Raw genomic sequence first — 57,671 nt, 5'->3', positions numbered from 1 at the left:
ACGGATTTATGGACGCAGAACGGCATCAAGTTCATCAAACAAAATCAGGATAAACCGTTCTTTCTGTTCCTGGCATACAATGGTCCTTACGGCTTAGGTTCAGCCATGAAGGAGCCGATCAAAAACCGGTTCAAAGCAGACTATGAAAAAAAGACATTCCCCTCGTTTCCTCGAGAAAAGCCACAGCCCTGGAACTTCAATTATGGGGACTGGATTGGTGATCTCGGCATCATTCGCAAATATGCGGCAGAAGTTTCCGCCGTCGATGATGGCGTTGGAGAGATCATGCAGACCTTGAAAGAACTGGGACTTCGCGAGAACACGCTGGTGATTTTTACTGCTGATCAGGGGCTGGCCGGCGGGCATAGTGGCTATTGGGGCATGGGCGATCATACGCGACCTCTAACGGCGTTCGACTGGACGATGACAATCCCGCTGATCTTCTCTCAACCTGGAAAAATCGTTTCGGGTGCCCGTCAGGATATGATGGTCGCGAACTATGATGTCTACCCGACCCTGCTCCACTATCTGGGCTTGCAGGATCAAATTCCAGAAAAGCCAGCAACTCCCGGCCGTAATTTTGCATCGGTACTCAAGGGCGAACAGATTCCCTGGTCGGAAGCCGTGTTCTATGAGTTTGAAAATGTGCGCGCCATCCGAACCCGAGACTGGAAATACATTGAACGGTTTCGCGAAACGCCGAACGAACTCTACCAACTGACGCAAGATCCCGGAGAACGAAAGAATCTGATCGAAGATTCTGAATTCAACAGCAAACGAAAAGAACTCAAGAGGCGCATGGATCAGTTCTTTGCCAAATACGCCGATCCGAAATGGGATCTCTGGCATGGTGGCAAATCAAAGACAGTGCTGATGACCAAGAAGTTGTTTCCCGAATCCTCGCTCTATCTGCCTGCCTCAAAGTAACTCCAATTGTTGTGGTTACTCCTTCGTACCTGAACGACCTCGCTTGATATTACTGGCGGTGCAATCGCCATAATCGGCACAGGCAGAGATCTGCGTATTCGCTCCGTAAATTCTCTACGCTGCCTGATAATTCAATTCTACATTAGTCTTTTATCGACTTATTCTAAAAGTACCGGGAAGTATGAGTAAGGCAAACGATTCTGCCAGAACTCAATCAGAACTGGTCAAAATGTTGCATTTCCCCTGATGAAGCATAGGCCTGCATTTCCGATACGTATTTTAACGAACCGTTTTAAAAGTTTGAGCACAACCAGGAGGTACGTGCCATGTCGGTTACCCATTATACCGCCAAAGAGATCTGCGATCTCGAGACAAAGTCGACAACACCCCGTTTTTTACACTCGCTATTTGGATCAGCTGCTATTTTAGCGCTGGCTTTTCAATGGCCTTCCAGTATCTGGTATTACCAGGTCGGTTTGACGTTGATCGCTGCTTACAGCATGTTCTGCTGGTCAAGCTGTTTTCATGAAACATCCCACCAGGGAATTTGTGGAAAGCCCTGGGTCAGTATCTGGCTGGGACGAGCCATCGGTACCATGCTGTTTGTATCCTATACCGCATATCGGGAAGCCCATATCCGTCACCATGCTTACTTGAACAAGCCCGGCGACTGGGAATTGTGGCCTTATTCCGACCCGAAAACATCACTGACATTCCGCCGCATTTTCTGCTGGCTGGAATTGCCATTTGGATTTTTTACATCTCCGTTTGTGTACGCTCGCTTGTGTTTCAGTAGAAACACGCCGGTGAAAAAACCGGAAATCATGAAAGCCATGCGAATGGAATATGCCGTGATGGCGATTGTCTGGGCATTGATTCTGGGCACCATTGCCTGGTTCTCGCTCTGGAAACCATTCATTGTAGCCTGGATTATTCCTCACTGGGTTGCCAGTGTGATTCAGACCTTCCGCAAATTCACAGAACACTTGGGTATGCAAAGCTACGATCCTTTGCTGGGCACACGAACTGTCATCGGTTCCAACCTGATTACCCGGATTTGTACTTACATTAACTTCGATATCTTCGTGCATGGTCCCCATCATCGACATCCCAAAATTGCTCACAACAAACTGGTCGAAAAGATGGACAATTACCAAAACGACAATCCTGATACCAAGTATCCGGTCTTTACAACTTACATGTCAGCCATGAAGCATACCTTGCCCGCGCTCTGGAAGCCGGGAGTTGGCATGAATGTAGGGGCCCCTGCTCCGAAAAAAGAGAAATGGCTTGGCGCTGATAACTTTGTGACCGATGTCGCCAGAGAAATTCTCTCTGATCGGGACGTCTCGAATGCACATCGTGCCTCATAGTCGATCTGTAAAAACAGAAAACGCCTCATCGCGACTGTTGCGATGAGGCGTTTTTTTATTGCTCTGAAATAGAGACCGTTTATCTTCTGAAAAGACGACGGCGGCGGAAGATGCGTCTGCGACCTGGTTCACAGCATTCGACAGCCTGAGGAGCGACTGCTTCCTCTGGTGTCAGTTCTTCCCGTACTTTGAGCAGCAGTTTCTTGCTGGCTTTGATGCCCGCATATTCGTCGAGTTTTTTGCCTTCGTATTCAATGCCCACGTAGCCGTGGTAGCCCGCATCGAGCACGATTTTCATCATCTTCACATAGTCTGTCTTAATCTCGTTGCCATCTTTATCGAACTCATGTGTTTTGGCACTGACGGCCTTGGCATAAGGCATCAGTTCCTTGACTCCTTTATAGCGGTCATATTCTTCGCCGGTTTTACGGTCGAGAACAAAATTTCCGAAGTCGGGCAATGTGCCACAGCCGGGCAGATTGACCATCTTCATCACACCAGCCAGCCAGGCACCGTTGGAAGACAGACCACCATGATTTTCCACGAGCACGTTAATGCCATACTTTGCGGCAAAGTTAGTCAGACGACGTAAACCGTCGGCTGCCAGTTTTTGCTGTTCTTTATAACTGCCATTGCTGCGGGCGTTCACGCGAATGGAATGACAACCCAGTGTTTTGGCCGCTTCCACCCACTGGTGATGGTTCTTAATGGCTTGTGTCCGCTTTTTGGGATCGGGATCACCGAGTGCCCCTTCCCCGTCGATCATGATCAGCAGGTTTTTCACGCCCACATCAGCGGCCCGCTGATTCATTTCGGCCAGGTATTTTTTGTCCCGGGCTTTGTCTTTGAAGAACTGATTCACATACTCAACGGCATTGATACCAAACTCTTCTTTGGTGACTTTGGCAAAGTCCAGGTTGTCCAGCTTTCCTCCTTTGAGTGCACGGTGCAGAGACCATTCTGCCAGGGAAATTTCGAACAAAGGATTATTGAGTGAAGTCGTCGCAAACGCGGAACCGGCCCAACCGCTCAAGGCAAGTCCGGCGGAAAAGGCCGTTGTTTGTTTCAGAAAGTCACGGCGGGAAGAAGACTGTGTCATGAAAGAAGCTTTCTCTGTTTGTGATGAAAGGGGTTGCAGGATCAGTTTTCACATGAAAAACTGCTTTCGGATTATAAAAACTCATTCCTCAGCTGACAATCACAGTTTGGATTACTACCAAAAAGAAACCTCCGAACCACAACCTGGGTGATTCAGAGGCTTCAAAGTCTAATGTCGGAGGCTCATCGCTCTTAATAGCGATAGTATTCCGGCTTGTAAGGTCCTTCGACAGGAATGCCCAGGTATTCTGCCTGGTCATTTGACAGTTTCGACAGTTTGACGCCCAGTTTGTCCAAGTGCAGACGGGCAACTTCTTCGTCCAACTGTTTCGGCAGCATGTACACTCCGATTTCGTATTTGTCGGTTTCGTTCCAGAGTTCGATCTGGCCGATTACCTGGTTGGTGAAACTGTTTGACATCACAAACGAAGGATGGCCGGTTGCACAACCCAGATTGACCAGACGGCCTTCCGCGAGCACGATCAACGCTTTGCCATCAGGATAAACAAATTTGTCGACCTGAGGTTTGATTTCAATTTGCTCGATGTCTTTGCGATTCTTCAGGTAAGCGATCTGAATTTCGGAATCGAAGTGACCGATGTTGCAGATGATCGCTTCATTTTTCATGTTATCAAGATGCTCGCCACAGATGACATCGCAGCAGCCGGTAGCCGTGACGAAGATATCGCCGCGGCTGGCAGCGTCTTCCATCGTGGTGACTTCGAAGCCTTCCATCGCTGCCTGCAGTGCACAGATTGGATCGATTTCTGTGACCAGCACGCGTGCTCCCAGACCTTTCATCGCATCGGCACAACCTTTACCAACATCACCATATCCACAGACAACGACCACTTTACCCGCGATCATAATATCGGTGGCACGTTTGATGCCGTCTGCCAGTGATTCGCGGCAGCCATACAGGTTGTCGAACTTACTCTTGGTGACAGAGTCATTGACATTGATCGCAGGCACACCCAGTTTTCCCTGTTCGTGCATCTGATGCAGACGGTGCACGCCGGTGGTCGTTTCTTCGGTCAGACCTTTAATGCTTTTGAGCATTTCGGGGTACTTTTCGTGTACCATGACAGTCAGGTCGCCACCGTCGTCCAGAATCATATTCAAGGATTCGCCGTTCGGCCAGTAGAGCGTCTGCTCAATACACCAGTCAAATTCCTCATCATTCATGCCCTTCCAGGCAAAAACCGGTACGCCGGTCGCTGCAATCGCAGCCGCGGCATGGTCCTGTGTGGAAAAAATGTTACAGCTCGACCAGCGAACTTCCGCTCCCAGTGCGGTTAATGTTTCGATCAGCACAGCGGTCTGAATGGTCATATGCAGGCAACCGGCGATCCGAGCCCCTTTAAGAGGCTGCTCTTTGCCATACTTTTCCCGCAAAGACATCAAACCGGGCATTTCCGTTTCTGCCAGTTCAATTTCCTTGCGACCCCAGGCAGCGAGCTTCTGGAATTCTTCTTCGCTGTAATCCTTGACTTTATACGGCAGTGAGTTGGTTTCGGTCGACATTCTCAATCCTTGTGATTCAAATAGAAAAGGGGAGTTTTTGATTCATGTTCAAGCGGAAACGGGCTTGAATGATGGCATTATAGTTGCTTTACTTGAGCAAGCAAAATGAACACTGTTCAAAACCAGTGTAAGAGATCAGGAAAAATCAGAACGCGTTTCTATTTATAAAGCCTGTTCTGACTGATTTGATTCTTCAAAACGAAGGTGTTTATCTCTGACGATCTGAGACACCATCCATTACTATATCCCAAGTCCTGTAGTCCGACGATTCGATCAGCCGCCTGAATCACCAGAGAAACGGTGTCTGTGCTGACTGCAAGATAGGCAAATCGAACCGGGGTGGCAATAGAAAACACAGATTTGTTGACCTGCAAAAGCGATAATTTATACACTGTGCAAGCCTCTCTCTGGATGATTTTAGAGCAAAGCAGCCAATTTTAAACCCTCTTCAGACAAGAAAATAGAATGCGAATTAGTGAATTATATCGTTCCGGAACATTTGACCTTTCTGTGGAGATTTTCCCTCCCAAAAACGAAAGTGGCGATGCAGAGCTGTTTCGGACACTGGAAGAGCTGATTCGCTATCAGCCCGCCTTTGTTTCTTGTACTTATGGTGCAGGAGGCTCAACCAGCAAACGGACCATCGAGTTATGCGAAACAATCCAGAACCAGCTTCATACCACGGCGACCGCACACTTTACCTGTGTCGCCTCCACGCGGGACCAGTTGGTTGACTGGCTGCAGAGTGCTTCCGATGCCGGCATCAACAATATTATGGCATTGCGTGGTGATCCTCCCAAAGGGCAGGAAACGTTTGTGCCAGCTGATGGGGGTTTGAAGTATGCGAATGAACTGGTGGCGTTGATCCGTGAGCATTTTCCGCAGATGGGGATCGGCGTCGCCGGCTATCCAGAAGTGCATCCCGAATCACCTGATGCGGAAACCGATCTGGCGAATCTCAAACGCAAAGTCGATGCCGGGGCGAATGCCGTCTATACGCAGCTCTTCTTTAACAACACCCATTTTCACAATTTTCGCGAACGCTGTGTTCAAGCGGGGATTACCTGCCCAATCATTCCAGGAATCATGCCGATCACCGAATTCCGGCGGATCCAGCGGATCAGCTCGATGTGCAATTCCGAATTTCCCGTGGAATTAACGGAGAAGCTGGAAGCAGTTCAGGAGGATCTCGAAGCACAGTTTGAAATCGGTGTGGATTTCGCGATCCGACAGTGCCAGGAACTGATCGATGATGGCGTGCCCGGGATTCATTTTTATGCATTGAATCGTTCGCCCGCCTGCAAACGCATCTTTGAGGCACTCGGATTCCACGAAGCATAATTCTAATTTGCCATCGCAGTCACTAAAGCAGCAAAAAGAAGGAACATCATGAATCAGCCGCTCAATTTCAAACAGGAACTGACTTGTGTATTCGGACAACCGGTCGCAGAGAATCCGACCCAATGCATGATGGAGGCGGCTTACAATGACTGTGGTCTGGAATGGCGGTACCTGACAATTGAGGTCGCACCCGATAATCTGGAACAGGCGGTCGGCGGTTTACGGGCAATGGGTTTTCGAGGCGCGAATTTAACGATCCCCCATAAAGTCGCCGTGATCCAACACCTGGATGGCATCAGTGACGCCGCCGCGATGATGGGGGCCGTCAACTGTATTGTCCGCAAAGGCGATCAGCTGGTCGGCGAGAACACGGACGGCAAAGGCTTCGTGCAGTCGTTAAAAGAACTAACCGATCCCACGGGCAAAAAAATCGTGATGTTTGGTGCCGGCGGCGCTGCCCGTGCGATTGGCGTGGAAACGGCGCTCGCAGGAGCCGCAGAGATCACCATCGTCAACCGGAGTGCCGAGCGCGGCGAAGCACTCGTTCAACTGTTGAGTGAAAAAACCAGTGTGCCCGTTTCTTTCATACAATGGGACGGAGATTACACTCTCGCAGAAGACGTCGACGTCGTGATCAACGCAACCTCCATCGGCCTGTACCCCGACGTGGATGCCGTCTTCCCACTCGATTTCAGTTCGCTCAAGTCGAACATGATCGTCTCCGACGTGATTCCCAACCCACCACAAACCCACCTGCTCCGCGAAGCAGCAAAAGCAGGCTGTCCAACTCTGGACGGCCTGGGTATGCTCGTGAATCAGGGAGTCATCGGTTTCCAACTCTGGACCGGCGTGGACCCCGATCCCAAACTCATGCGGGCAGCCTTGGAAGATGTTTTTGGGGTGTGAATTACTTTTTATCAGCACGCATTTTTAGCAACGTATCGAACCTTTTAGGGGGTGGCATGTCTTTAATCTTAGTGTAGATCTATCGGCTGATAATAGGGTTTTCTCGGAATATTAATATGCATAGCCTGAGACTCGCGATTCTTTGCGATTTCTATGATGATCAGGCTATCTCGTGCGTAATCCTGGCAGAACACTGGCTGGAAGATCATCCCGATGACAAACTGGTCACACTGAAATATGCAGAAATGCTTTATCTGCTCACCCGCTATGATGATGCAATTCAGGTCTATCTGGACGCGCTCGAAAAATTCCCTGAGAATCGCTGTGGCATCTACGCTGGTCTGGGGGGACTCTATCGTTACCGCGGCCAGTTCTCGGAAGCAGAAATCTGGTTTCGAAAAGCCACGGAAGCAAATTCGGATAATGCGACATTTTTCACTTTTCTCGGCGCCGTTCAGGCACGTCAGGGGAATTTGGTAGAAGCAGAAGCCAGCCACCGGCGAGCAACAAAATGTGCCACCGGTTGTATTGATGAAGCCTGGCATAATCTGGGACTGGTATTGCGCGGTCAAGGTTATCTGTTAGATGCAGCAGAGTGTTTTCGCAAAGCGATCAAACTGGATCCGGAATATGCGGATGCGAAGGAAGCACTGCGGGATGTGGAGTGGGCAATGAAAAAAATAGCTACGATGCCCGGAGCAGCAACAGATCAAGGAGAATAGATAAAACTAAAAAGAGTTACCTCGGCTCCCTTTTATTCGTGTAACATAGAGTTTCAACGTTTTATGGCTATGCAAACTCAAGAATGGTCATGCTGGGTTTCAAAATAGGGAGACATCCAATGTGGGGCGCTATCGTGGGCGATGTCGTCGGTTCGTACTTCGAACATTTTCCTACCAAGTCGACCGACTTTTATCTGTTTCGCGAAGAGTCAACCTTTACCGACGATACGGTGCTCACAACCGCTGTGGCGGACTGGTTGTTAAAAGAGAACGATCTTGTCAATACACTGCATCGTTATGTCAAATTCTATCCGGAAGCGGGTTATGGGCATACGTTTCTGTCTTGGGCTCAGTTGCGGCGGCGCGTGCCTTATCAGAGTTGGGGGAATGGATCTGCCATGCGCGTCAGTCCAGTGGCTTATACAACTGAAACCCTGGCCGACTGCCTGTATCTGGCGAAAAAATCGGCAGAGGTAACCCACAATCATCAGCAGGGGATCTATGGTGCCCAGGCAACAGCAGCCTGTATCTTTATGGCACGCAGCGGAAGTTCCCGGACTGAAATTTGTGAGTATATCGAAACCACATTCGGTTACGATTTACAGCGCTCGTTGGAAGAGATACGGCCGCATTATGTGTTTGATGTTTCCTGTCAGGGGTCCGTGCCGGAATCCATCATCGCCTTTCTGGAGTCGACCGATTTCGAATCCGCCATCCGGAATGCGATCTCACTGGGCGGCGATACAGATACAATGGCCTGTATCGCCGGCGCGATAGCCGAGCCTTTTTATGGTGGTGTGCCTCAAGAAATATACGAGCCGACGTTACCGTTGCTGGATCATCGAATTCGAAATACAGTGCAGTCGTTTTACAATCGTTTTGTCGACCGACAATCTGAGGGGAAGTAGAAGAAATCAAAACTCATGGATATCAAAATCACTGATGATGAAGCACTGGTTCTGTACGAGTTGCTGACTCGCTTTACAGAAGAGGGTCTGTTCGGCTTTGAAGATCAGGCAGAGATGCGTGCGGTGTGGAATCTTCAAGCGATTTTGGAAGCCGCTCTTTCAGAACCGCTTCTGTCCAGCTATAAAACGCTGCTCGCAGAAGCCCGCGACAGGCTTCGAGATGAGGGCAATTTAACGAACGCCGATGCAGAACAGGAAAAAGGAAGGCTTGCACTCTGGTTAGAACCTGAGCAGATTCAGTTCCTCATACAGGAATGGCACAAGAACTCTAAAGAGGAGCCGGAGATCGTTCAAAAACAGTGGGGCGAAGTGGCTTTCCGTGCAATGTCTGCGTTGCATAAAGCCGGTATCAAACATTCACCTGAGGTTCCCCAAAGCGAAGCCGATCTATTAGAGTGATCCTCTAACATCACATCGTTTCAAGTAATTCTTCTCTTAGAGAGGCTGTGATGGACCAAACGTTTCAATTTTTTACTGACACGGCAACGCTTGCTATCTTTGATCCACAGTGTCTGCAACATCGTGCCGCTGATATTGTTGACTGGTGGTGTGACGATGTTGGCCAGCTCGAAGAAGTCAAAACGGGTGTGATTGCCCTTGTTTCACTGGGCGGCGATGGAGTTTATCAAGCACGCATTACAGACGATGAATTAACTTCCGATGAACGGGATTATGCTGCAGAACTGGTAGAGAATCTGGGGGTGGATGTTGTGTCCGGCGCGCTCTTCATTGGACCCGGTGAATGTTTGCCGGGAGGCGATGCACAATTCAGTTCAGTTAATGAAGAACGCGGTATCTTACTTAAGATTCCCAATGGAAAATATTGTATTGAGGTCTATTCAATTGATTGGTTTGAATCTCCTCGCTGGTGGACCGAAAATCAACAACCTCCTGAGAATGCGCCGGCGGATTATGTTGCGGTACTTCGCTCACGGATGGCTCCTCTGGATGAAATCAATTCTGAGCCTCGATTTACTGGAGACACAGATCAATTTCTGTTCGAATCAGCAACACGGCTGATTGGCCCTCAGCCGGGCATGGTCCTCTCAACGAAGGTCCGCAAAGGCCCCCACGGCCTTACACTCAGGGAATGCGGTCCCTGCGATTATACGCCGTCGTTGATCGACTATTCGGATGTGGCCTGGAAAGATACGATTCGCTTTCAAGTGATTTCAGTAGACCACGAAGCGCGAGAGATGACAGGTGAATTCCTGGAAAAGGTCGAAGCAATGTAATAAGATCTTTTTCGGAATAATCATCGGACAAGCCGATCAGTGACACACATCGATCTGAAAGAAAATAAACCTGTTATGAAAATTCGTGCCAAAGTCATTATCTCACTGATCAATCAAGGACAGGTATTGCTTTCTGAAGGCGTTGACCCGATTCGTGATTTTCATTTCTATGTTCCTGTGGGTGGCGGTGTGGAGTTTGGTGAAACGCTGTTGGCGGCGGCGAAACGTGAACTGTCCGAGGAACTGGGGGTGACCGGACATGAACTGGAATTCCTGAATTTTCATGAGTGCATTTTTGAATTTCAGGGAATTCCCGAACACGAAATCATGTTTCATTATTTCTGTGACATTGATGATGCTGTCCGGGAAGCGTTGCCTGAAACAGGAACCGAGTCGGATGGCGAACCCTTTCAAATCTCATGGTTGACTCGAACTGAATTGGAAACAGTCAGAGAACAGCTTGTTCCCCCGCCGATTATTGACGATCTCAGCAGCAGATTGTTGTAATTGATTTTGTGGAATACCTTTAAGATGCTCATCACTGTGTTAATTACCTTGTTAAGCGGATTTCAGTGGAACACATGGAAAAATTAGACCTCTATCCCACATTGATCAATTGGCCGTTTCTGATCGGGAGCTGTCTGATCGGCTTTGCGATCGAATACGAAATTGGCGCAGTTCCTTTCTGGTTACTGTTTGCTTTAATGGCTGTTTCCTACGAAATGATTCGAGTATACCGCATTCTCGATCAGCTCGAAGACGAAGTAACCTTGGGTCAAATTCAGAGCTACTATTCAAAAGACATGGCCCGCAAATGGATTCCCTGGCGAGACCAGGCACGTGGAATTAATTCAGAAAGACACACAAAAAGTTCGAGTGAACGTGTCTAAGATGATGTGAGGAGTGATTGGACATCCTCTGTGTATCATTCTTGAAACCTGATCGCGGTCATGAAAATAGACATTGTCACGGGAAACATTTTAGATCAAAAAACGGATGTGATCGTCAACAGCTGGAATCGAAATGTGATTCCCTGGTGGCTGCTGTTGCCGCAGGGTGTGTCAGGTGCTATCAAGAAACAGGGAGGTACTGCGCCATTTAAAGAAGTCGCCAAATGCAGCGCGATTCCCCTGGGAGAAGCCCGGCTGACCTCGGCCGGGCGGTTACCTTATCAGGCTATCATCCATGTAGCCGGGATCAATCTGCTCTGGTTTGCAACCGAGTATTCCGTGACCAAATCAGTTTTTAATGCGATGAAGATCGTCAATGAAAATCAGTTTCAGAGTGTCGCGTTTCCCCTCATAGCGACTGTCTTAAAAATTCAGGAATTTCTCACGTTTGCCTCCCATTGTTTTCCTTCTTTGACCATGGTGTTGAGAATGATGAGCAGTTTGTGCATGGCGGCCACGAGTGCGACCATTTTTGGCTTTCCGTTTTTGACGAGCGTTTATAGAACGCACTGATGATCGGGTTGTGCCTCAGAGCTGTGACTGTGGGCATGTATAATCCGTTCCTGATCCGGACTCGTCCGCCGCCAATCGTCCGTCTTCCCCTCATGGTTCCGCTGTCACGGTTCGTGGGAGCGACACCGACTAACCGTGAGATCTGTTTCCGATTCAGAGTTCCCAGTTCCGGCAGATCAGAGATGAGCAGGGCCGCCGTGATACTGGCGATGCCTGGTACCGATTGCAGGATTTTCGAACGTTTGCGGGACTCTTCATCGGCGTTTATCAGTGCCTTGAGTTCCTTCTCGATCTGCCTGAGCTGTTCTTTGTGGAAGTCAATGGATTGCTGAATCAGTTCGATGACGTCCTGGTCCATGATAGTCTCCAGACGGTTCTTTTCCTGGATGATGATCTTGCTGGTCTGTTCCCGACGAGAAGTAAATTCACGCATTTTTCGCTGGGCATCTGTTAAAGGTGGCGTGAGCCGCGGGTCCATCACCTGGGCATATTCCCTGATAATACGCGCGTCAATCTCATCGGTCTTGGCCAGTTGATTCTTCGCCCGGGCAAAGTCCCGGATCAGACGTGGATTGACAACCGAAACAGGAATCTGGTGCTTGTGCAGACAGGCAACCAGCCTGTTTTCCCAGTTGCCGGTTGCTTCCAGACAAACTCGTTTTGGCTGAAGCTTCATGAGTGTGGCGATGAACTTTTTCATCCCCGCTGGTGTGTAGTGATAAACGACGGACTTGGAACGATCTGGGAAACTGACATCAAATTTGGACTTTGAAATATCAATTCCAACGTCTTCTGTGTTATGCTGATGCATGCTAAGGCCCTTCCTTGCAAATACGAGCTGGTGTTGTGGCACCGCTCTGGCGACTGTACGGGTTAAGGCATGAGAAGCGAGTGGCGATCTAGCTACGAATCGGTCTTTAAGACCAGGGGTCGTCACGATCTGACACTCGCCACCAATGTTTCCCGCCTTTAAAGGCGGGAAACATTGGCTTTATCTGCCTATCAAAACAAAGAACTCTAGACAGTCAAGAGCAGATACAAGGGTCGGGGTCAGGAAACCGGGGTAAAGCGTGGTCTCTTGAGGTCATGTGCAATGCGTTTAAAAAAATAGAGAGTCCGGCACACGCAGTGATCGTAAAGTATGGAATCAGCAAAGATTGAGCATCGGCCATTGAAGTCATCTGGATACCCAAACGCAAGTCGTGCGAACCCAGACTGTTGAAATTCGGTCTGACTTAAAAACAGGCGTGACAAAACGCATTCATTGTGGCGGCAAACAGTGGCTGGAGCTGAAACTGGAATAAACCGGCTTGACGTCAGCTTACGATCCTCTGCAGAATAGATGAATCTTCGTCTTAATTTACACAATTCAACATTCGATGAATGAAGTGGGTCAGCCATGAAGTTAGATTCCTTTCCTCGCAAACAGCATTGGGTTTTTCTGATCGTCTTTTCGCTCTGTGCCCTGCTCGGTTTTGGCAGTGTGCTGGTGGGAGAAATATTCCTGCCGGATAATCCCGGCGGTAACCAGGGGCGGCTGGCCATGTATCGCTCTCTGGGGCTGGGGTCACTGGCATGGGTTGGTATCGCAGTCTGGTCTGCGAGTGCACTCTGGTCGTTTCGGACATTGCGACAAAAATAGCTTGGTCGTGATTCATCTGAGAGTGAACATGCAACCGGCTAGCTGTGTCTCTCAATTCATGATGTATCTCCGATTTGAAACGTACCGGCAAAATGAGACTTCGGATACGAATTACGGTGTGTTCCAGGCGGCGATGTCTTTGAGCGATACGGGGATCTTAAAACCGTATGAGCAGGACATCTTGGATGCCAACCTGGAGTGGTTGAAAATGCATTTAAAGTCTCCCGCGTGTTTGCGAGACGATCACCATTTTCGGGCCATTTGCTGGTTTCATCCCCGCGCCAAAAAGCCGATCACGAAAATCAGAGTGGTAGTGGAAATCCTTAAAGAGTACGGCATTCTGATCCAGATGATCAAAACCAAAGATCCCGGTATCATCATCTACGAGGATGGCTGGCAAGTCGTAGCCAAACAACGCAAGCGAAGATTACACATGAAATCGTCACTTTGCAGGTGCCAGGAAAATGAATATCACAGTCAGGCAAATTGAATTGAACGATGTGACAGGTTTTCACAATGCTTTGTCGAGTGTGGCTGCCGAGAAGAAATATCTGTTGACGGTGGAGCCGCCTCCATTGGATCGAGTGCATGACTTTGTGTCAAAGAATGTTGAACAGAATCATGCTCAATATGTTGCCGTCGCAGGAGATTCGGTTGTGGGCTGGGCTGACATTGTTCCTGCCTCACGTCAATCGATGGAACATGTCGGCAGACTGGGGATGGGAGTGATTGCAGAGTATCGAGGTCGAGGCATTGGCGATCAACTTTTGAAGGATGCGATTGCGCACGCCTGGCGGCAGGGGTTAAAGCGTCTCGAACTGGAAGTGTTCGCTGATAATAAAGCTGCGATAAATCTCTATCGAAAGCACAGCTATCAGGTTGAGGGAGTGAAACGCTATGCGCGGTATTTGGATGATGCTTATCAGGACGTCGTCATAATGGCTCAGTATCGTGTTTGACAGAAGTTTTCAGTTCACGACAAAGCGACAAAATTTCGTGGTTTCGTTGAGAAAACAACTGGTGATAGAACAGGCGTATTTTTACGAGCCTTATTTATGACTCAACGATTCACTGTAGGGGAGTTCTTCGACATTTCCTAAGCCGAAGACTTGTAGGAAGCGGGCGGTGGTGATGTAGCGGACTTCCGCTTTTTTGTCTTCTTCACGTTCAATGGCGATCAGTTCGCGCCGCAAGAGTTGGCGCAGGATGCCGGCGGCTTTGTCTTTACCGGCTTCGACGATGGAGTCTTTCGTGATCGGTTGATGGTAGGCGACGAGCGCCAGTACTTCTAACGCGTCTTGTGAGAGCTTAATCTCTTTGGGACCAAAGCCAAATACACGATTGCGGATGCGTTCGAAATCGTATCGCAGAATGAGTCGATAGCCGCCTTCTTCCATGCGTATTTCATAAGGTCGTGCTTCGTCGTTGTATTGACGATTCAGGTCATCCAGCAGATCGTCTACATAAGACGACGAATATTCATCATTCAAGAGCGAACAGAGCTTCTTGGTGGTGAGCGGATTTCCGCCGACAAATAGCGCTGCTTCAATGATCTGCCGGGGGGGAATGCGGGCTTCCCGCTTCGATTGCGACTGAGAACTGGCTGGTTTACTCTCGGCAGACTCCTCCGTGTCAGCGGGGATTTCAGGAAGTTCCAGATCCCGTTCGACGGCTTCTAATGCTTCCAAAGCCCGTTCAAAATCCTCATCCAGACTTTCATCGACCGGTCCTGTTGAAGCGAAGGCAGCAAGAAAATCATCCTCGTTAGAGACACTATCGTTGACTTCCGGCAGTTCTTCATTCTGAGACATGCTTCCCTCAATCCTTTCAGGGAATCAGAGTTTAAAGCGAGCGCACTCTGATAGACTATAAGCTTAATGACAAGACAGTCACTATTGGTTTAACGCCAGCAGATAGGCTTCCCAAGCGGCCTGTTTTTGTAAGGCGGCTTTCTGATCGCCTGCGTTATTGTGCGCGTTTGCTTTCAGTTGATCAATCTTTTTTTGGCAATGCGGGCAATCTGCCAAGTGTGCATCAACTTTTTGTGTCAAATTCTGATCCAGCGTATGAGCAACATATTCTTTCGCATGTGCCAGCACATCTTTGCAATACAGGCCTCCCGGACAGGGTTTTTTCGGAGCATGCTCAGCTTGCTGATTTGAGAGATTTGCTGAGCCGGAGAGTTGATTGATGCCCAGAAAGCCAATGAAACCGACCGCCAGACAGGCCGTGAGAATTTCTGCGCCCGTAATCAGATGGCTGATCTGTTTCCGCTTTTTCATGACAGAGACAAACCGGCACAGACTACCTGCCGGGCAGGTACTCCACTCCGCTTCAGATTCGGGTTGGTGTTCGATGGGGTTGTTTTTGTTCATGTTAAAACCTCCTACTCATCTAGTAGGAATAACGCCTTTGTATTTAGGGAAGTCGTCCCTGTACTATTATTATCGTTTTATGTTGGTGTTTGATCTGTGAGGTAGCTTACAGTTCCTGCTAATTCTGGTCTTTGATGACTTGTAAATGGCTTATATCGTCAGGCTTCTGCTCCCCTTAACAGGTATTCGCCAGATTGGTCAGGCTTAGATTGTAAGGCGGGAGTCAGTTTAAAATCGATTGAATTCGCCAGGAACTGAGCTTTTCTTAAAGTAATGTGGCGTTTCTGGATGTCGATGCAGCGTTCGTCCTGCAGCTCACCCAGCAGTACTGTCACAGTTTCCCGTGTACTGCCGATAATACTCGCTAATTCCTGATGCGACAGTTTGATATCAATCAGAACGCCTTCGGGCGTGAAGCGTCCGTATTTTTCTGCCAAATCAAGTAGCAGGTGCGTCAGACGATCCCGATTCGAACGGAACAGCAGTGATTTCAATCTTTGTTCCACTCGCTGCCGACGGAGTCCCATGAGCTTGGTGACACCCAGAGAGACCGTCGCGTGCTGTTGCATCAGTTCCTGGATGACGGGACCGGGGATACGAAGAATCGTTGATTTCAGCATGGCCTCAGCGTATTCTTCGCGTTCTCCTCCCCCCAGGATTGCCAGTTCACCGAACAGTTCGCCCGGCTCAATTAAGGCTAGCAGGGCCTGCTTGCCTTCACCGGTGATGTGATAGAGCTTGATCCGACCGGAGAGCAACAGGAATACCGAATCGCTGCTTTCCGTCGGGAGGTAAACCAGATTCCCCCGACCGAATTGCCGTACGGATGAGTTCCGTTCGACCTGCGCGATTTGATCCTGGCTCAGCCGTTCAAACAAATCACAGTTCTTGAGATACCAGAAATTTTTGTCCATTCAGACGAACCTTGTCCCTGTTTCAATCAACAGGAAATGGCAGAAACAAACCATGAGAGGTAATTCAGTTGAAATATAATATATAGGTATTGAAGTACTTTTGAGAACCCCCGTTTCCCTGAAACAGGCCATTTTTCCGCTGAGTTCTCATCCTGTAAAGCAGGTTTGGACAGTTGAATCGCATCAGGAAGACTGTTTTTGCAGGAGATCGGTGATGATTTGCCGGGGTGCGCCGATATCGACAACATGAATGGTGCCCGTGAATTGTTTCGATTCAGGAACAGCAAACCCTTTTTTCTCCGCGACGAATGTAGCAGTCAGCGCAGCGATGATGCAGTCGCCGAGCGGTAGCCCTGTATCACAGTCGAGGCCGGAAGGGAGATCGACGGCTAGTTTGTTTCCCGGAGCTTCGTTGACGATTTGAATGGCTGTCGTAAACGGGGAGCGAATGGTGCCTTGAACGCCGGTTCCCAGGAAAGCGTCGATAATCCAGTCGCCATCGCTCAGAAATGTGCGAAAGGCATCCGGATCACTTAAATCAGGGTCGGCCTGAATAGAGATTCCCATGCGAGACGCGACCTGATAATTGATAGCAGCGTCTCCCGTCAGTTGCTGTGGATCGGCTAATAGAAAGATCTGCACCGGAATCCCGGCGTTATCGAGGTGGCGGGCGATGACAAATCCGTCGCCTCCATTATTGCCTTTGCCGGCACAAATTTTAACGGGGCCAGTAACTTTCAGGGTTAACAGCAAATCAAACGTACCCTTCCCGGCATTTTCCATTAATGCAATTCCCGGCAGCCCAAATTCTTCAATGGTACGTTGATCTACGCTACGGACTTCGGCACGGCTGAGTCGTTCTACAGGGGGCATTTTATCCTCATTTGGTGAATTTAAGACATCCACGGGAATCAAAAACGGCGAAAAATCGATCAAAGTAGGGTTATTAACAGTGGTTACGGGGTTTTCACCAGACTGAAATTAAATTACGATCTCACAAAACGCGGGCGGCATATCTTCCCGGTCAATTTCAAAGATGGAAATTCTTAGTCTCCAACAGGATACTTCTGGAGAGTTTGCAGTGATAGATGAATATTCTGACCGATGGGCTCTAATTACGGGTGCTTCATCCGGGATAGGCTTGGAGTTTGCGCATCGTCTCGCTGCACGGGGGATGCATCTGGTTCTGACCGCCCGTCGACAAGAGCAACTGGAACAGCTCTCATCAGAACTGCTGACCCGCCATGGCACAAAAACCGAAGTCATAGTACTGGACCTTTCCGAGCAGGATGCACCACAGAAGTTATACGACGAGGTCAAAAGCCGTGGCGTGCAGGTTGAGTTATTGATCAACAATGCTGGTTTCAGCGTGGTTTCGGATATCGCCTCGACCGATCGGGAACGGGTGATGCAGATGGCACGACTCAACATGGGCGCTTTGACCGAACTGACTTACTTCTACCTACCCGAAATGATGGAGCGGGGACACGGGGCCATCATCAATATTGCCTCAGTCGCTGCATTCCAGCCAGTGGCGTACATGTCAGCGTATGCGGCCAGTAAAAGTTATGTGCTGCATTTCAGCGAAGGACTGTGGGCCGAAGCACGCGATAAAGGGGTGACTGTGACAGCACTCTGTCCCGGAACAACGCAGACCGAATTTTTCGATGTCGCCGGCGTCGAAGGCTGGCTCAAAAAACATCGCTTTCAGACGGTCGATCAGGTCGTTAAAACTGGTCTCAAATCGCTGGAGAAAAAACGGCAGTATTCCGTTTCGGGCTGGGGCAATTATTTTCTGTCTCTGCTGGTCCGGATCGCGACACGGCGGACGGTTGTTGTCGAATCAATGAAGTATTTCCGCCCGCAACCGCAAAAAGATAAGAAGAAAAAGTAAACATAAGTATACTCAGGCGGGCAGGCCTCACAGATTTGTTCGTCAAAAATCGCTTTTTTAGCCGATTTTACTTTGAAAGCAGCCGGGCAAGTTGACGGCGTGACGCGAATCTCAGTATAACTGGCGTTCCCATTTTTGGAATTTCGGAGAAGGTATATAGATGGCTTCCAAATCAAAGATTGAAAAACAAAAGAGAAACGCAAAGCTCGTAGCAAAGTATGCAGCATTACGAGAAGAATTAATTGCTAAAGGTGATTACGCAGGTCTGGCTAAACTGCCTCGTAATTCCAGCAAAACACGTCTTCGTCGTTTATGCCAGTTGACCGGTCGTCCTCGTGGTAATTACCGCAAGTTCCAGATTTCTCGTATTGCGTTGCGAGATATGGCGTTAGACGGCCTGATTCCAGGCATGAAGAAATCAAGCTGGTAAGCTATCGTTTTTACGAGGTTGAAGGGTGTTGCCTTCAATCCCAGCCAGCATTTTTAAATCAGCGCCGCCCCAGTTTCTGGGTGTCCCTTGTTACGGCGCATGAAACAGGAAAAACACTATGTCAGTCGGTTTATCACGAAAAGAGATCGTCAAGCGACGAAAAAAACGAGCTCGTCTGAAAAAGAAGCTCAAATGTCGATTCTGTCCGGATGGAAATATCCCACGTCCCGTATACGTCGATTACAAGGATCTGAGAACCCTGCGTTCTCTCTTGGATCGTGAAGGACGTATTCTGCCTCGTCGTCGCACAGGCACCTCAGCTCTGTATCAACGGGCTGTCCGCCGTGCTGTTCTGCGAGCACGCTTCATCGGCCTGCTGCCTTACGTTGCAGAAGACTAAGCCTCGGCGATTGAGAAATAACACAGAAAAAGGTCTTGGATCAAAAATCCAGGACCTTTTTTTTCACAGCAGGGAATTACAGTATGGACTAATGAGCTGTTTTTTTCTGGTTAACTCAAAGCAGGCAGCAATATCAGAAAGCCCCTATGTCCTGGATGATCACAGACAAGAGTAAGCTCAAAGGTACGTGCTATTTTGAGATTTTACCTGGCAGATTTCTCGGACAGTTCTGGAACTTGCAATCTGTTTATTTCGAAGAACAGCATTTCAGTTTTATCGAATTCTTTCTGCTACGACGCTGCCCGAAGTATGACCATTATGCTTTCACGGATATTAACCAGACACTCTGGGAAGAAATTCTCAATGATTTACAGCAGCTTCGTAAAAATATACAGCAACGATCACAGGGGTCAATTTCTCAGGATGACTTTAGTCTGATGATTTCATCTGGCAATATCCAGTTTCCCAAAGAGAAGCCTGAAAGCATGACTGCTTTAAGCAACATGCTGAATGATTTCATTAAGTGGGTGCAGGATACGTTGAAGAGCCATGACTCAATTGCAGTGCTTGGACTTTGACCTTCTTAATTGAATCAAATGTATTGTTGTGTTGTTGATTCTGGCAAGAAGCCATGGCTGATTTTCCTACCAGTTCAAGCCGGTAGGAAAAGAGTCGGTTTGAAAGGCGTCGAACAGGCTGTGCTCCCGTTTTTCGTCCTGATCGATGGTCGCTTCGGCACAGGATTCTTCTGTTTCCCAGATCACGACTTTGACGGCCTGCACGCCGAGATCATTGAGCACGCTCGGACAGACTTCATCCAGTAGATAGCGGGCCATATTTTCCGCGGTTGGATTATAAGGCAGCACGAAGTATTTAGTCGGTTCGACCATGCGGATTGCGTTCAGGCCGTTTTCGTCTTCGACGTTGAGTAGAAACCCGTGGTCCCAGTTTTCATCGATCCAGCCTTTGAGCAGGGCTTTCAACTGAGCAAAATCAATAATCCGCCCGACGGCGTCGGTTTCCGGGCCGGTCACATAGAAGTCGGCGACATAGTTATGCCCGTGAAAAAACTGGCATTTTCCTTCATGGCGAAAGAGACGGTGTCCCGCATTGAACTTGACCCGACGCATGATTGTCATACCCATGATACTCACTCAACCTCTAAACTGACTTTGAAAATTTTAAATTGATCGTTAACTATCCAACAACGATTTCATACCCTGCGTAATCACGGCATCGACCTTGGGATCACAGAAGGCAACACTCACTTCATACCCGCCGGCCGGGTATTCTTCGGCAACGGGAATATACCACGGCCCGCCGTCACCATAGGCGGCGGTGGCGATAAACTGATCGGGTTGAATACTCTGCGCCCGTATTTGATATTCGATAAAACTCTCGGCCGGGAGATGCAGCGTTTTAATGTCGTTCATCTGCAGCGAACTGAGCGTAATCGGCACTTTCTTCTGCAGCCGTTGTAACCAGGCGAGCATGTAGGAAGGACGATTCCGGTTCACCACACTGTTGGCTTTATTTGAGATCGTCTTTTTGAGTTCCTGCTCGTTGAACGTGTCTCTGACCGGCGGGAGAATGTCGTGTGTCTTCCAGGTGACATGTCCGATCGGTTCCGGCTGTAACTGCTTTTCGGAAGCGATGATGCCATCATAAATTCGCCGTGCCAGAATCGCTCGTAGCGGCTTGGAGCCATCGTTGTATTTGCCGGCTGAAATGTTGCCTGCACAGCCGGTGAAATAAATGTGAGTACAGCCTGGCTCTTCCTGCTGACGTTGTTTCCGGGCGATGCCGGTAAAGTCACTGCTGACGCGCCCGTCGCCGTAATAACTCATCGGATGCGTCGCGTAATAGTGGCAGGATACCAGCTTCTTGTCTTTGTTATAAAAGGCGATCGTTTTCAGGAAAGGGTCGATGGTCCCTTCGGTCAGGCTTCGCAGTCGTTCGTCTTTACAGCTGCTTCCCCGCATGCGAACGATTTTTCCGTTCTTGTCCCGGTCGATGCGGCGGTTCGAGGCAACCTTATCGACTTTCCCCTGGCTGTGTGCGACATGGGTCACTGGCTGCGATTTGGGAATTGCCTTCGCGACCGCTTTACGGGCTTTGTCCAGGCATTCGCTGAAAAAATCGAGTTCGACAATGTGCGGCAGGTCGCCCTGCTCGAGTACGATCTGTTCGGCGTTTAAGCAGGCAAACGGTGCATTGTGCTGATGCACGCATTGCACGGCGACGCGGTCAATGCTGGTGCCAGCAGCGTCCGCCAGCGCTTTCCGCCAGGCGATGTGGGCGTCGTTTAACAAGCCCGTCCAGTCAACAGCGCAGACCACAATGGGCTTGCCAGCCCCCAAAAGTACATAACCGATGGCTTCGAGCGAATCATCGTAGCCGACAACCGGCTTGATCCAGCCGCCACATAGTGAATGTCCCTTGGGTGGAGACACATCAAAGCGAAACGGGGCAATCTGTAAATTCGGGTTTTGTGTGGTCTCTTCGCTGTTGGCGAAGGCCCACTGTTCGAGAGAAAGCGCACTCCCGCCAGCAGCCAGTGAGGCAGCTAAAAAATCGCGTCGACTGAAATGGTTCATAATTCACCTGTGGTGGGTATACCGTTTACAGTTTTGTGGGATTGGGAGCGTCTCCATAGACCTCTTTGGGGTCAAATGTTTTTTCTGTTTCTGTAAATTCGAGTTCCAGACCTTTATCCTGCACTTCCTGCCCGACGGGGACGCGTCGGTAAAAACAGGATCGATATCCTACATGGCAGCTGGCGCCGCCACCCATGACCTCTACACGCATCCAGATCGTGTCCTGGTCATCATCGATCAACAAGGCTTTTACTTTCTGGACCAGCCCGCTGGTCGCTCCTTTGTGCCAGAGTACCTGGCGACTGCGACTCCAGTAGACGGCTTCACCCAGTTCAATGGTTTTCTTAAGTGCCTCTTCATTCATATAAGCGTGCATCAGCAACTCACCCGACGCATAGTCGGTGGTGACGACGGGAATCAGACCGTCCTTATCAAATTTCGGAGCCAGCTCATTTCCTTCTTCTACCTGTTCGACTGAAGTCCGTTCCGAGAATTGAATTCCATCTGACATGATTTTGTCTTTCCTCACTTCGTTTATGTTCTTTATCTGACAGTGGAAAAAATCTCCACTTCTAACTGTCTTTCTGGGTTTTGGGTCTTTCCAGGAATGGGATGCTTCCTCGATCCCCGGATAAGAAACAGCATGGCTGGATACATCATACGCAAAGGATGACGTCAGACACATTGTTTGAGACGCTGTTCAAGCGGAAATTGGGAGATTTCCTGCCAGCGGGTACGGTTTTACTACTCTAAAATAGTAAACCTAATGGTGGGGCAGGTCAGTAGATTCAGCAGGGATTTTAAGAGGTTTCGCAGAATAATCGGCGTTTACCCGGGGATCAGTATACATGCGCGATCTTAAATGAAATCAGGGACGGCGAGGTTCAACTTCTATCTGATAGATCAGACCATTTCCGAACTCAGAAGTTCGTTTTTTTGCGTAAATCTTTACAGATTTGACCAAGACTCCCAGCCATTCGCAGAGAGGAACACTCATGAGGTGGGATGCACACCGGGGCTGTAAATTTGCATCATGCTCGCAATTTTATCTTTAATCAGATTGCGAAATGAACGGGGGGAGATGACTTCAGCTTGATCGCCGAAACTTAATGCCCAGTCGGAAATCCGTTCCAGGCTGTCAACCTGAGCACGAAATTCGATGACACCACCCTTCAGTTTCTTAATCTCTTGTGATTGATCCCAGCACATCAGCGATACCGTTTCCGCGACACTGCTTTGGAAACGAATTTTGACCGGGATCGTTTTACGGGATTGACGAGCCGGATTCCAAGAGGTGGTCAGATATCGGTCCAGGTTGAAGCGGGACGGTTTCTTGAAGGATTCCTCCAGGATTTCTGATTTCAGAATTTTCAGCAGTGGGAACACTTTGATTTCACGATCCAGCGAAGACCGCCCCACAACAAACCACTCATGATTCGAATACAAAATATGATAGGGGCTGAGCATTGTAGAAAGCGTTTTCTTTTCTTTGCTGCCTGTATAATGAATGCGAACGTTCTTTTTTTCGATGGTCGCTTTAAACAGATTTTTGTAGTGAATTCCGCTACGCATGGCTGGGTTGAATGGCGGGAACCAGATCGAAATCGATTGGGCAGCGTCGATCACATTTTCCCGTAACGAGTCGGGTAAACTGTTTAGGACTTTGGTTGACGCTGACCGGGCAAAGCGATGCACAGGGAGCCCGACGATTGCTTTATCGAGATCCTGACATAAGACGAGCAATGCAAGGACCTCTTCAAACGTCAGATCTTTGAACGGGACGATGGTTCGCCAGGGTAGCGTATAGCCCTGTTTTTCTTCGTCATACAGAACGTAAATTCCAGATTCCTGAAGCGTTCTCAGGTCCCGAAAGACGGTCCTTCGGCTGACTTCGCATTCGCTCGCAAGTTGTGCAGAGTTGTAAACTCGTCCCGACTGTAGCAGCGCTATCAGTTTCAGGAGACGGTGAATTCGTCCAGCCACCATTAATTAACTTTTGAATGCTTTCCACAGGCCTGGTCAGTGGCGGGCTTTCAAACCCGAATCCTCAGGTTGAATTGTTTCAACGATTTTTCACAAGATCAACGTCTCGGAAACAAAAGAAACAAGTCAACTGTTGAATACAACAATCGATGGAGATGGACATCGATACGAATACAAGGCAAGCGAAAAAAGCGGCAGCAGGTATTTCACTCACATCATTCGTCTAAATCTAGCATGTACTTACGAAAAAATGTATTGGAAATTAGAATTGACGTTTCAAAAAGGCGAATGCTCAAATTCTAACCTGAGCAGGTTGCATTATTGCGACAATGCGAATAATCCAACCTGCTTCCAATATGACCGATCTGACACGTTAATTAGTCGACAAAACTTGTGGCAGGTCGGAATTCAAGATTCAGGTTGTCCATTGTCTCGGAGATCGGTAACTCATCCTGCTGAGCTGAGACTTGCCTGATATCAAATACAGGCTGTTCTCCCTCGGCGTCAATCACGACTTTGACAGCAGCATCCATTTTAGTTGCTGCAAAGGGATTTCTACTTGGAGGGGCGTTGAGTTCCAGGCGCGCCGCAGGTTCAGCTGGAACTGAGGGTACCGGCGGAGCGTAGTCCGGACTCATCTCTGGTTCGGGTACCGGAAGAATATCCGGCGTCAGACCATCCTGTTCTGATGAGTACGATGTCTCTCCATCTGATGGCATCACACCAACTTCTCCAATATATCCTTCAGCCACAAAGGGTTCCGGCTTGCTACGCAGTTTGTGGGCATCGATACCATGAGTTCTTGCCCAGGCACGTCGCAAGGCCTGTTGGTAAGCCACAGGATTCCATTCGCCTTCCATTAAGTGGACGTTGTTGTGCTTCAGCAAAGTCCCTTTCCATTTGTGGAGGTTCTTAATCGCAACATTATAGGAGACCAGTGATCGATAGTATTCGGTCTCGGCCGCAGCCAGACTGGATTGAGCACGCAACAAGGTATCGAGTGTCGTTGTTCCAGCTTGAACTTCTGCGTCAAACAATTCAACACGTCTACGTGCTGCACGCCAGCGGTTGAAGTTGGATTGAGCCGTCGCATAGTTCTTGGTCAAATCCTGGAATGTAATCGCCAGTTCCTGGCTGACGTCCATTTCCTGTGCCTTCAGCACGGCACGTGCTTTTGACAATCGAAATTCAAGGTTTTCAACCTGAGCATGAGCAGACCGGAAACCAAGGGGCATGCTGAATTCGAATCCTAGCGTCCAGCTGTCCTGATCGTTCTGCATCAACGTTCCGTAAGCACTATGCAAACCTTGTGCAGTAATGCCGTCTGTATTGCTCTGACTTAACAGCCGATCGCCGAATGCATTGACCTGATAACTGGAAACCAGGTCCAATCGTGGTTTGGTCAGGCTGGTTGCTGCCAGATGTTGAAATTCAAGACTTTTGATATTCCACTTTTGTTTGCGGAGTTCAACGCGATGTACCAGCGCTTCCGTCAGACACATGCTCCAGTCTGGAGTAAACTCGGCGGCAATCGGGTCATCAATCGGTCGAATAATTTTCCCGTCATTCACGGGCAGACCAACGAGTCGACGGAACCGGCTTTCTGCAGTGTAAATATCGCTTCGTGTGGCCTGAACCAGCGATTGTGTTTCAAACAGACGGTCTTTCGCCTGTGCTTCGTCGGCTGGTTTGAAGTTCCGAGTACCACCGGCTTCCAGTTTGGCATGTGCCTCCCGCCAACTGCGTAATGCTGAATTACGAGCGACAACCTGGGTATCATACAGGCGATATGCCAGATACAGTTGCCAATAACTTTCTTCGATATCAGAAATCAGGTTTCGTACGTTTTTCTCAAAGTCGGCCAGCACCAGGTCGTTGTTGATTCGGGCAATCACAACCCCCTGGCTTACACCGGTAATTCCAGTAAATCCGGAACCGATCGGGCCGGCAATCCGCGTGTATTCAACCCCGGCTCCAGCCAGGAATGGTTGACGATAAGATAAGCCTGTGTTTCCGGAATAGTTGGACGGAAACAGTTGGCTGGTCGAGTTGCTGCCGTTGTAATTCCAGTTATGTGAAACCGCAAATTGGCCACCGTTGGCAAAGGTCTTGGATAATCCCGATTGAAACTGTCCGGTTTCCTGAGTCAATGTACCACCGGGAATCCCACCGAAGAACGGACTGTTCTGCACTTGTTCCGAGCGGCCCCAGAGCATGTTCGTGGTAAATGTCGTATCAAAGGCAGACAGTGCTGCTTCCACACCCCGTGATCCACCCAGCAAAACGTTGGTTTCCTGGATCGACGGGTCGAAAATTGTAGGCGTGCCATCCGGATTATTTAATAAGCCGTTACCGTTTGTTCCCAACGTTCCGGAAACACGAATGACTTCGCTGTTGGCCAGGCCCAGATGGATCGCATCCATTAAAGGCAAATCCCAGATTTCATCTTGGGAGCGGTCTGCCAGTGTCCGCGGTTTCCCTGAGAACGTAATTTCTTCCGGGGTTTCTTCAAAAACAGCCGGATACTCGATCTTGGTCGCGACATCTTCATAATATTGAAGATCTTTGTCTCCAAGATAATGCAGGTCCGTATCAGTACCCAGACCATGACAACCAACAAGTTGGCTGGTTATTAAGCATCCACAGAATAATTGGTGTAACTTCTGACGAAGGTTCATGTATCCATCCTTAAAGACATGAACGTCGATTATGGTTACAAAGTGTATTTTCATAACCACTTAGGGTTCATAATCGATTGTAGTTTCGGGGAGAATTCACCAATGCACGGAGACGGTCAGCATTGTGTTCTGCACACGGATGCGCAGAACAACCTGCCTGGTTGGCAAAATCACTACATTCGGTATCGGCGATTTAATCGTTACAACTTGACTTTTTTGACGATTGGTCAAAATTCATGCGATTTTGAGTGTCTGGACCGAATTCTGTGTAAGGTTTTCCCAGCAGTTTCTTGACCAAAATGAGCTCGCCAGCATCGTTTTGTTCAACGAAATGCCCCAGAAACTGCAGGAGATAGCCGGTGACAAATGCGATTCCGGCAAAAATCCACTCTCCTGCCAGCCCAAATCCGATCAATCCGCCAAAAGTCAGGGGAACCCCAATTAAATGCAGGACCTGATTGGTTCGATTTTGGTGACGGAGAAGGTAATTGTGCATAAAACGCTGGATCATCGGATTCCCTGATCGGCTCGAAAAGTAAGCGACAGCCATCGCGTATAGTTGAAAAGCGAATTCTGTTTTGATACGGTCACTGCTTGCCTGTGAACTATCTAATTAGTATCCACCAGTATGGCCTTTGGTTTCAAGAGTCAGCAGGCGAAACGCATTATGTTCATGCACTTGAGATCCTGGTCGCATTCCCCTTTTGTCAGAAGTATTTGAGGAAACGATGTATAAAGTCACATTAATTCCCGGAGATGGAGTTGGTCCGGAAATCGCCGAGGCTACAAGAAAATGTGTTGATGCGACAGGTGTCAAAATCGACTGGGATGTTCAGGAATGTGGAATCGAAGTCATCGAAGCCGAAGGCGGCGTACCCGACCGGGTGATGGATTCGATTCGCGCCAACAAAGTGGCTTTGAAAGCACCGATCACCACACCCATCGGAAAAGGCTTCCGTAGTGTGAACGTCTTCCTGCGACAGGAACTCGGCCTTTATGCCTGCGTTCGTCCTTGTAAAACCTACAAAGGCGTCCGGACTTACTTCTCCGAATCCAATGTCGACCTCGTCGTTGTACGTGAAAACACCGAAGACCTCTACGCCGGCGTTGAATTCCAGGCCGGGGAAAAGAACACCGCATCGCTGATCGAAAAGATCAACGAATTCGCGACCGGTAAAAAAATCAATACCCCCCTCGACGAAACCGGCATCAGCATCAAGCCGATGTCCTATCAGGGAACCCGCGATATCTGCAACTATGCATTCAAATACGCGGTCGACAACAAACGCAAAGCAGTCACCTCGATCTGTAAAGCCAACATCATGAAGTTCACCGATGGTCTTTGGTACGACGAAACACGTGCCGTCGCACAAGCCTATGGTGCGAAATTCGAATGGGAAGAACTCGCCGAAGGTGTTGCTCCAGATGCGAAGCTCGCTGGCAACGTGCCCGATTGTGGCGGTAGCATTGAGTACAATGAGCGCCTGATCGACAACATGTGCATGCAGCTCGTTCAGAAACCTGAGCTGTACGACGTGCTCGTCACCTCCAACCTCTATGGCGACATCCTCAGTGACCTCTGTGCCGGTCTGGTCGGCGGTCTGGGTGTCGCTCCCGGTTCGAACATCGGTCCCGAGTCGGCTATCTTCGAAGCAACTCACGGTTCTGCTCCCAAATACAAAGGACAGAACAAAGTGAATCCGGTCGCTCTGATTCTGTCTGGTAAAATGATGCTGGACTACCTCGGCGAACACGATGCCGCCGCTAAACTGGATCAGGCCGTTGCTGACGTCATCGAAGAAGGCAAAGACGTGACCTACGACCTGAAAGACGATCGCAACGATCCCACAGCCGTTGGTACTCAGGAAATGGCTGAAGCCATCTGCAAAAAGATGCAGTAATTTCTGAGATACAACCAAAACGCAAAATCAACGATGCAGGGCTAACTTCAGGCTCTGCATCGTTTTTTCTTGGGATCAGCAAAACAGTCTCCTGAAAAAATTGAACTTGACGGCAACCCGCCATTCTGAAAACTGATGCGTCTTTAGCGTCGCGCGCGAGAACACCACTGGTTCAGGTGAAACGCCGGAACGACTGAGAAAACCAGCACTACAAAACCCCCTTGTTTCAGCATGATTTTCAAAACCTCTGCTCATGCGACCCCCGTTCATCGCAACGCTTCGCAGCCGCTTCAAGAAATTTCGTAAACGCTTCACAAGACTTCCTTCCATGTTCAATTGACGTTCAAATGACCAATTCATCGCAACCCCTTGACTCTCCCACGCCTTTCAAAAAAATACATGTAGAGAAAGTCATCCATCAGAATGTCACTTTGATTCCGATTAACTTCCTCTACCGTAAGCGGGTCGGCGCTAGCCGCCGGTATTGAGTTGGGGCGCTGTTTCAAAACTGGTGGCTAGCGCCATTCCGCTCACAGGAACAATGACCAGGAGACCGTCTGAAAATTTCGTGGTAGTAAAACAGGGTAAGATCGTCTACCTGAATTGCTTCCCCAACTTAAAATCCAACCTCACCGGCGATCAACACCAATTCTACAAAATCGCCTTTGCCTCTCAGAGATGAAAACTGATAACCTAACAGGATGAGCAGTTCGACATAACGACTGGACCAATCCGAGGCACGCCAATGAATATATTCAACCTCAAACAGCAACGAGGACGAACATGGCTGGCTGGCATACTCGTTCTGCTGCTCGCGTATCGGCTGACCGTAAACTATCAGCCACCCTTGTCTGTTGTTGAACAACAACTGGTGGGTGAATGGATCGGCACACCTCCGGGGCTCTCGCGCATCTTCAAACCGGATCGAACCTTCCTGACGTCCAACGGTCAGTTTGCAGGCGTCTGGCGCATCGAGGAGGGAGTATTGACGGTCACCGCTCATCAGCCATATGAGCTCCCCCGCTCTCTTAGTCTCAACAGCCTCAGCCTCTCTTTTGATTCGTTTCAGAGATCGTTCACACAGGAAACCTATCAGTGGCAGATTGAATTTTCCGACGACGGCAAACAGCACACACTGAATCATCCCGTTGACAAACAACACCCCGACGGAAAATGGCACTGGCACCGCAAACAAAACAAAACCAGTGAACGCCCCGACGCCATCCACCGGTGAAAACCAAACGAATGTGATCACATTCTTTAGGGGGCGACCCATGTGTCGACCCGTTGTATCCACGATGTTTGTGTTATTTGGAATGAATGGGTTATGAGGTTCCATCGCGAGTCAAAAAAATCGCACCCCACCAGGCGGGCGGACACACGGGTCCCGCCTCTACGAAAAAGTCGGCAAGCTCAAAACAAATTCGAGCAAAGGTTAACGCAAACCAACCCATGAGCGGCATGGCGCCAGCCACCGTTTTTGAACCGACGTTCCCAAACCAAAAGCGTCACCGATAATCTCCCCCGCCCCAAAATATCTTTTCGTGTGTTTTCGTGCCTTTCGTGGTAGAAAAAATACAAAACCGAACCACCGGCCCATTTCCACCGAAACCATTTGCACTCCCCCGTGTTCCATTTGTATCCTCAAGCTAATGGCACCACGTGCGCTCATTTTCATTCAACACATGCGGCCCATTCAAAAGCGACACATCATGAAACCTCTGCCCATCACACTCGCGATTCTCTCAGCAGCAATCCTTTCAGCCACCAGTGCGATCCAGGCAGAAACATACAACCCACTGGAAAATCCGAAAGCGAAACTGCCCGAACCGATCGACGTCACCATCCACGATGCATCACGACAGCGCGATATTCCACTGCGAATTTACCTGCCGACACAATCGAAACCCGCACCCGTCGTTCTCTTCAGTCACGGACTCGGCGGCGCGCGCACTGGCTCTCAATATCTGGGAAAACACTGGGCGGCCCGCGGCTATGCCGTCGTGTATCTTCAACATTACGGCAGCGATGAAACGATTTGGAAAGAGGTGGCGCTGAGGCAACGAATCAAAGCTCTCAAAGGAGCCGCATCGCTGCAAAACAGTCTTGATCGTTATCAGGATGTACCAGCTGTGCTGGACCAGCTCACCAAATGGAATACCGATGAGAAACATCGTTTCCATCAACGCTTCGATTTGAAACGCATCGGCATGTCGGGGCACTCCTTCGGAGCCGTCACGACGCAGGGAGTCAGCGGCCAGTCCTGGCGATTCGCAGGCAAGCGATTTACAGACCCGCGTATCAAAGCCGCCAACATGTTCAGTCCCAGTGTTCAAGGCCGCGCCAACCCCGAACTGTCATTTGGTCAGGTATCCATCCCCTGGCTGTTACTCACCGGCACCAAAGATACGTCACCCATCAACGACACCACGGTGGAAAATCGCCGCCAGGTCTATCAGGGATTGCCCAACACCATTGATAAATACGAACTCGTTCTATCCGATGCACAACACTCCGCCTTCTCCGATGGCAGACAGCGCTTGGGAGTTCCCCCTCGCAACCCCCAGCATCATCCTGTGATCCTCGCCGTCACCACCGCTTTCTGGGACACCTATCTGAAACAGAATCCAGATGCCCGCAATTGGCTCCAGGGAAAACCCTGCCGACATCTCCTCGCCCCCCAGGACGAATGGCAGTTTGAAAAAGCAAAATAGCATTCATCCAGCCACGAACAAAGTTGAACCACCTCTATCATAACCGGCACGCCGCTCACTTGAATCTCTTCAGCCCTTGCGCAGTTCACTGAAGGCGCTTTCCATCGCGTGTTGCATCATCAGGCCGTCGTTGGCATACACGACCAGTCGGGCACCCTGGCGGATCGTGCGGACGGCCTGCTTCGTTGTGCCAAACCAGCAACCGGCGGCGACATGCTGTTGATTGGCGACGTCAATCACCTTCTGAATGGCGGCGATCAGATCGGGGTTGTCATATTCGCCGGGGATGCCCATGTTCGTCGTCAGATCACCCGGCCCGACGAAGACCGCATGGACGCCGGGAATCGAACAGATCTTTTCCAGGTTTTCGATGCCGGGCACCGATTCGATCATTGGAATGAACAGCGTGTTCTCGTTCTTCTTCTCAATGTAGTCGGCCGTTTTCTGATTCACGAACTTGCCCGTCTTGAGCACCTTGTCCAGCACGATCCCTTTCAACGGCCGATAGACGGCAGCCGCCGCCAGTTCCTGTGCTTGTTCGTATTCTTCGACATAGGGAACGACCACGCCGTCGAAGGTATCACAGACGCGGGCGACATCCGCGGCATCACGGCTGTGCGTACGGGCCAGACAGACGATGCCTTTGGAATTCAACGCATACCGCAGCGGCAGGAACTCGGCGAGATCGAGCGTGGTATGTTCGGGTGTGACGATCACAAAGTCGAGCGAGTTCTTCGGAATCGACTCGACCATCGCCGGCACCACGGAATACTGAAACAGTGAACCATATACGGTCTCACCTTTAATCAGTTTGTCTTTCAACTTCTTCACCAGCATAACCGCCGCACCTCAACAACAGAGAACAGGAAGGAATTCGCCAAAAACACTCACTCTATGATGCCGGCTGGGGATGTAGATGTAAAGAAAAAGAAGAAGATCGGTTTAATAATCACTCACCGAAACATTTCTAGAATTGAGAGTGCCAGTCAATTCATTTCCACCCGACGTAAGTTTGCCACATCGAGGACCAGTTCCAAAACGCGAGACAGATTTCTGGTATAAACAGCAGAAGCACAACTGCACGCAGAAAAATATTTTTAGTCAGACTATAAATGATCATGCCGAGCGCCAGAAACGAAATAACAAAACTGGCCAGTGAGAGTGGATTAAGAAGGAACAAAAAAATCAGAGAGAACGCTCCCGCGCCAAATAGATCCGATACGATTGAAGCCAGATAATACTCCAAAACCAGTGCGAGCCAGAAAAAGATGACTGGGAGATATGGGGGGAGTATTATCAGACAAAAAAACAGTAATAGCAATTGCAGCTTCTGATTCTGAAAATAGGATTCGAATGTCACAGAATCACTTTCTCATTGCCAGTTGCATTTACCACTTCTTATTGTGGAGTTCCGTTTAAACGCCATGCCGTCTCGTGAATAGTTATCGATGAAACGAGAGAAAAATTATTTCCTGATCCAGCCGAGCTTGAAGCGATCATCATAATCCGGCCAGCCGTAGGCACCTACTTGATCTTCGACACCCATCATATTTGATTTAGCGATTGGCAGATCCTTGAACAGTTTTTCTTTACGGGCCTTCAGAAGAATTTCTTTCAACACTTTTCCTATTACTTCGGCCAGATCATCATCTTCGCCCAGAGTCTGCTGATTTCCATCAGGGAGAATCAGTTCAATTGGCTCGCCCTTATCGCAAAATGCATCGACGGCCTTAGCCCATTTTGGGAATTCGAGTTGGTTCTCTTCAATATAGGAATTCCACTCTCCATCCGGCTCGCTGTCTGGGCGCGTATCAAAGACAAGTGCAATCCAGCCAGCCTGATCGACGGAATATCCCAAGGTGATCTGGGAAATCGGATCTTCATCTTCTCCGGGGCCACGATTGATATAGATCGGGTAATCACGTACGCGTTTCTTGACGAGTTGATAGATTTTTTTGGCGTCGTTTTTGAGGTTCAGTTTCATGAACGTATTTCTGAAGGAATAGAAAGTGGGAGAACAATATCCACAGAGATTATTCTTCCTCAGGATAAAGAGTACTATAAAGTGCGTCAAACGCCTGGGGCAATTCGGGCAAGGGTTGCAGTTCTTCTGCTTCGGGATCCTCGGGCAGCGGCTGAAAATCGATGTAGCGCAGATTCAACGTCACGTCGTACTCACCCAGTGTCATATCCAGCAGAATGAAGGCTGCGCCCATCATTTCCTCCCGGTTCTCCTCGGTGAGGTCCGGGGCAAAGAGAATCAAATCAATGGCGCCCTCTTCGGTCTGGAGCCAGAAATAAAAGTCGTTCGCGATCAGTTCTCGATCACCAAATTGCAGGCCGAATTGCGTTACGTCGAGCCTCTGGCGAAACGGCGTAAACGTCCAGCCGGGAAGTTCGGGGGCATTTTCTGTCAGCGCCAGCACTGCGGGAAATAAATCCTTCATCCCATCGGCACTGATGACCAGATCACGAACCCCTTCTGAATCCACAACGGAGAGTTCGAAGGTTAACCCGTCATCGACTTCGTACAGCCGCTCACCCAGTTCTTCCATCAGCTCAGCCTGATGATCTTCGAAACTGTTAAACCGGTTGAGGTTGGTTTCAAACCAATTCCAGAATGAAATCACTTCTGACATGAGTTCCGGATTCGAGTTCATAGCGATACCCTTTCAATGAAAATTGCGTCGAGAATGCCTGCGAACTGAACACCTAATCATGCTCTGCCTGGAATCAGAAGTAAAGAAAAAGTAGTGGAATTGACAGGATAATCGTAATCTTTGCAAATCAATAATTGACCATCTAAAACGTTGATTTCAATTCAGGCGACTCATTCATATCACCGTTCCTGCATTTGACACGGGAATTGGTCTCGTTACAGTTACAGAAATGAGACGGGCCGGGACGCGCGGGGTGTGCTGTGGGTTAAGTTTGCCAATCATTGTCGGGCCGTCTTCCTCTCTTTCATCAGGGCTTGTCATGACAGACACCAATCACACGGAAACCGACACCAATCCACCAGAAGAACCTGAAACGAATGCAGCGGCTCCTGCTGTGGTTGAATTGAAGCCATTGCGGATTTGGCCGCCGGTTTTATTGCTGATCGGAATGGTCGTAACCCGGTTGGCGCCGCAGTGGATGGACTCGGAAACAGTGCTGTCGATCATGCTGTCGGTATTCGGGCCGCTGGTTTGTGGCGGCCTGATTTTGGTCTGGTGGGTGTTGTCCAGCCGTGCGACGTGGAAGGAAAAGTTGAGCGGGTTGGTTATCGCTCTAGTTGCGGGGGGCGCGACGCTGGCGCTGCTTGATCCTACCATGCTGGGGCCGGGGGTGATGTTGATTACCGGGCCGATGGGAATGGGGCTGTTCGGGATCGCGGCGGTGCTGGTTTCCCGTATGCGATCTGTGAAGCGAACAGTGATTATTGTCGCTTGTTCGGTACTCGGCTTTGCCTTTTCCCTGTTGCTCCGCGCGGAAGGGATGTGGGGCGACTACGACATGGCGCTGGCCTGGCGGTGGACGCCGACGGTGGAAGACAAGTTGCTGGCAAGAGAAGACGTGACGCCTCCTGCAGATCAGACTGTTCTGACAGCGGCGATGGAGTCAGCGCTGGCGAAACCGGAGTGGCCCGGCTTTCGCGGCGCGATGCGCGACGGAGTCTTGACGGGTGTGTCCCTCGATACCGACTGGAATTCGGAAGTGGGATCGCCGCTATGGAAGATTCCGATTGGGCCTGGCTGGTCTTCGTTTGTGGTCGCCGGCCCGTTGCTGTTTACCCAGGAACAACGGGGCGAGGAGGAATTGATCGTCTGTTACAATGCGGAGACGGGAGCTGAACTCTGGAAGCAGGAAATCAAAGCCCGCTTTTTTGATGCGCTGGGCGGACCCGGACCGCGGGCGACTCCTGTGCTGGCGGACGGCGCTCTGTATGTCATGGGGGCCAGTGGGCATGTGTTACGACTCGATCCGCAGACCGGCGAGATCGTCTGGCAGCAGGACATTCGCAAAATTGCGGACCGGGAACCGCCGATGTGGGGCTTCAGTTCTTCGCCGCTGGTGGTGGACGGAACGGTTTTCATTTACGCGGGCGGTAAAGAACAGAAAGGGCTGTTGGCCTTTGATACTGAAACCGGGGATCTGAAATGGTCGTCTCCCGCCGGCGATCACTCTTACAGCTCCCCGACACTGTTGACAATCGCCGATCAACCCGTGATCGCGATGCTGACGAACAAGGAACTGACGCTGCTCGATCCCGCCGAAGGTACGGTCCTGCTGAACTATGATTGTCCCTCGGAGGGTCAACGTACGCTACAACCCCAACTCGTGGGCGAGAATGAAATCATGATTGCGACCGGCATGGGAAAAGGCATTCAGAAAATTCGCGTTACGAACAACGACGGAAAATGGACGGCAGAAGAGGTATGGATTGCGCCCCGACTCAAGCCGGACTTTAATGACTTTGTGATCTACGAAGGGCATGCCTACGGTTTTGACGGCACAATTTTTACCTGCATTGATCTCAAAGAGGGAAAACGCAAGTGGAAAGGCGGCCGGTACGGGAAAGGCCAGGTGCTGCTGGTCAAAGATTCGGGGCATCTGCTGGTGATCAGCGAACAAGGCGAAATCGTGTTACTCAAAGCAGACCCCTCAGGACATGCAGAGTTGGCAACGTTTCCCGCCCTGGATGGCAAAACCTGGAATCATCCGGTGCTGATCGGAGACCGATTGTATGTCCGCAACTCCGAACAGGCGGCCGCGTATCGACTGCCGGTTGTGAAGTAAAGCAAACCGGATGAATTGAGGAACGCTGGGAAGAGCGCGCTTGTTCTACTCCTCCAGAATGCCGACGAGTGCCAGCTCCAGCATATCTTTTCGTGCCAGCCCTGCTCGCAAGCTTTGCGGGATCTTGGATTCACCCCAGCACGCGCCCGCCAGTTGTCCGCAGATCGCACCGGTGGTGTCGGCGTCGTCTCCCAGATTAACGGCTTTCAATACGGCGTCCTCAAATGAATCGGCATCGTGGAATGCCCATAAAGCGGCTTCCAGGCTTTTGATGACCCAGCCGGACCCCTTGATCTCAGGAGGCTGTTTCTGACGAAAACTTCCTTCTGCGATTTCCTGAACCAGCGGATGCAATGGCTTGATTTCGTTGAGTTGCTGTAATGTCTGCCAGTTGGGAGAGAGAACCTGCTCTCGCGGTTCTCCGTGAATGAGCGCTGCCAGCACACAGGCCAGATAGCGGCACGCTGACAGGCATTGCTCACTGGGATGCGTCGGCAGACTCGATTCTTCCGCCAGTTTTGAAAACGCAGGCAGATCAGTCGCATAAAGAGGCGCGTATCGAATGGGTACCGGGGCCAGCCGCATGATCGAACCGTTGCCGCTGGCGTATTCGGAAGGATCGCCTGACGCGAGCGCATCTTGATCGGCAGAGAAATGGGACAGCGCGCGCATCACAGTCATACCAATATCGAAGCAGCGACCATTGACGGAATATGTACCTTGCTTCCACCATTGCACATATCGGCTTGCTTGATCATTCAAGTCCCAACCGGTTTGAGCGATACTCTCTGCGAGAGCAAGTGCCATACTGGTGTCGTCGGTCCACTCTCCCGCTTCGAGCCCATGCGGCCCACCACTTCGATATCCGGTCACGGGCGCAAAGCTGCCCGGGGCATCGAACTCAACAGCAGCCCCCAGCGCATCTCCCACAGCCAGTCCGATCAAGGTGCCTCTGCTTCGGTCTATCATTGGTATTCCTCGGTTCCTATTTACAATACTGTACCATCATTTCGAACCAGACCAGATTAATGTCAACAGATTTCGCTCTAATCAAAAAAAGACTTGCGATTCGCGCTCATCCTGTGACATCATATCCTTCGTCCTTCAGAGACTTTCATCTTACCCCAAACCCGGGAGGTGACCTATGCTGACGCTGGATGTGAATGACCAGTATTCCCTCGAACTTGCACCGGAAAAGTCAGGCGTTCGTCTTACATTGATGAAAGCGGGGGAGCAGCAGGTCTGTCGTAAAGCGACCCGTAAAGAGCTCCAGGAGTTTTCAAAGCACAAAACCACGACCGCGTTTAAAGGCCGTCTTCAACTTCATAAGCATCAAGGGAAAATCAAAATCGAAGCCAAAAAAGAAATCGTCGGCTCGATTCCTGTCAAACTGTTTGAAGCTGCCATCTCGGAGATTCTTCTCTGTAGTGTCGCATAAGCGTCGTTAATAAATAGAACAGAAAGACCAATGGCAGAATTTAAAAAATATTATCGGACTCTGTTTTCCCAATTTGGTTATCCGCTTACGAAGAATACAGCGGTTCCTTTGAAAGCGATCAAAGATGCGGAACAACGTCTGGGGATTAAAGTTCCCCAGGCACTTCGTGATTATTATCTCGTCGCCGGGCGTGAAAAACGTTTTAACAAAAGTTGTAACCGATTGCTTGCACCTCGCGACTGGTCTGTCGATAAACAACGGCTGCTGTTCATGGAAGAAAATCAGAGCGTACTCTGGTGGGGTGTTTCGATTCGCAACCCGGATACGCAAGATCCTCGCATCTCACAAGGACACAATGACGACCCCATTACCTGGTATCCCGAACATCCTCAATGTTCTGTATTCCTGGCAGTGATGCTGCATTATCAGGCTGTGAATGGCGGTTTTCGTTTCTGTTCTTCAGCAAGTATTCCCGATGATCTGGACTATCAATTTAAAAAACAGGGTTGGACACTTTATGGTACCCTCAATTCTTTGCAGGCTTATAGTCGCCAGAATCAGGTGGTATGCCTGGTGCCGTCGGAAATGTTTGCTTTTATGGGAAAATGGACGGTCATGGCAGGAGCAAAAACGAAACGCGACCTGCAGGCAATCGAAGCCGAGCTCGGCTTCGAATTTGAATCCGTTTAAGCGTCGATTATTTGTTGTGAACCTGCAAAAAAGAGAAACAAAAAATGATCGAGCGAGCAGGCTGGTGCGTTTAAAACAAATCACAGCAAACGTTATCCCAGTCTTAAGGCAACCATTATGCGGTTTTACTGCTGTCTTCACTCACTGAATAGACTTCTGGTTTTGTTCGCCTTGTTACTGGTCCCTTGTGGGTGTGGTCAGCAAAGTAAATCGGGTCCCCTTGACGTAGCGATGGAGCTTCAGACAGCAGGAAAAACTGATGAAGCGATTGAGATGCTCTCAGAGGAAGATATCGAGAAAGCCATTCAGTCTTCGTCTCTCAGAACATTGAAAATGAGTGAGACACAATTTAAGGCCCAATTCCGTTGGGGGCGGAAGCACTCTCAAGAGGAATTAGTCTATTTGGTGCCTTTAATCAAACGGGCTGCCTTCATTCAAATTGAACAATTACAGGCTGCTGAAGAAGCAGGGCTGTCAGCCAAATCGAAGTTGTATCGGGAGCAATTACAACGCCTGATTCAGGATCTGCAAGACAACAATAGGGTGTTGCTCTATCAGCAGTTGGGAAAAGTCATCCAGCGGAAGCTCAAACAGATCACCTCTAAGGAAGAGCTAAGCGAATCCGAGACAAAGGCCACCGACTAACGCCGCTGGTACCAGAGGATAGTGCCGAGAAGAACGACGAGAATTGCGACTGCGATGCCTGAAATGGTCCAGACGGTCCAAACGGTTTTCACTTCCGGTAGCGGTGCGGCTGAGTGCAGCATTTCTTTGGCATTCATCGTGAGCTTGGTCAACAACACCTTGACCGGCTGTTGATCGCCGCCCGTGTCTGCCATGATCTCAATCCGTTTTAGTGGTTCCGGTCCAAAGCGGACCTGTCTGAGTTCTTTGAATTCCAGCGCGTCTCCCTCTTTTACGAGGAACGTCAGCGTGGCATTTTTACGAACCAGTTTCAGTTCACCCGAACTCTCTTCCGACGGAACGCGTTCAACCAGCGGCGTCCAGGCATCCTTCTTTTTGACCCACATTGCCGTGGATAATTTCTGCTCGCCGTCTGCTTTCATGGAGCGCGAAAAGTTGGCCCGTTCATTATCGGTTTTGAACAGCTTTACCATCAGGCCCGTGCCATACCCTTTTTCGGGGCGCGCAATCTGTCGCATTTTATAACCCACGGTAATTTCAAAATCGCCCTTCACGGCAAAACGTGTTGCGTAGCCGACTTGTGTTTTTTTCGATTTCTCGTCGGGAGCCGTCAGCAGCATCCCTCCTTCAGTCTGCTTGCCTGGAGGAGTGGCTTTGGTACCGATGGCTCTGAAAACCAGCGGTTCCCACTCGGCGGTCGCAAAATCATAGGTGAATTCTTCCGCCTCCACATGGCTGGAACAGAGCAGAATTCCCAACAGGAATACACATCGAATGGATTTCTTTGGAATGCACGTCATGTTGCTTACCGTTAGATTGTATTTTTGAATTATTCTCAGACTGGATTATTGAAATACCGGAAAGGAAGACCTGTAGAAGCACTTGGGGGCTACTTTAAAACTCGCCAAGAGTTTCGCCATCGGCTTTATCTCCCAGGCGTCGCCAGGTTTCAATGTCGATGGAATCAGAAACAAAGCGTACCGCGCCATCACACAGCAGAACTTCCACGCCTCCCGAATGAAAACTACGCGGAGCTGCTAAGAGAACCTGAGGCTGACCGGGTGAGCCGTCCTTGAAACTGCTGCACTCGCGTTCGTCGCTATTGGGTTTCAACCAGGTATTGAATCCCCAGTCGCGCACACCGGCTGCGCGAGCCCATGATTGCCCTCGGGCATCATTGAAGGGTGTGGGCAATCCCGGACAGGCAGGCGGATCGCCGCCCGGTGTTTCCTTAAAAATGGTATGTGAAAACACTTCAGATGCTGCCATTGTGTTGGAAGCGCCGTCGCTGATGTCACTGATGGAGGTCCCCCGATTCAAGGCAAACACGCCACGCTGTCCGGTAAAGTCGAGACTGCGACCCAGACAGGCAATGAAACTCGTGCGTGCCAGATCGGGGCGATTCTGACTGCGAACAATGGCATCGGAAGGACACCGATAGCCGGGCATCTCCTGCATCGCCAGAATATAATTGTCCGCGCAGAGGGTATCACTGAATCCGCCGGTGACTGTGCAGCTCCAATCGTACTTATTATAAGCGGGCCCCTGATCCATCATCGGCAGCAGACGCACCAGCCAGCTTCCCATATTCGCACCATAGTTCGACTCCGACCCATAACAGGCGGGCGGCGGAAACATTCGGTGCAGATCATGGTAGTTGTGTAGAGCAACCCCAATCTGATGCAGTTTATTCTGGCAGTCCGTTTTCCGCATTGATTCCCGCGCCTGTTGCACTGCGGGCACTAAGAGCGCAATCAACAGCGCCAGAATGGCAATGACCACCAGCAATTCGATCAAAGAGAACCCGCGGCGATCAATTCGCCGACTGGAATCCAGTCTCATTTAAAACCCCTTGCGTAGTACACATGTATCGTTTTTTGTCCTCAGCTTAAGCCGCATGTTGACATGTGTCAATTGCTGTTGCTTGTTATTGAGAGACACAATTCCATTCATTGTTTGTTTAACGATCTTTGTCACGAATAAAATTGTCCCTGGAATAGGACGCTTGGATCACAAAAACCAGACACAGATGTCTGATCAATCCTCTTTGGGATCACCTGTACAGATTGTTTTCATTATTTTATTGAACAGGACCAATTCCAAGTGTTAAAATAGATAACATGGACAGTATTTGCCGTGAGGGAATGCGGAGCGCTCGTGACCAAACTGGTCTACCATAGTTCATCTTGCACCCATCGAGGTTCGTCGAATGTTTGTCTTGGCAACGGTGTGCATCTTCTGCCTGTTCTGTTTCGCGGTTTTGAATTTCTACTGGGGGCATAAAACAGCCCGGCTTTATCGCACTCATCTCAATCAGAGTTCGAATAGTGATTTCACGCCCGTCGCAACCGTCATTTTGTCGTTGCGCGGCAATGATCCGTTTCTGGCAGATTGCCTGGGCGGTTTATTAAATCAGGATTATCCAGCGTACACCGTCAAAATTATCGTTGATCACGTCGACGACCCGGCTTTGACATTTGTGGATCAGTATCTGGAACAGCATGCACATCCGCACTGCGAAGTCACGATTCGGGAAATCAACAACGGTGCCTGTGGCTTGAAAAATGCATCGCTTGTGCAGGCGATGAAAAGTCTGGATGAAAATGTTGAAGTCGTCGCCTGGCTGGACGCCGATGTAGTCCCCCACCGTAGCTGGCTGAGAGAGCTTGTCGCGCCGTTACAGAATCCGGACGTCGGAATTGCTTCGGGAATCCGCTGGTATGCACCACGAGATGCGAACCCCGGGACCATGATCCGACATGCGTGGAATACGGGGGCGTTGATTCAAATGATCTCACTGGAGATCGCCTGGGGCGGTTCGATTGCATTGAGTCGCTCTGTTTATCAGAGTCCGCTGCTCGCGGACACGTTTTTGAAGATGCTTTGGGATGATACCGGACTCAAATCTATTGCTGCGGAGTTAGACAAGCAAGTGCACTTCGTTCCCGCGGCGACCATGATCAATGCGGAATCGATCCCCTTTCCATCGTGCTTTCGATATATGACCCGCCAACTGGTCAATGCCCGTTTCTATCATTCAAAATGGTGGTTGATCGCGACCGTCGGGTTCGGAATGGCGGCGGCACAAACAGTACTACTCATTCTCGGATTGAAGTTTCTATCTGAAGGAAATCTGCTCTGGGCAGGACTCTCTGCCGGTGGTCTGCTGCTGAGCAATGGCTGTGTGGCCGCGGCCATTTATCGAGTCAGCCTGTTGATTCAGCAGACGGTCCGTTCGCGGGGCGAAGACTTTCAACGACAGCCATTAAGAACAATGGGCTATCTCTGGATCACGATGTATATTTTCAGTGCTGCCCTGTTCGCTGCCATGAAAACCAAAATCATCAACTGGCGCGGCGTGATTTACCATGCCCCTGCTCCCTGTCAGGTTGAGATTCTGCATTACGAGCCTTTCCAGGAAGCAAACGAATTGCAAGCTCCGCTGGAACTGCAAAACATCTCGCTCTAAGTCTTCAGAAGTGCGGCAATGGAAAACTCATCTGAGGAATCAACTGCCCTTTGATCCGATGGCAACAATCGATAAGATACCGAAAAATTTCACTCAGCCAGGTTCCAGAAGTGGCATGGCATCAAGCTGATGCTGGCCGGAGACTTCACAACGTTGGAACTGTTCGCCGACTGTGATCACCCCTCTGATAAAATAAAAGCCTGATATGTTTTCCGAATCTACCTGGAGCCGAAAGAGCATCGGCGATGTTGATGTTGTTTACCATGATGGTTTGTATCATCTGTTTCATCTGGTACTTCCCAACCATGACTTCATAGCGCATGCGATCAGTGACAATGCATTGAACTGGCGGCGCGTGGATAACGCCCTGTTTATCGGCGATCCGGGAAGCTGGGATGACCTCATGCTCTGGACCATGCATGTCTCTCCCGATCCGCATCAACCGGGGCGCTGGCGAATGTTTTATACCGGCGTGTCACGCCGTGACCAGGGGAAGAAACAGCGGCTCGGCATGGCGGTCAGCGACGACCTGTTCCACTGGCAGAAAGCAGACACCAACTGGGTTGATGAGCGCGGACAATCCGACCCGCAAATCGTCAAAGATGTCCGTGCTCGACTGAAATCTTCGATCTCAAATAATATCAAAGCGAAGCAGAACCCGGAGAGCTGTTTTCCCCTCAAGCCGGATTCGCAGTATTACGAATCGTCTGTTGATTCGGAGCGAGACTGGGTCAGTTTTCGTGACCCCTTTTATTTCCGCGAAGAAGATCAGGGTTGGCTGCTGATGGCGGCACGTGTGAACGAAGGACCGTTGATCAGGCGGGGATGCGTGGGTTTAATGGAAGAGGTCTCGCCCAATCAGTTTCGTGCCTTGCCGCCGTTGCATGCGCCGATGATGTATGATGATATTGAAGTCCCCAACCTGTTCCGGATCGACGGTGATTACTATCTGATCGGCAGCCTCCGTGAAGATGCCAAGATTCGCTACTGGCACACAAAGGATCTGGAACAACCCTGGCAAAACTATTACGACAATGTTCTGCTGGCCAAGGGAAATTATGCCGGCCGGATCTGTCAGGACGAGGAAGGCATTCTGCTCTGGAATTTTTATGTCAATGATCCGCTCGATCGGACTACGAATAATCTACTGCCCCCTCCCAAGCGGCTGGCTAAACGTAGGAATGGTCAGCTGCGTTTGAAAACGTTTGAGGGAATCGAGAAACGAGTCACCGGCCCGCTGAATTCGCGCTGTCTGCATACCCTCAAAGGGTCTCGCGATGAAGCCTACTTCTGTCTGATTAATAGTTCACTGGAACTGATCAGCCAGGCCGGCTTCCAGGGTTTTGTGTTTGATGAGGAAGTCAGCTGTTTTCGGATGCAATGTCGCTTTTCGATGAACGGGGCCGGCAAATGCGGAATTCTCTGCCGCGTCGATCCCGATACACACGATGGGTATTATGTGTCGCTCGATTTGATCAAAGGAATTGCCCAGTATCGTTCCTGGAAAACGGGACCGGAAAAATCGGGCGAACACATGATGCAGTTCCAGTCTCTGCAGGATGGGTTCTGGAGTTCAGCCGATCCCAGAGATATCGAAGTTAAACTGATCGCCTTCGGCAGCTATCACGAGTTGAGCATAAACGGCAATGTCATCTTATCGCTGGCAAACGAAAACTTCAGCAGCGGCCTGTTGGGTTTTTATGTCGAATCTGCGGCGCTGCACATCGATCAGCTGGAAGTGCAGCATCTGAAATCTCCAACTCAGACAGACGAACATTTAACCACAGGCTGGGCTACGGAGGGGCAGGAAACGCAGCATTAAGGATCGATAAACCTACCCGTTGATCAACGGCATGATCAGGTTGTACGCGGTTCTGAGTGCCAGCAATACGGAAGAAATCAGGCCGATGAACCCGAGAATTTTCATCCAGGCGGGAATCGCGTTTTCACCTTTCATATCGGGGCGGGTGGCAAGCCAGAGCATGGCGATGGCCAGCATCGGAATGCCTAACACCGTGAGCGATTGAGCGAAGATGATCAACCCCACCGGTTTCACTCCCATGGACTTCGTATAAATCGCGACGCCCATTCCCACCAGTAGTGCGAGTACGGTGAACAGTTTCGGCCACTTTTGATCGATGTAGCCGCCCAGTCCGAAACCGTCGGCCAGAATCGAGCCGCCAATCATGGCGTTCACTAGAAACGAACTGAAGGCACCCGCAAAGATCCCCAGCGAGAAAATGATCATCGCCGATTTCCCGAACGCCGGCTCCAGACTCTTCGCGACGTCAGAGACCGAACCCAGAGTCGTCACATCCGGGTTCTGATACAGAACTTTGGCAGCCGTAATCAACACCATCATCGTGATCAACCCCAGCATGCTGATACCGACTGTGGAATCGACCAATCCCTGCTTCAGGTTTTCTTTTTTCCAGCCTTTTTGTCGGACCAGATACGATTGATAAAAGGCACCTGCTACCGAGAAGGTGGTTGCATACAAGGCGACGATCGGTGTCATCGCTTCTTTCATACTGGAATCCAGGTTTGGAATGGAAGGAACGAAACCCGAGATCGCGGCAACCCAGTCCGGCTTGACCTGAAACAGGTTGATGGCAAATGCGACCATCATGATGCCGACCAGCAGCTTCATCAGTTTTTCAATCAGGCCATAAAGATGTTTGAATCCATACAAGGCCATAATGATGAAGGCATTCATCCCCACGATGATAAAAAGGGAGATATTACTGTCCGCGTCAATGAATGGTTCAACTGCCGCCAGTACGCCCAGGTTGTTACTGAATTGAAAACAGGCAGCTATCAGAAACAGAATGATGCCTGTGGCTGCGGCAATCGGACGGTTGGCCCGCTCGGCCAGCTCATCACAAATTGTTCCCTTCAGTTGAATCCCCAGCCGGGCTGACAATGCGGTCATGGCAATCATCATGATGACCGCAATCACCAGCACCCAAATCATCTGATAGGCGTAGGTATGACCGATTTTCGACGCCGAGAGAATACTTCCTGGCCCCAATACAACCGACGCGGTAATAATCGCGGGACCGAGGCTGCTCAGGATACGCTTTAACGGATTGGAAGACGGCTGGTCGCTCATTTTGATACACCGTAATTTCTAAAGAAAAGAAAGTAATGGGCTGCATCTTAACAAAACGGGCCTCGAAGTTGAGGCTTCACCGGGAAAATTTATTCAAATCGGTCGTAAATCACGACTTCTTCCAGTGGTAACTGCCCTGCTCGTTCATTGGCCGGTCGAATGGCTTTGCCGACGACGATAAACATCGAAATCAGATAGTCTTCGGGCAAGTTGATCAGTTCACCCACCTTGTCGAAATCGAAGCCATCCATGGGGCATGTATCATACCCCATCTCTTTCGCGACCAGCATCAGGGTTTGTGCCGCCATTCCGCAGGAGCGCAGTGCTTCATCCCGCTCGGCTTCTGTATTGTCCTTATAATAGTTGAGAATCATCGGGACCAGTGCCTGCTGAACTGGCTCGGGGGCATTTCGCCAGTAGCGGTCCGGAGCTTTTTTCCAGGCCTTCAGATCCGCACAAATTACCACCAGCAGCGAAGCGTCGGTCACCTGTGCCTGATTCCAGGACGCTTCACGGATTTTTTGCCGTAACTCCGGATCCTGCACTACCAGAAACCGCCAATGCTGAATATTAAACGCGGTTGGCGAGAGCATCGTATAAGAAAGCAGCTTATCAATTTCTTCCTGAGTCATCTGGTGTTCAGGATCGTACGATTTAACCGAACGTCTTTCTTCAATTGCCTTTAAGGTGTCCATTGTCTTTCACTTTTCTTGATTGTCACACGGGAAACGTTCGCTGGAGAGCCAGAACCATCATAGGCAGAAAACGAGTTGAATCCTACTCTCGGCTGAAAATCACGAGCCAGAATTCGGCGGTTTTGGTAGATTTTCCGCTTTCTGAAACGGGATTCTTTCCAGAACCAACATTGTCGCTGCTTAAAATTCCCCATATAGTTATCTGTGTGGGCTACCGAACGTCATTCAGGGATGATAAGTACCAGATCGCATTCAACCATTTGTAGCGACCCACGTATGAAGATGCCGGGCCTGACTGAAGGGCTCTGGAGACGCTGCAACCAACCCGCATTCGGGTGCATCCTGCACAAAGGAATCAAACACAGGATCGGATATGTCCCAACCAGATACCGCAAATCAGACGACAAATAAAAAGACCTCCTCAAAAAATCAGAAACAGCAACGGGGCTCCGCGGGCCGCATCTTCTTTGTGTTGATGCTCGGCCTCTGCCTGCTGCTCTGGCTGGCGCCACTGATTATCTCCAACACATCGATGAAAAATTCGATCCTGCCCCTGGTTCTGAAACGTTATCCGGGAGAGATCTCAACTGGCGCGGTCACACTGAGCTGGAGCCAACCGGTTGTCTTTCAGAATGTGGCACTCAAAGATTTCGAAGGCCGGGATGTCGTTCGCATCGATCAAATCGCCACAAAGAAAACGCTCTGGGAGCTGGCCACCGATCGCAAACATGTCGGCGATGTCAACGTGGACGGCGTCACTTCGCTGACCTATGTGAACGAACACGGGCTCGCCAATCGAGACTTCTTGACGGCGGTCTTGAAAAAAGGGACCAAAGAACATCCGGAAGGCGAACCAGGCAAAGAGGACGAAAAGCCGAAAACAGGCACCCAGCAATCATTGACGCTGCATATGTCTGATCTCGACTTGTGTGTCGTGAACGGCAAGGAAGAAGAGACGCCATACCTGACCGGCATGGCTGTCACCGTCACCCGCCCCGAACAGCGGACCGAACCAATTTTGGTCAAAGGGATCTGGAAAGAACCTGCAACGGAAGAGGGTGAGCAGATTGATCCTGCCAAGATCGCGTTCGCAGTGAGTATTGTCAATTCTAATGATCCGGATGCTTCCCGCTCGGGGGCGCTCAAATTCAAAACCGAGTTCTTTGATCTCAGCCAGTTAACGCCGCTTGTCAGTGCGCTCTCGCCGGGGGCGCATCTGGCTGGTAAATCGAATTCCGAAATGGAAATCAAATGGTCGGGTTCGAAAGAGTCGCCGCGTTTCGCAGTTAAAGGAAACTGGGAAGCGAGGCCCTTTCAGTTTGCAGCGCCCGAGTGGATTGGCGGCGATCAGATTCAAAGCGAAACCGCAGAGGGAAATATCGATGTGATGGCGGCCAACGGCGTGCTGTACTTCAAAGACGCCCATATGCAATCCCAGTTTGGAGAAATGACACTCCAGGGAAATCTCAACTGGGATGATCTGACCGACGAAAGCAAACGCGAAAAACTGGCCGGCTTGCTCAACTCGCGCCTGAAGCTTTCCGGCAATCTGGATCTGGCGGAAGCCGCCCGGCAGCTTCCTGAAACCGTTCATTTAAAACCAGGTATGCAGATTACCGGGGGCACCGTTGATTTTCAGGTTTCCAATTATGATCCACAGAAACCGCAGCAGGCTGAAGGGCAGGATACCGTCTGGCTTATCGGGCTGAAAACATCCGACCTGACAGGCCGCAACGGGGGACGTGAAATCCGCTGGCAGCAGCCGGTTTCGCTGTTGATGCAAATTGCCCGGACGTCGGATTCGTTTGATATTCAATCGCTACGTTGTACGTCCGACTTCCTTAAACTCACGGGCAACGGCAATGCCGATCATTTGCAAATTCACCTGGAAGCAGACTTGAACCAACTCTCCAATCGTCTGGAGCAGTTTGTCGATCTGCAGGAAATCGCCCTCAAAGGCAAGATGGATGGGGAAATCAGCTTCGACGTTTCCGATCAAAAATGGGAAACCCTTTCCTTTCTGCAATTCAAAAATCTGCAACTGGCGCTACCCGACCGAAGGGGTTGGCAGGAACCTTCACTCAAACTGACCGTTGAGGGCGCCGGTAACTCGAATGAAAAACAGATCCACGTCGAGCGTTTCATTGTCACGCTGGTCGCCGGCGAAGATGCATTTCAGGCGAAACTGGAACAGCCGACCACGGTGAATCGAAAACGCGATGAAACCGCCAAACAGGAATTGCTGCCGTTCAAAATTCAACTCAAAGGAAAACTGGCTTCCTGGGCCGATCGCGTGCGTCCCCTGTCCAAACAGGATCTGCAGCTGGCCGGTGATGTGCAGTTCGCTTCTTCGGTTTCGTTTGGCGATCAATATGTCGCCCATGAAAATACTACAGTAAATCTGACCAATGTGCGCGTCTTCACTCCCACACTCTGGATCGATGAGCCGCGGGCGGAAATTAAAACCGCCGGTAGTTGGGATGAGTTACACAAAACACTAAAAGCATCTGAGTTTACCTATCGGGGCAGTGCCATCGTCTTGAACGGCGAAAAGCTGGAAGTTCAACTGCCCCACGATGACATCCATACGACGTCACTGGTCGGCTCTCTCTCCTATAAATGCGATCTGCATCAGCTCTCACGCTGGTTTCAGAATCCGGCTGAACCACCAGAGCAAAAATATTATGGTCTGGTCACCGGTCAGGCGAACGTGATCGTCACCGAAGAGACCCGCATGGCAAGCTGGCGGACCACGATTACCGACTTCGCCATTGAAGCACCCCTCAAGCAAACAGCAAATCCCCAGAAGCAGCCAATCGCCAGCCAGCGGAATCCTGGTTGGGCCATCAGTTGGCAGGAACCGGAAATTCGCATCGAAGGAGATACACTGCAGGATTTGAAATCCGACACGCTTACTTTAAACCGGATGTCGGTTCAGTCGGAAATGCTGGACCTGAGCGCCAAAGGCGAAATCCGCGATTTCAGTACCACCCGCGATGTCCGCCTGGCAGGCGAAGTGACATATGACTGGGAAAACCTGACGCCTCTGTTACGCAGTAAACTGGGCCCCGATGTCGAAATCGTCGGCAGGGAAACCCGGCCCTTCAATCTCACCGGACCGATGGGAACGGCTCACGCCGCACGGTTGCAGGCAGAGGTGCTTAATGCCCAGCCACGACCATTACTCCCCAACACGCGGCCTCTGTTTACGCCGACCGACCGTTACATGGACCTCAAGGGAAATGCCGGCATCGGCTGGGAACAAGCGAACATTCGCGGACTCACCAGTGGGAAAACCACTATAGAAGCTCGCATCCAAGACGGGCAGATTCATATCACTCCGCTCGACTTACAGGTGAGTGGCGGTCGTTTACGGTTGGCGCCGATCGTGCGGCTGGATGTGAAACCGGCGGCCCTGGTATTCGAAAAGGGAGCCGTGATTGATAATTTTCAGTTCACTCCCGAAATGACACGCAACTCATTGCGCTTTGTTGCCCCGATGATTGCGAACAGCACAAATATTCAAGGACAGTTTTCGCTGAGTCAGGAATTCGCCGTCATCCCCATTGATGAACCGAAACTGGGCGAAGCCAAAGGGACGCTGATGATCAAGTCGGCCCGCGTGAAGCCGGGGCCTCTGTTTGACGCACTCTCGGAAAAAATCAATCAGGTGCTTGCTGTCGTCAACATCAATCGAACCGGCAGACTGATCGACGCCGATTCTGTATTTATGCAGGTCGATAATCAAGCCGTGCATTATCATATGATTGAAGGCCGCGTCTATCACAGTCCGTTCGAAGTACAGATGAAAGGCATCACCGTTCGCACCACGGGATCGGTTGGCCTGGATGAATCGTTGGATCTGGTAGCCGAGGTCGGCTTCACGAACATGCTCTCAGAAGACAAAGACCAACCGGTACTCAAATCACTCATCAGCCGTCCCTTGAAACTACCCATCGGGGGTACTTTGAAAAAACCCAAGGTCGATATGCGCCAGGTTGGTAACTACGCCAAGCAGATGGGCGTCAATGCCCTCGATGCGGTGCTGGGGAGCGGCTTCGGCGAACAGCTGCAGGGCTTGTTCCCCGAACGTACGCCGGAAGAAATGGAACGCATCCAGAAAGAGCGCGAGGAACGCAAAAAAGAACGGGACAAACGCCGCGAACAAAAACGCCTGGAGCGGCTCAAACGCAAACAGGGTTTGTGAAAAATAAAAATCACAATCAGATAATTTATCCCAACTTCGAGCGGAATGGCACGAGCCGCCGTTTTTGAAATAGAGACCAGAGCACAAAAACGGCTCATCAGCAAGAGGGATCAACTATGGTTTCTCTGAAAAACTGCTTCCCTGCACACAGATGATCTCATATAAAGGAGATGTATCAGATCGAAAATCACTTTCTTGAGTCAGGCAAGTCATGCGGCATGGTTCTCATTTAAATCCGCCGAACCGGTTTGAGTCGACGTTCTCCGAACCGGATCTAGAGCAGCTGGAATGGGATGACGAATATCTCTCTCAGCCCAGGCGGATTGAATACATCGATGACCGGGCGAAGTCGATCGTGACCGAAAACGATTCACCCGATCTCAATTTTCGTTATAGCGTCAACCCGTATCGCGGCTGCGCGCATGGTTGCAGTTACTGTTATGCCCGACCCTTTCATGAATACCTGGGCTACAACGCGGGGCTCGACTTTGAAACGAAAATCATGGTCAAGCATGACGCCCCTAAACTGTTGCGCGACTTTCTAAGCCGAAGTGACTGGGAGCCGGAGTTGATCGCATTTTCCGGAATCACCGACTGTTATCAACCGGCGGAGCGCGAATTTCAGTTAACGCGGCAATGTCTGGCGGTCGCATCCGAGGCCAATCAGCCTGTGGGAGTCGTCACCAAAAATGCGCTGGTGGTCCGCGATTTGGATCTGCTGGCATCAATGGCGCAGCGAGATCTGATCCACGTGAGTGTCTCGGTTACCACACTTGATGCGCAACTAGCTCGTGACATGGAACCACGGACTAGTATCCCGGCGGCCCGACTGCGGGCGATTCGCGAACTCGCGGCTGCGGGAGTGCCGACGAAGGTGATGGTCTCGCCGATCATTGCCGGTTTGAACGATCATGAAATCCCTGAGATTCTGCAGGCAGCAAAAGAGGCCGGCGCGCAGTCGGCGAGTTACATTCTGCTGCGTCTGCCTTTAACGGTAGAACCGGTCTTCCTGGAATGGCTGGAACGCACGCAACCCACACGTAATGAACGCGTATTGAGTCGGATTCGACAAACGCGTGAGGGGAAGCTCAACAGCTCAGAATTCGGCACTCGCATCCGCGGCACCGGTGAGATCGCCGAACAGATTCGCAGCTTGTTCAAAGTCTTCACCCGCAAACAAGGCCTGGACCAACCGCTGTCGCCGTTAGACTATGCACAGTTCAAACCGCCGACGACCGGCAAAGGACAACAGTGGCTGTTTTGAGGGAGCTCGTTTTCAGAGCCAAGGTATGAAATATGACACTACCCGAACCAAATCAGAATCGTGCGAGCCGATTCCGCTGGGTATGGCGATCAGTTGGAGTGGCGATCCTGATCTGCCTGACGGTGTTTGTCATCTCTGGGGTACAAAACGGACGAGCGATTCAACAACTGGAATCAAGTAAGTTTTTTATGTTGACGACTGAACCGGGTTGGTTGATGAGCAAGATGCCATATTCCTGGCAGACCTGGATTCAATACCGCGCAGGAGATGAAATTCGTGCTGCTTTCCTCAATGTCATCAAGGTAAATTGCATTCAATATGGGGATGACGATGAGCTTACCGAAGCAGATCTCGCCAGCATTGGTCAATTGAAAAGTCTGAAAATCCTGGATCTCAGTAATTCCCTGATCACGAATGCAGGTTTGTCACATATCCAAGGACTCCATAACTTGGAAGAACTTGTACTCGAACAAACATCCATCAGCGATGCCGGTCTGTTTCACCTGAGAGATCTGAAGAAGCTAAAGACACTTTACCTTTTGGAAACTGAGATTGGTAATACCGGCCTGAGTCATCTGAAAAACCTGACAGAACTGACAACACTTAACTTAAGTGAAACAGCGATCAGTGATGCTGGTCTGGCTCACTTGAAAGGACTTGTGAATCTGAAGGTCCTTTCTCTGGATATAACTCAAGTAAGTGATCGTGGACTGGTTTATCTAAAAGGACTCCCGAAACTGGAGAGCCTCGACCTCTTTGGGACCCAAGTGAGTGATGCAGGGTTGGTACATTTGACCGGACACCAGAATCTGCTGCTTCTCACTCTTGCAGATACTCAAATCAGTGATCAGGGGCTGGTTCATTTGGGAAAACTGAAGAATCTGTATGATTTGGACATTCGATATACAAAGATCAGCGACGCTGGTCTGAGCCATCTACAGGAACTCAAGAACCTGACAAATTTAATGTGGGATAGTACAAAAATAACTGATGCCGGTTATGCCCGACTTCAGAAGTCTTTACCCAAACTGTCTGACACATGGCAACCCCATCCCTCATATCCTATATTTTAAGGGATCGGCTCAATTCGGAGAATAACCAATGCCTCTACCCGAACCAAATCAGAATCGTGCGAGCCGATTCCGCTGGGTATGGTTATTTATCCCTTGCATGGTCTTGTTGGGACTGGTTCTGTTGATTGGATCTACCGTGCAGAACGGGTGGGCGATTAATAGATTGAGATCGAAGGGGGGAGTTACGACTGAGCCTGGTTTACTGCTAAGTTTTATACCCACTTCCTGGCAAGACTCACTTTATCAACTCGTGGGGTTAGAAGTGTTCTCTGCTTTTGAAACTGTTACCGCTATGTATGGTTATGATGAATTTGGCGACATGGATTTAGCCCGACTCAGTCGATTTCAAAATCTGCAGTCCCTGAGTCTCAGGAAGACAATAGTGACTGATACAGGGATGGTTCATTTGAGAACTATGAAGAATCTGAAACAGCTTCAACTGGCTGATTGTGAAATAAGTGATGACGCACTGGTACACTGTAAAGCATTGACGAATCTGGAATTCATCAACTTAAGTCACACACAAATTAGCGATGAAGGCCTTTCCCATTTGGGAGGACTTCGTGATCTGGAAGAACTTTATCTCGAAGAAACATCCATCAGTGACAGGGGGATGATTCACCTCAAAACGCTTACGAAACTGAACTGTTTAGATCTCTCTTCTACAAAAGTCAGCGATGAGGGACTGATCCCGCTAATGGAGCTGAAGAACCTGGAGACTCTGTATCTCAACGATACGCGGGTGCATAATGCGGGACTGGCTCATCTAAAAAAATTGTCAAAGCTGGAGTATCTCAACCTGGGTAATACAGAAGTGCGTGATGAGGGACTGATCCACTTGAAGACGCTGTCGAACCTCGAATACCTCTGTCTAAAAGGCACAAGTATCAGTGGTGCAGGACTGGTTTATCTCGAAGAACTCGATAATCTGCAAGGACTTGATCTCTCTGGTACCTTGATTACTAATGACGGTTTGGTGCATCTTCAGTCGCTACCCGGTCTGAAATGGCTCGTATTGAATGACTGCCGAATCAGTGATGCGGGACTGGTTCATCTTAAAGGACTCAAAAGTCTGCAGGAACTTGATCTCTCAAATACGCTGATTACTAATGATGGTTTAGCGCATCTTCAGTCGCTACCCAATCTGGAATGGCTTTTATTGAATGACTGCCGGATCAGTGATTCAGGACTGCAACAGCTTCAACATCTGAAGAAACTGCAGGGGCTGATTCTGACACGAACCCAGGTGAGTGATGCGGGATTGATTCACTTGAGGAATCTGACCAGTTTGAAATCACTGGATCTGGAAGGGACACAAGTGACTCCGGCAGGGAATAAAGAGCTTCGTGAGGCGATTCCCGGATTGGCAGATGAAGAGCGTGCTATAAAATGTTTCTTTTAACAGCTGGTCTTCCGCTGTGAAAATGGTAAGAGCCCTGAATTATTCATGACCGAAATGAAAACATGCAGCAGGTATGGTTGGAACGAACGCTGCGCACACGTAAGGAACGCGTTCTAAGCCGCATGCGGGGAACCGGAGAAATCGCCGAACAGATTCACAGTCTGTTTCAAGTCTTCACCTGCAAATACAGCTTGGATCAGCGGCTGCCACCGGTGGACGTTTCGCAGTTCAAACCACCGACAACGGGTAAGGGACAACAGTGGTTGTTTTGATGTGAAGCAGCTAAATTGTTTGCGTTCCAAACCAGAGCCGCATTAACGCGGTCACGGCGTGGGGACGTTCCATGGGAGACATATGGCCGCATTCCTCAATTACAGTGAGCCTGGCTTCTGGAATCTGTTCAGCAATAAAGGCCAGTTCGCCGGGTGGAAACAGGTCATCCTGTCGCCCATCTACCACCAGTGTTGGACAGGAGATTTTTGATAACAGAGCCTCGGTTGGATAATCATCAATCATCGCCTGCACTTGATTCAGATAACTGTCAGGAGAAAATCCTTTGAGCATATTTTGTAGTGGCTCAACCAGTTCCTGGTCCTCCAGCCGGTCTCGAAAGATGATATTTTCCAAATTGGCATCCAGTGATTCGCTGAGCAGGTTCTTTTTGATATTGGCCTTAAAAATTTCGAGGAGCCCGATATGTTCAGGATTATTTCGGGAGAGCGTATTGAGCAGCATTAATTTCAAGACTCGTTCGGGAGCTGTCGCCGCAATCACCTGCGCCAACCAGCCTCCATACGAGTGTCCCGCCAGATAAAACTGTTCGGGTGCTTGCTCCAAAAATGCATTCACCAGTTCGGACCGGCTCAGGGCCTGATCCATAACAGTCACTTGAACATTCAGCTGATCTTCTAAATGCTGCACCTGGTGCTGCCAGTTGACCTCGGTACTTCCCAGGCCGGGCAAGAGAATCAGAGTTTCTTTCATCATTGTTCCTTCTCTTCTGCCACTACGGTACCGGGCCCCAGATTTTCACCAGTAATTCGAACATCTTCGGGTCGTGTGTTTGCAGTTCGGCGCGGACGAAGGGATAGAAATCGTTCACGCCGAAATAGGCTTCGGTCGATTCGGCGAAGTATTCTTTGTGGTTGTTCAAGCCGTAGTGTCGTACTTTTTTGCCGGTATGCACCAACACGCTCTCGTAGATGCCTTTTTCTTTCGCGGCATTAAACGTCGCGACAATGTCGGCCTGATCGAAGCTCAACACCTGATCGTGAAAAGCGTGTGCCAGTTCGTGCAGCACAACATAGGGATGCTGGGCCCACATGTTTCGGGCCATGAGTTGTCCAGCGACCGGGATATGTACGTGTTTCGCCAGACGGGGATCGTGACCATTGGCCACCAGCCAGCCTTTGCTGGGATGATACTGCATGCGGTCCAGTTTCGCGTGTTTCAAATCAATCCAGATCCGCACCTGTTGCAGCTGTTCTACCCGTTCCTTGGGCACAATGAACTTCACCCGTTGCAGATGGTTCGCCAGAGCCGCCAATGCACTTTTGCCGGTTTCGGCATGCTCGGGTGCGAGCAGCTGCGGATCGACGTCCACCGTCCAACCCTCGATTTTCTGTTCGACCGGATCATAAAACTGTGGTGTCTCTTCTGCCTGCAGCCGGCCGCAAAGTGACAAGGCCACGCAAAACAGAGTCAATAACACAAGCCGTACGTGTGACCATTTTGAGTTCGGGTGGTGATATAACATATTGATCCTCTATCACTTAAGAGCAGATGTCATCTAACGCTTCGATTGTAACGGTTCAAACGACCCAGGGGAACTATGAAAACTCACAAGGCGCATTCTATAAAAGGAGTCCCAGAGATTTCCCCTCTGGTATTTGTAAAATGAACGGTTAGAATTAAAGGACACTTTCATTTCTTATCGATTTCCGATCAGCTCGACGACTCATGAATACGAAATCACAATCAGCTTGGAAACGTTGGCTACCGTGGCTGGTCCCCTTACCACGCGGGATGTTTGATAAACCACAAACCGGGAAACAAATGCTCGTTTATTATCTCTGGCGGGTGTCCGCATTTTATGTACTCCTGCTGATTCTGTTGATGATTGTGCAGCGCTGGCTCATCTATCAACCCACGCGGGTCACCTCTTTATCCGTCGATCAGGCCAATGCTCCCTTCGGTGTGATCCATGAGATTTCCACCAAAACGGAAGACGGTCTCGATCTGAAAGGCTGGCATTTTCTGGCAGGGCAGGTCGCCTGCAATGATCGAGCAAGCTGTGACGGGGAACTGGCGAAAGGACGTCCGGTGGTTATCCTGTTCCACGGTAACGGCGGAAACCGATCGCATCGCGTCGAGACCTGCCGTCTATTGGCCAGTCTGAACCTGCATGTGTTCGCGTTTGACTATCGCGGCTATGCGGAGAATCCGGGCAGCCCCAGCCAGACCGGTTTACTCAATGATGCGCGTGCCTTCTGGAAGTACGCTGTCCGTGATCGCAAGATAGATCCATCCCGAATTATTCTGATGGGCGAATCGCTGGGGGGAGGCGTCGCGACGTTACTCGCCAGTGAACTCTGTCAGCAGAAAACGCCCCCCGCGGGGCTGGTGCTGCGTTCCACGTTCAGTTCGATGGTCGATGCCGCCTCGTTTCATTATCCCTGGGTCCCCGTTTCCTGGTTGCTCTGGGATCAGTATCCCAGCCAGTCCGTGATTTCCGATGTGGCCTGTCCGCTGCTGGTGATTCATGGCACGAAAGACCAGATTGTTCCTTATAAACTGGGAAAAAAACTGTTCGACGCCGCGTCTCCCGCTTCCTCAACCGGTATTCCCAAACAGATGATCTCGATCGAACAGGGCAGCCATAACGGTTTGATCTACGAAGCCCGCGGCAAACTGACTCAAGCTTACTCGCAGTTTGCCAGTCAGCTGTTTCCGCAAGAAACTGCTATTTGACGTCATTCCGTTTGCTGCGAAAGTCGGTGGGAGTTTCCCCTGTCAACTTACGAAACGTGCGCGTGAAATAGGCGGGCGAAGAAAAGCCCAGCTTACGACTGATCTGATCGATGGTCATCGAAGGGTTGCAGAGCATCCGTTTCGACTGCCAGATTTTAATCTCATTAAAATAGGCCATGATGCCGCAACCGTAAGTTTTCCGGAACGCGGTTTTTGCCTGAGTCGGGCTGACGTGCAGTTCCTGCGCGACCTGCGGAATCGTCAAGCGATCATTCACTCGATTCAACAACAGACGGCGTATCTGAAGCGCGATATCATCTTCTGTATTCGCGGTGACGGCCGGCGACAGGTTCTCAAGCACCTGAGACAGAAAAGCCAGTAAGCTGCTGGTGACGTCCAGATTTCGATGCGGGTGCTCGGCAATGAGCATATCGGCCATCCGCCAGAACGCATGCTGCAAGTCGGGGTTCCCTGCAGAACTGATGGTATGCACGCCGGTCACCAGCGTTTCCAGTTCCCGACATGCTTCCACCATTCCAGAATCTTCCGGCCATTCCCCCAGTCGTTCCGGATCAATTAGAAAGGCGATTGTTGACGCGGTATGCGGACCTTCATTCATCCAATGATGGTCCACCCCCGGTCCGATCATGCAGAAATCACCTGAATCGAGCACCTGTCTGCCATCGGGAGTTAACATTGTGAGTGGCCCCTGCAAACTCCCATGCATGGCGATTACAGCATGATTGTGTTTCTGGGTCGTCGTGCCCGGCGGGAAATGTCCGGAAGTAAACCGGGCAAAAGGCCCTGGAGTCGGATGGTAATATGCCAGGTAACTCCAA

At 50.1% G+C, this 57,671-nt stretch carries 55 protein-coding genes and 2 pseudogenes (2 of these 57 running past the window's edge); 33 read left to right on the top strand and 24 right to left on the bottom strand.

The window, feature by feature from the left end; all coding sequences use genetic code 11:
- Both Enr17x_RS29240 and Enr17x_RS29235 read left to right on the top strand, forming a co-directional pair.
- On the top strand, positions 1-927 hold the 3' portion of the coding sequence (locus Enr17x_RS29240) for a sulfatase family protein (protein ID WP_145313839.1). Its footprint begins 552 nt before the window's first position; only the last 927 of its 1,479 coding nucleotides appear in the window; its start codon lies off the left edge, out of view; its stop codon occupies positions 925-927.
- Between the two features lie 326 nt (positions 928-1,253).
- Complete coding sequence (locus Enr17x_RS29235; protein WP_145313838.1) at positions 1,254-2,300, top strand: fatty acid desaturase family protein; 1,047 nt, start codon at positions 1,254-1,256, stop codon at positions 2,298-2,300.
- A gap of 79 nt (positions 2,301-2,379) precedes the next feature.
- On the opposite strand, the gene Enr17x_RS29230 is transcribed toward Enr17x_RS29235, so the two are convergent.
- Positions 2,380-3,399 (bottom strand): TIM barrel protein, encoded by a 1,020-nt coding sequence (locus Enr17x_RS29230; protein ID WP_145313837.1) that lies wholly within the window; start codon positions 3,397-3,399, stop codon positions 2,380-2,382.
- A gap of 191 nt (positions 3,400-3,590) precedes the next feature.
- A complete protein-coding gene (gene ahcY, locus Enr17x_RS29225; protein WP_145313836.1) occupies positions 3,591-4,922 on the bottom strand; it encodes an adenosylhomocysteinase in 1,332 nt (443 codons plus the stop codon).
- A gap of 465 nt (positions 4,923-5,387) precedes the next feature.
- Here ahcY and metF point away from each other — a divergent pair, with 465 nt between their 5' ends.
- From metF to Enr17x_RS30215, 9 genes and pseudogenes are all read left to right on the top strand, one after another.
- Positions 5,388-6,263 (top strand): methylenetetrahydrofolate reductase [NAD(P)H], encoded by an 876-nt coding sequence (gene metF / locus Enr17x_RS29220; protein WP_145313835.1) that lies wholly within the window; start codon positions 5,388-5,390, stop codon positions 6,261-6,263.
- 48 nt (positions 6,264-6,311) lie between these two features.
- Positions 6,312-7,169: a shikimate dehydrogenase gene (gene aroE / locus Enr17x_RS29215; RefSeq protein WP_145313834.1), complete on the top strand. Its 858-nt coding sequence runs from the start codon at positions 6,312-6,314 to the stop codon at positions 7,167-7,169.
- 116 nt (positions 7,170-7,285) lie between these two features.
- Positions 7,286-7,891, top strand: coding sequence for a tetratricopeptide repeat protein (locus tag Enr17x_RS29210; protein ID WP_145313833.1), 606 nt, complete (start codon positions 7,286-7,288; stop codon positions 7,889-7,891).
- A 119-nt stretch (positions 7,892-8,010) separates the two neighbouring features.
- Positions 8,011-8,799, top strand: a complete 789-nt coding sequence (locus Enr17x_RS29205) for an ADP-ribosylglycohydrolase family protein (protein WP_145313832.1) — start codon at positions 8,011-8,013, stop codon at positions 8,797-8,799.
- Between the two features lie 15 nt (positions 8,800-8,814).
- Entirely contained in the window at positions 8,815-9,258 is a 444-nt protein-coding gene (locus tag Enr17x_RS29825) for a hypothetical protein (protein ID WP_198000869.1), read from the top strand.
- A 50-nt stretch (positions 9,259-9,308) separates the two neighbouring features.
- Complete coding sequence (locus Enr17x_RS29195; protein WP_145313831.1) at positions 9,309-10,094, top strand: DUF6386 family protein; 786 nt, start codon at positions 9,309-9,311, stop codon at positions 10,092-10,094.
- Between the two features lie 75 nt (positions 10,095-10,169).
- Positions 10,170-10,601, top strand: coding sequence for an NUDIX hydrolase (locus tag Enr17x_RS29190; RefSeq protein ID WP_145313830.1), 432 nt, complete (start codon positions 10,170-10,172; stop codon positions 10,599-10,601).
- 74 nt (positions 10,602-10,675) lie between these two features.
- On the top strand, positions 10,676-10,984 hold the full coding sequence (locus tag Enr17x_RS29185; RefSeq protein WP_145313829.1) for a hypothetical protein: 309 nt from the start codon (positions 10,676-10,678) through the stop codon (positions 10,982-10,984).
- 60 nt (positions 10,985-11,044) lie between these two features.
- A pseudogene (locus Enr17x_RS30215) lies at positions 11,045-11,395 on the top strand (macro domain-containing protein); the annotation flags it as partial.
- Between the two features lie 20 nt (positions 11,396-11,415).
- Here the strand turns inward: Enr17x_RS30215 and Enr17x_RS30210 are convergent.
- A pseudogene (locus tag Enr17x_RS30210) lies at positions 11,416-12,368 on the bottom strand (IS110 family transposase).
- A gap of 588 nt (positions 12,369-12,956) precedes the next feature.
- Between Enr17x_RS30210 and Enr17x_RS29170 the strand changes: the two are divergent.
- From Enr17x_RS29170 to Enr17x_RS29160, 3 genes are read left to right on the top strand one after another with little or no spacing between them, the layout of a single operon-like run.
- A complete protein-coding gene (locus Enr17x_RS29170) occupies positions 12,957-13,199 on the top strand; it encodes a hypothetical protein (RefSeq protein WP_145313826.1) in 243 nt (80 codons plus the stop codon).
- A gap of 28 nt (positions 13,200-13,227) precedes the next feature.
- Positions 13,228-13,689 carry a hypothetical protein gene (locus Enr17x_RS29165; protein ID WP_145313825.1) on the top strand — a complete coding sequence of 154 codons (462 nt, stop codon included), beginning with the start codon at positions 13,228-13,230 and terminating at the stop codon, positions 13,687-13,689.
- On the top strand, positions 13,664-14,158 hold the full coding sequence (locus Enr17x_RS29160; RefSeq protein WP_145313824.1) for a GNAT family N-acetyltransferase: 495 nt from the start codon (positions 13,664-13,666) through the stop codon (positions 14,156-14,158). The genes Enr17x_RS29165 and Enr17x_RS29160 overlap by 26 nt, the downstream gene beginning before the upstream one ends.
- Positions 14,159-14,248: 90 nt before the next feature.
- Here Enr17x_RS29160 and scpB read toward each other — a convergent pair whose 3' ends face one another.
- From scpB to Enr17x_RS29140, 4 genes are all read right to left on the bottom strand, one after another.
- Complete coding sequence (gene scpB / locus Enr17x_RS29155; RefSeq protein ID WP_145313823.1) at positions 14,249-15,010, bottom strand: SMC-Scp complex subunit ScpB; 762 nt, start codon at positions 15,008-15,010, stop codon at positions 14,249-14,251.
- 81 nt (positions 15,011-15,091) lie between these two features.
- Positions 15,092-15,574, bottom strand: a complete 483-nt coding sequence (locus Enr17x_RS29150; RefSeq protein WP_145313822.1) for a zf-HC2 domain-containing protein — start codon at positions 15,572-15,574, stop codon at positions 15,092-15,094.
- A gap of 158 nt (positions 15,575-15,732) precedes the next feature.
- Positions 15,733-16,488 carry a Crp/Fnr family transcriptional regulator gene (locus Enr17x_RS29145; RefSeq protein ID WP_145313821.1) on the bottom strand — a complete coding sequence of 252 codons (756 nt, stop codon included), beginning with the start codon at positions 16,486-16,488 and terminating at the stop codon, positions 15,733-15,735.
- Between the two features lie 183 nt (positions 16,489-16,671).
- Entirely contained in the window at positions 16,672-17,361 is a 690-nt protein-coding gene (locus Enr17x_RS29140; protein ID WP_145313820.1) for an NAD(P)H-hydrate epimerase, read from the bottom strand.
- 208 nt (positions 17,362-17,569) lie between these two features.
- Between Enr17x_RS29140 and Enr17x_RS29135 the strand changes: the two genes are divergently transcribed.
- From Enr17x_RS29135 to Enr17x_RS29120, 4 genes are all read left to right on the top strand, one after another.
- A complete protein-coding gene (locus Enr17x_RS29135) occupies positions 17,570-18,382 on the top strand; it encodes an SDR family NAD(P)-dependent oxidoreductase (protein ID WP_232100897.1) in 813 nt (270 codons plus the stop codon).
- A gap of 160 nt (positions 18,383-18,542) precedes the next feature.
- A complete protein-coding gene (gene rpsN, locus Enr17x_RS29130) occupies positions 18,543-18,812 on the top strand; it encodes a 30S ribosomal protein S14 (RefSeq protein WP_145313818.1) in 270 nt (89 codons plus the stop codon).
- 118 nt (positions 18,813-18,930) lie between these two features.
- Entirely contained in the window at positions 18,931-19,212 is a 282-nt protein-coding gene (gene rpsR, locus Enr17x_RS29125; RefSeq protein ID WP_145045814.1) for a 30S ribosomal protein S18, read from the top strand.
- Positions 19,213-19,358: 146 nt separating this feature from the next.
- Entirely contained in the window at positions 19,359-19,790 is a 432-nt protein-coding gene (locus Enr17x_RS29120) for a hypothetical protein (RefSeq protein WP_145313817.1), read from the top strand.
- A 66-nt stretch (positions 19,791-19,856) separates the two neighbouring features.
- Here Enr17x_RS29120 and Enr17x_RS29115 read toward each other — a convergent pair whose 3' ends face one another.
- From Enr17x_RS29115 to Enr17x_RS29090, 6 genes are all read right to left on the bottom strand, one after another.
- Positions 19,857-20,351, bottom strand: a complete 495-nt coding sequence (locus Enr17x_RS29115; RefSeq protein WP_232100896.1) for a 6-pyruvoyl trahydropterin synthase family protein — start codon at positions 20,349-20,351, stop codon at positions 19,857-19,859.
- Between the two features lie 54 nt (positions 20,352-20,405).
- Positions 20,406-21,809: a hypothetical protein gene (locus tag Enr17x_RS29110; protein ID WP_145313815.1), complete on the bottom strand. Its 1,404-nt coding sequence runs from the start codon at positions 21,807-21,809 to the stop codon at positions 20,406-20,408.
- 25 nt (positions 21,810-21,834) lie between these two features.
- Positions 21,835-22,320: a phosphoribosyl-AMP cyclohydrolase gene (hisI, locus tag Enr17x_RS29105; RefSeq protein WP_145313814.1), complete on the bottom strand. Its 486-nt coding sequence runs from the start codon at positions 22,318-22,320 to the stop codon at positions 21,835-21,837.
- A 482-nt stretch (positions 22,321-22,802) separates the two neighbouring features.
- A complete protein-coding gene (locus tag Enr17x_RS29100; protein ID WP_145313813.1) occupies positions 22,803-23,795 on the bottom strand; it encodes a helix-turn-helix transcriptional regulator in 993 nt (330 codons plus the stop codon).
- A 374-nt stretch (positions 23,796-24,169) separates the two neighbouring features.
- Positions 24,170-26,470 carry a TolC family protein gene (locus tag Enr17x_RS29095; protein WP_198000868.1) on the bottom strand — a complete coding sequence of 767 codons (2,301 nt, stop codon included), beginning with the start codon at positions 26,468-26,470 and terminating at the stop codon, positions 24,170-24,172.
- A 193-nt stretch (positions 26,471-26,663) separates the two neighbouring features.
- A complete protein-coding gene (locus tag Enr17x_RS29090) occupies positions 26,664-26,981 on the bottom strand; it encodes a DUF962 domain-containing protein (protein ID WP_198000867.1) in 318 nt (105 codons plus the stop codon).
- Between the two features lie 217 nt (positions 26,982-27,198).
- On the opposite strand from Enr17x_RS29090, the gene Enr17x_RS29085 reads away from it, so the two are divergent.
- From Enr17x_RS29085 to Enr17x_RS29075, 3 genes are all read left to right on the top strand, one after another.
- Entirely contained in the window at positions 27,199-28,371 is a 1,173-nt protein-coding gene (locus tag Enr17x_RS29085; RefSeq protein ID WP_145313810.1) for an isocitrate/isopropylmalate dehydrogenase family protein, read from the top strand.
- Positions 28,372-29,116: 745 nt separating this feature from the next.
- Positions 29,117-29,605 (top strand): hypothetical protein, encoded by a 489-nt coding sequence (locus Enr17x_RS29080; RefSeq protein WP_145313809.1) that lies wholly within the window; start codon positions 29,117-29,119, stop codon positions 29,603-29,605.
- 478 nt (positions 29,606-30,083) lie between these two features.
- Complete coding sequence (locus Enr17x_RS29075) at positions 30,084-31,085, top strand: alpha/beta hydrolase family protein (RefSeq protein WP_145313808.1); 1,002 nt, start codon at positions 30,084-30,086, stop codon at positions 31,083-31,085.
- A 69-nt stretch (positions 31,086-31,154) separates the two neighbouring features.
- On the opposite strand, the gene Enr17x_RS29070 is transcribed toward Enr17x_RS29075, so the two are convergent.
- The 3 genes from Enr17x_RS29070 to Enr17x_RS29060 all read right to left on the bottom strand — a co-directional run bounded on the left by Enr17x_RS29070 (position 31,155) and on the right by Enr17x_RS29060 (position 33,745).
- A complete protein-coding gene (locus tag Enr17x_RS29070) occupies positions 31,155-31,922 on the bottom strand; it encodes an HpcH/HpaI aldolase family protein (RefSeq protein ID WP_145313807.1) in 768 nt (255 codons plus the stop codon).
- Between the two features lie 628 nt (positions 31,923-32,550).
- A complete protein-coding gene (locus tag Enr17x_RS29065) occupies positions 32,551-33,069 on the bottom strand; it encodes a hypothetical protein (RefSeq protein ID WP_145313806.1) in 519 nt (172 codons plus the stop codon).
- A gap of 49 nt (positions 33,070-33,118) precedes the next feature.
- Complete coding sequence (locus Enr17x_RS29060; RefSeq protein WP_145313805.1) at positions 33,119-33,745, bottom strand: hypothetical protein; 627 nt, start codon at positions 33,743-33,745, stop codon at positions 33,119-33,121.
- Between the two features lie 319 nt (positions 33,746-34,064).
- Between Enr17x_RS29060 and Enr17x_RS29055 the strand changes: the two genes are divergently transcribed.
- Positions 34,065-35,867: a PQQ-binding-like beta-propeller repeat protein gene (locus tag Enr17x_RS29055; protein ID WP_232100895.1), complete on the top strand. Its 1,803-nt coding sequence runs from the start codon at positions 34,065-34,067 to the stop codon at positions 35,865-35,867.
- 45 nt (positions 35,868-35,912) lie between these two features.
- Here Enr17x_RS29055 and Enr17x_RS29050 read toward each other — a convergent pair whose 3' ends face one another.
- Positions 35,913-36,836: an ADP-ribosylglycohydrolase family protein gene (locus tag Enr17x_RS29050; protein ID WP_198000866.1), complete on the bottom strand. Its 924-nt coding sequence runs from the start codon at positions 36,834-36,836 to the stop codon at positions 35,913-35,915.
- 175 nt (positions 36,837-37,011) lie between these two features.
- Here Enr17x_RS29050 and Enr17x_RS29045 point away from each other — a divergent pair, with 175 nt between their 5' ends.
- The 3 genes from Enr17x_RS29045 to Enr17x_RS29035 all read left to right on the top strand — a co-directional run bounded on the left by Enr17x_RS29045 (position 37,012) and on the right by Enr17x_RS29035 (position 38,640).
- Complete coding sequence (locus tag Enr17x_RS29045; RefSeq protein WP_145313802.1) at positions 37,012-37,305, top strand: hypothetical protein; 294 nt, start codon at positions 37,012-37,014, stop codon at positions 37,303-37,305.
- Positions 37,306-37,335: 30 nt separating this feature from the next.
- The gene (locus Enr17x_RS29040; protein WP_145313801.1) at positions 37,336-37,995 is read left to right on the top strand and encodes a hypothetical protein; all 660 of its coding nucleotides are present in this window, start codon (positions 37,336-37,338) and stop codon (positions 37,993-37,995) included.
- A 231-nt stretch (positions 37,996-38,226) separates the two neighbouring features.
- Entirely contained in the window at positions 38,227-38,640 is a 414-nt protein-coding gene (locus tag Enr17x_RS29035; protein WP_145313800.1) for a hypothetical protein, read from the top strand.
- On the opposite strand, the gene Enr17x_RS29030 is transcribed toward Enr17x_RS29035, so the two are convergent.
- Both Enr17x_RS29030 and Enr17x_RS29025 read right to left on the bottom strand, forming a co-directional pair.
- Positions 38,637-39,440, bottom strand: coding sequence for a DUF1583 domain-containing protein (locus Enr17x_RS29030; protein WP_145313799.1), 804 nt, complete (start codon positions 39,438-39,440; stop codon positions 38,637-38,639). The genes Enr17x_RS29035 and Enr17x_RS29030 overlap by 4 nt on opposite strands.
- Before the next feature lie 94 nt (positions 39,441-39,534).
- Positions 39,535-40,482, bottom strand: coding sequence for a DUF1559 domain-containing protein (locus Enr17x_RS29025; protein ID WP_145314269.1), 948 nt, complete (start codon positions 40,480-40,482; stop codon positions 39,535-39,537).
- 367 nt (positions 40,483-40,849) lie between these two features.
- Here Enr17x_RS29025 and Enr17x_RS29020 point away from each other — a divergent pair, with 367 nt between their 5' ends.
- Positions 40,850-42,109, top strand: a complete 1,260-nt coding sequence (locus Enr17x_RS29020) for a glycosyltransferase (protein WP_145313798.1) — start codon at positions 40,850-40,852, stop codon at positions 42,107-42,109.
- A gap of 205 nt (positions 42,110-42,314) precedes the next feature.
- Entirely contained in the window at positions 42,315-43,931 is a 1,617-nt protein-coding gene (locus Enr17x_RS29015) for a glycoside hydrolase family protein (protein WP_145313797.1), read from the top strand.
- A 12-nt stretch (positions 43,932-43,943) separates the two neighbouring features.
- Here the strand turns inward: Enr17x_RS29015 and Enr17x_RS29010 are convergent, their stop codons facing one another.
- Entirely contained in the window at positions 43,944-45,221 is a 1,278-nt protein-coding gene (locus Enr17x_RS29010) for an Nramp family divalent metal transporter (protein ID WP_145313796.1), read from the bottom strand.
- Positions 45,222-45,310: 89 nt separating this feature from the next.
- Complete coding sequence (locus tag Enr17x_RS29005) at positions 45,311-45,916, bottom strand: nitroreductase family protein (protein WP_145313795.1); 606 nt, start codon at positions 45,914-45,916, stop codon at positions 45,311-45,313.
- A gap of 373 nt (positions 45,917-46,289) precedes the next feature.
- Here Enr17x_RS29005 and Enr17x_RS29000 point away from each other — a divergent pair, with 373 nt between their 5' ends.
- The 5 genes from Enr17x_RS29000 to Enr17x_RS28980 all read left to right on the top strand — a co-directional run bounded on the left by Enr17x_RS29000 (position 46,290) and on the right by Enr17x_RS28980 (position 54,134).
- A complete protein-coding gene (locus Enr17x_RS29000) occupies positions 46,290-50,123 on the top strand; it encodes a hypothetical protein (protein ID WP_145313794.1) in 3,834 nt (1,277 codons plus the stop codon).
- A 211-nt stretch (positions 50,124-50,334) separates the two neighbouring features.
- A complete protein-coding gene (locus tag Enr17x_RS28995; RefSeq protein WP_145313793.1) occupies positions 50,335-51,387 on the top strand; it encodes a PA0069 family radical SAM protein in 1,053 nt (350 codons plus the stop codon).
- A gap of 32 nt (positions 51,388-51,419) precedes the next feature.
- Positions 51,420-52,460: a leucine-rich repeat domain-containing protein gene (locus Enr17x_RS28990; protein ID WP_145313792.1), complete on the top strand. Its 1,041-nt coding sequence runs from the start codon at positions 51,420-51,422 to the stop codon at positions 52,458-52,460.
- 382 nt (positions 52,461-52,842) lie between these two features.
- Positions 52,843-53,862, top strand: a complete 1,020-nt coding sequence (locus Enr17x_RS28985; RefSeq protein ID WP_198000865.1) for a leucine-rich repeat domain-containing protein — start codon at positions 52,843-52,845, stop codon at positions 53,860-53,862.
- A gap of 62 nt (positions 53,863-53,924) precedes the next feature.
- A complete protein-coding gene (locus tag Enr17x_RS28980) occupies positions 53,925-54,134 on the top strand; it encodes a hypothetical protein (protein ID WP_145313790.1) in 210 nt (69 codons plus the stop codon).
- A gap of 10 nt (positions 54,135-54,144) precedes the next feature.
- On the opposite strand, the gene Enr17x_RS28975 is transcribed toward Enr17x_RS28980, so the two are convergent.
- Both Enr17x_RS28975 and Enr17x_RS28970 read right to left on the bottom strand, forming a co-directional pair.
- On the bottom strand, positions 54,145-54,849 hold the full coding sequence (locus Enr17x_RS28975) for an alpha/beta fold hydrolase (RefSeq protein WP_145313789.1): 705 nt from the start codon (positions 54,847-54,849) through the stop codon (positions 54,145-54,147).
- 19 nt (positions 54,850-54,868) lie between these two features.
- A complete protein-coding gene (locus tag Enr17x_RS28970) occupies positions 54,869-55,618 on the bottom strand; it encodes an anthrax toxin lethal factor-related metalloendopeptidase (protein ID WP_145313788.1) in 750 nt (249 codons plus the stop codon).
- 203 nt (positions 55,619-55,821) lie between these two features.
- Between Enr17x_RS28970 and Enr17x_RS28965 the strand changes: the two genes are divergently transcribed.
- The gene (locus Enr17x_RS28965; RefSeq protein WP_145313787.1) at positions 55,822-56,832 is read left to right on the top strand and encodes an alpha/beta hydrolase; all 1,011 of its coding nucleotides are present in this window, start codon (positions 55,822-55,824) and stop codon (positions 56,830-56,832) included.
- On the opposite strand, the gene Enr17x_RS28960 is transcribed toward Enr17x_RS28965, so the two are convergent.
- Positions 56,825-57,671, bottom strand: the 3' portion of a protein-coding gene (locus tag Enr17x_RS28960; RefSeq protein ID WP_145313786.1) for an AraC family transcriptional regulator. It continues 146 nt past the right edge of the window; 847 of the gene's 993 nt are visible here — the last part of the coding sequence; the start codon falls outside the window, past its right edge — the gene reads right to left on this strand; its stop codon occupies positions 56,825-56,827. The two genes, Enr17x_RS28965 and Enr17x_RS28960, sit on opposite strands and share 8 nt — an antisense overlap.

It is taken from the genome of Gimesia fumaroli, assembly GCF_007754425.1.
Taxonomy (GTDB): domain Bacteria; phylum Planctomycetota; class Planctomycetia; order Planctomycetales; family Planctomycetaceae; genus Gimesia; species Gimesia fumaroli.
This window is presented reverse-complemented; position numbering and strand designations above follow the sequence as displayed.

Bases quoted from the DNA above. Each gene is read 5' to 3' on its own strand.
- Enr17x_RS29145 (WP_145313821.1), bottom strand. From the start codon at position 16,488: ATGGACAAAAATTTCTGGTATCTCAAGAACTGTGATTTGTTTGAACGG.
- Enr17x_RS29165 (WP_145313825.1), top strand. From the start codon at position 13,228: ATGCAACCGGCTAGCTGTGTCTCTCAATTCATGATGTATCTCCGATTT.
- Enr17x_RS29075 (WP_145313808.1), top strand. From the start codon at position 30,084: ATGAAACCTCTGCCCATCACACTCGCGATTCTCTCAGCAGCAATCCTT.
- Enr17x_RS29185 (WP_145313829.1), top strand. From the start codon at position 10,676: ATGGAAAAATTAGACCTCTATCCCACATTGATCAATTGGCCGTTTCTG.
- Enr17x_RS28965 (WP_145313787.1), top strand. From the start codon at position 55,822: ATGAATACGAAATCACAATCAGCTTGGAAACGTTGGCTACCGTGGCTG.
- Enr17x_RS28970 (WP_145313788.1), bottom strand. From the start codon at position 55,618: ATGTTATATCACCACCCGAACTCAAAATGGTCACACGTACGGCTTGTG.
- Enr17x_RS28975 (WP_145313789.1), bottom strand. From the start codon at position 54,849: ATGATGAAAGAAACTCTGATTCTCTTGCCCGGCCTGGGAAGTACCGAG.
- Enr17x_RS29025 (WP_145314269.1), bottom strand. From the start codon at position 40,482: ATGAGACTGGATTCCAGTCGGCGAATTGATCGCCGCGGGTTCTCTTTG.
- Enr17x_RS29150 (WP_145313822.1), bottom strand. From the start codon at position 15,574: ATGAACAAAAACAACCCCATCGAACACCAACCCGAATCTGAAGCGGAG.
- Enr17x_RS29005 (WP_145313795.1), bottom strand. From the start codon at position 45,916: ATGGACACCTTAAAGGCAATTGAAGAAAGACGTTCGGTTAAATCGTAC.
- Enr17x_RS29065 (WP_145313806.1), bottom strand. From the start codon at position 33,069: ATGAAACTGAACCTCAAAAACGACGCCAAAAAAATCTATCAACTCGTC.
- Enr17x_RS29080 (WP_145313809.1), top strand. From the start codon at position 29,117: ATGAATATATTCAACCTCAAACAGCAACGAGGACGAACATGGCTGGCT.
- Enr17x_RS29190 (WP_145313830.1), top strand. From the start codon at position 10,170: ATGAAAATTCGTGCCAAAGTCATTATCTCACTGATCAATCAAGGACAG.
- Enr17x_RS28980 (WP_145313790.1), top strand. From the start codon at position 53,925: ATGCAGCAGGTATGGTTGGAACGAACGCTGCGCACACGTAAGGAACGC.
- Enr17x_RS29015 (WP_145313797.1), top strand. From the start codon at position 42,315: ATGTTTTCCGAATCTACCTGGAGCCGAAAGAGCATCGGCGATGTTGAT.
- Enr17x_RS29090 (WP_198000867.1), bottom strand. From the start codon at position 26,981: ATGATCCAGCGTTTTATGCACAATTACCTTCTCCGTCACCAAAATCGA.
- Enr17x_RS29085 (WP_145313810.1), top strand. From the start codon at position 27,199: ATGTATAAAGTCACATTAATTCCCGGAGATGGAGTTGGTCCGGAAATC.
- Enr17x_RS28995 (WP_145313793.1), top strand. From the start codon at position 50,335: ATGCGGCATGGTTCTCATTTAAATCCGCCGAACCGGTTTGAGTCGACG.
- Enr17x_RS29045 (WP_145313802.1), top strand. From the start codon at position 37,012: ATGCTGACGCTGGATGTGAATGACCAGTATTCCCTCGAACTTGCACCG.
- Enr17x_RS29010 (WP_145313796.1), bottom strand. From the start codon at position 45,221: ATGAGCGACCAGCCGTCTTCCAATCCGTTAAAGCGTATCCTGAGCAGC.
- rpsN (WP_145313818.1), top strand. From the start codon at position 18,543: ATGGCTTCCAAATCAAAGATTGAAAAACAAAAGAGAAACGCAAAGCTC.
- Enr17x_RS29040 (WP_145313801.1), top strand. From the start codon at position 37,336: ATGGCAGAATTTAAAAAATATTATCGGACTCTGTTTTCCCAATTTGGT.
- rpsR (WP_145045814.1), top strand. From the start codon at position 18,931: ATGTCAGTCGGTTTATCACGAAAAGAGATCGTCAAGCGACGAAAAAAA.
- Enr17x_RS29235 (WP_145313838.1), top strand. From the start codon at position 1,254: ATGTCGGTTACCCATTATACCGCCAAAGAGATCTGCGATCTCGAGACA.
- metF (WP_145313835.1), top strand. From the start codon at position 5,388: ATGCGAATTAGTGAATTATATCGTTCCGGAACATTTGACCTTTCTGTG.
- scpB (WP_145313823.1), bottom strand. From the start codon at position 15,010: ATGTCTCAGAATGAAGAACTGCCGGAAGTCAACGATAGTGTCTCTAAC.
- Enr17x_RS29070 (WP_145313807.1), bottom strand. From the start codon at position 31,922: ATGCTGGTGAAGAAGTTGAAAGACAAACTGATTAAAGGTGAGACCGTA.
- Enr17x_RS29160 (WP_145313824.1), top strand. From the start codon at position 13,664: ATGAATATCACAGTCAGGCAAATTGAATTGAACGATGTGACAGGTTTT.
- Enr17x_RS29210 (WP_145313833.1), top strand. From the start codon at position 7,286: ATGCATAGCCTGAGACTCGCGATTCTTTGCGATTTCTATGATGATCAG.
- aroE (WP_145313834.1), top strand. From the start codon at position 6,312: ATGAATCAGCCGCTCAATTTCAAACAGGAACTGACTTGTGTATTCGGA.
- Enr17x_RS29020 (WP_145313798.1), top strand. From the start codon at position 40,850: ATGTTTGTCTTGGCAACGGTGTGCATCTTCTGCCTGTTCTGTTTCGCG.
- Enr17x_RS29095 (WP_198000868.1), bottom strand. From the start codon at position 26,470: ATGAACCTTCGTCAGAAGTTACACCAATTATTCTGTGGATGCTTAATA.
- Enr17x_RS29100 (WP_145313813.1), bottom strand. From the start codon at position 23,795: ATGGTGGCTGGACGAATTCACCGTCTCCTGAAACTGATAGCGCTGCTA.
- Enr17x_RS29170 (WP_145313826.1), top strand. From the start codon at position 12,957: ATGAAGTTAGATTCCTTTCCTCGCAAACAGCATTGGGTTTTTCTGATC.
- Enr17x_RS29050 (WP_198000866.1), bottom strand. From the start codon at position 36,836: ATGATAGACCGAAGCAGAGGCACCTTGATCGGACTGGCTGTGGGAGAT.
- Enr17x_RS29825 (WP_198000869.1), top strand. From the start codon at position 8,815: ATGGATATCAAAATCACTGATGATGAAGCACTGGTTCTGTACGAGTTG.
- Enr17x_RS29110 (WP_145313815.1), bottom strand. From the start codon at position 21,809: ATGAACCATTTCAGTCGACGCGATTTTTTAGCTGCCTCACTGGCTGCT.
- Enr17x_RS29115 (WP_232100896.1), bottom strand. From the start codon at position 20,351: ATGACAATCATGCGTCGGGTCAAGTTCAATGCGGGACACCGTCTCTTT.
- Enr17x_RS29000 (WP_145313794.1), top strand. From the start codon at position 46,290: ATGTCCCAACCAGATACCGCAAATCAGACGACAAATAAAAAGACCTCC.
- Enr17x_RS29035 (WP_145313800.1), top strand. From the start codon at position 38,227: ATGGAGCTTCAGACAGCAGGAAAAACTGATGAAGCGATTGAGATGCTC.
- Enr17x_RS29120 (WP_145313817.1), top strand. From the start codon at position 19,359: ATGTCCTGGATGATCACAGACAAGAGTAAGCTCAAAGGTACGTGCTAT.
- Enr17x_RS29060 (WP_145313805.1), bottom strand. From the start codon at position 33,745: ATGAACTCGAATCCGGAACTCATGTCAGAAGTGATTTCATTCTGGAAT.
- ahcY (WP_145313836.1), bottom strand. From the start codon at position 4,922: ATGTCGACCGAAACCAACTCACTGCCGTATAAAGTCAAGGATTACAGC.
- Enr17x_RS29195 (WP_145313831.1), top strand. From the start codon at position 9,309: ATGGACCAAACGTTTCAATTTTTTACTGACACGGCAACGCTTGCTATC.
- Enr17x_RS29055 (WP_232100895.1), top strand. From the start codon at position 34,065: ATGACAGACACCAATCACACGGAAACCGACACCAATCCACCAGAAGAA.
- Enr17x_RS29205 (WP_145313832.1), top strand. From the start codon at position 8,011: ATGTGGGGCGCTATCGTGGGCGATGTCGTCGGTTCGTACTTCGAACAT.
- Enr17x_RS29230 (WP_145313837.1), bottom strand. From the start codon at position 3,399: ATGACACAGTCTTCTTCCCGCCGTGACTTTCTGAAACAAACAACGGCC.
- hisI (WP_145313814.1), bottom strand. From the start codon at position 22,320: ATGTCAGATGGAATTCAATTCTCGGAACGGACTTCAGTCGAACAGGTA.
- Enr17x_RS29140 (WP_145313820.1), bottom strand. From the start codon at position 17,361: ATGCCCCCTGTAGAACGACTCAGCCGTGCCGAAGTCCGTAGCGTAGAT.
- Enr17x_RS29030 (WP_145313799.1), bottom strand. From the start codon at position 39,440: ATGACGTGCATTCCAAAGAAATCCATTCGATGTGTATTCCTGTTGGGA.
- Enr17x_RS28990 (WP_145313792.1), top strand. From the start codon at position 51,420: ATGACACTACCCGAACCAAATCAGAATCGTGCGAGCCGATTCCGCTGG.